Source organism: Cupriavidus yeoncheonensis (assembly GCF_905397275.1).
Taxonomy (GTDB): Bacteria; Pseudomonadota; Gammaproteobacteria; order Burkholderiales; family Burkholderiaceae; genus Cupriavidus; species Cupriavidus yeoncheonensis.
The window spans coordinates 57,672-113,143 of sequence record NZ_CAJPUY010000016.1; the positions used below are offsets into that span (position 1 = coordinate 57,672).

Consider the following 55,472-nt stretch of genomic DNA (forward strand, 5'->3'; position numbering starts at 1 on the left):
GGCGAAGGCCAGTGCCGCCAGGCAGCGGGCGGCGATGATGCGATGAGTGGGCGTTGCGGTGGCGTCCATGATCTGTTGTCCGGGATGGGAACGGCACGCCTACTTCGATGCGGGCAGGTACTTCGCGTCGATGACCGACATGGGATCGAGGGCGTTGCCCGGCAACCCCTGCGACCGGGCTACCCAGTCCCATGTGGCCCGCACCCGCGCCGCGTCGAATGCGCCCCATCCGTCCTTCCTGGTGATTTCGTTTTCGATCAGGGGGATCGATGCGCTGAATTCCTCGCCGGCGACCTTTGCGTCGAGCCCCGGCACGACCCTGGCCATCGCGCTGCCGACCGCGGACGGATTTGCCACGGCAGCCATGCTCGCCTTGCGGTAGGCGTCGAGGAAGTGCCTGGCGACTTCCGGCTTCTGCTTCAGGAAATTTTCGTTGGCGACGATGACGTAGCCGTAGCCGTCGTAACCGTATTCGGACCACTTGATCTCGCGCAGCGACTTGCCGGCGCTCTTCAGGACCGACGCCGCGCCCGGAGCGCTGGTGACCCAGTCCAGCGCACCGTCGACCTGGCCGCTGGCGACCAGGGGCGCGAGCGTGCCGGCATCGACCTTCATCAGCCTGACGCTGGCGGGATCGACACCGTTCTTCTGCAGGAACAGCGGCCAGACCACGTTGACGCTGGAGTACACCGAGGTGGCGAGGCGCTTGCCTGCCAGGTCCTTCAGGTTGTGGATCGGGGAAGCGGCCGCCACGTGGATCGCATCGGGCTTCTTGTTGTAGATGCTGTAGATGATCCTGACCGGCAGCTTCTGGCGGGCCGCCGCAGCGAAGACCGCATCGATGCCTACGGCGGTCATGTCCGCCGAGCCGGCCGCCACGCGCGTCAGCGCGTCGCTGGACCCATTGCCGCTGCGGATCTCCACGTCGAGCAGGGCCCGGCTGAAGTAGCCATCGGCCTTGCCGAGGTACTCGATGCCGTTCGCACCGCTGGGGATCCAGCCGAGCTGGTAGACAACCTTGTCGATCTTGTCAGCGGCCAGGGCTGGCCCGGTGGCGAGTGCCGCCAGCGCCAGCGCCGCGACCATTGCCTTGATTCGGTGTACCTTCATGGAGCTCCCCTTTCTACTTTGGTTTGGACAGCAGGCGCCCCTCCGGGCCTGCCGCCGCGCGGCCCCGGATACCAGAGGAGCAAAAACGGCTGGTCGGTCAGTCGGGCCGGGCGGCCCCCAACCCCAGTTCGGCCATGGCGCGGCGGTACTCGACCGACATGCGGTCCGCCGGGATGTGGATCTCGTCGCGCAAGTCGAGCGGCAGGTCTTGCGGACACTGCGCGACCACCTGCGACAGGTCTTCGTCGTTGATGCGCTCGGTGAATTCGATCAGCGCTTCCGGGGCAACCTGGCGGCTCTCGTCCACGACGATCTGGAAGATGCGCGTGGTCTGCGCCGTGACAGGCGAGCCGACGTCAAAGACGCGGTAGGTCGAGTTGGTATCGGGATGGTGCACGCGCAGCGCGCACGAGAACGGCAGGGTCGTCTCGTAGCGATAGAGCGCCCGGTTGTACTGCGCGTCCTGCGTCGCGGACGGATGGCCTTCCTCCACGTAGCGCACGCGTTCGAGCATATTGACTTCAAACGCCAGGCTGAGGCCGGACTTGTGGACGTCGTAGGGCGGGATGACGACTTCCGGCCCGCCGAAGGTCGTGGTGTGGACCCAGGGGACGTGGCACAGGTCGCTGAAGTTTTCGATATGGCGTGCCGCCGATGCGTTCCATAGCCCCGGCGGCACGATCGCCACCGTGCCGGAGCCGTCTTCCACCTGTGGCCACTCCGGCAGGCCGGCGCGCGGCGCATGGCTCAGGCATACCCAGACAAAGCCGTAGCGCTCCTGGCACAGGTAGGTGTCCAGGCACAGCTTTTTCGGGATCGGCAACTCCGGCGACAGCGCGGGAATGCGCACGCAGGTGCCGCCGCCGTCGTACTCGAAGCCATGGAAGCCGCAGGTGAGATGGCCATTCTTGATCGTGCCCAGGCTCAGCCTGGCGTTGCGATGGGGGCAGGCGTCGCGCGCGGCGCTGACACCTTCGCCCGGGCCGGTGCGGTAGAGCGCCACGGGAACATCGAGCAGCGTCACGCCAACCGGCTTGTCCGCGACTTCCGTGGAGAGGGCAACGGGATGCCAGAAGGACGCCAGGATCTCCCAGTCGTTCTGCGTGAAGCCGCTGTTGGGGGGACGGCCGCCGGCCGGCGAAGTGTTCTTGACGGACAGGAACATGGTGTTTCTCCTCAGAGGTCAAGCGTTAGCGTGGAATCGGGCAGGGCGCGGGACACGCACACCAGCATGCGGTCGCCGCTTTGCTGTTCGCTGGCGGACAGGTAGTGGTCGCGATGATCGAGCTGGCCGCAAAGCACCCGGGTCAGGCAGGTGCCGCAGATCCCTTGCTCGCAGCTCAGCGTTGGCTCGATGCCGTGCTGGCGCAGCACGTCGACGATGCTGCTGTCGGCCGGCACCATCGTCTCGATGCCGGATCTGGCCAGCACCAGCCGGAAGGCGCCGCCCCTTGTTGCGGAGGGGGCCGGCGCCGCGAAGTACTCGGTATGGAGCACCAGGTCGGCGCGGCACCGCACCGCGGCGGCTACCGCGTCCATAAAGCCGGACGGGCCGCACAGGTAGACCTGCGCCCCGCGCGGCAGCGAGGCAGTCAGGGCGGCTGCGTCGAAGCGCTGCGCCGGCGGTCCATCGTCGTGGTAGAAGCGCACCTGCGCCGCGAACGGCGCCTGGCGGAGTTCGCGCAGGAAAGGCGTACGTCCTTCCGATCTGGTGGCGAAATGCAGGGTGAACGGCCTGCCGTCGGCGTGCATATGGCGCGCCATGGCCAGCAAGGGCGTCACGCCGATGCCGCCGGCGACCAGCACGACCGGCGCCTGCCCGCCGTCGAGCGGGAAGGCATTGCGCGGGCCGCCCACGGTCAGGCGCATGCCGGGCTGCACCCGTTCATGCAGGTAGCGCGAGACGCCGCGCCCTGCCTCCTCGCGCAGCACCGCGATGACGTAGCGGTGGCGCTCGCGGTCGTCATTGAGCAGGGAGTACTGGCGCACCGCGCCGCCCGCCACGTGCACGTCGATATGCGCGCCTGCAGTGAACGCCGGCAGCGTGTCGCCATCGGCCGCAGCCAGTTCGAAGGAGCGGATACGCTCGGCTTCGTCGGCGATGCGGGTCACCATGAGTTCCATGACTTCACCCATGTCACACCTTCCTCGTTGCTTATTCGCCGCCCCGCACAGGCAGGCTGCGCGGGTAGAAAAGGCGCTGTACCAGCGTCACCAGGTGGAACAGCGCCAGACTCATCACCACCAGCACGCCTAACGCGGCGAAGGCCTGGGCGATCTTGAAATACGATGTGGAGAACCGCAGGAAGTAGCCGATGCCTCGTTCCGAGGCGACGAATTCCGCGATCACCGCGCCGATCACCGCGAGCGTGATCGCCACCCGGACAGCGGAAAATACATGCGGCAACGCAAACGGCAGCCTGATCTGCAGGTACTCATTGCGCACCGAGGCCTTCAGCGCGCGGCTCAGTTCCAGCAACTCGGGCGGCGTCTGGGCCAGGCCCGTGGCGATCCCCACCACCAGCGGGAAGAAGGTGATCAGCGCCGTGATGACCACGCGCGCCAGATCGGTGGCGCCCAGCGTGACGATCAGGATCGGCGCGATGGCCACCACCGGCGTGGACTGCACCACGATCAGCAGCGGATACACGCTCTTGCGAAAGAGGTGGTAGCGGTGCAGCGCCGCTGCCAGCGGCAGGCTGACCGCGAAGGCCAGCAGGAAGCCCAGCGCGATGACCCGCAGCGTGGCCTGGATGTGGTCCCACCATACCCACGCGTCCACGGCAAGGCCGGCACGCGCGATGGCGGTGGGGGATGGCAGCAGGTACTCGGGCAGCCCCAGCCAGCGGCTGGCGGCCTCCCACAGGCACACGATGCCGCAGAACGTGGCCACGGGCATCAGCGCCTGCGGTGAAAGCCGGGGCAGCCCGCCGGATGGCGCCAGTTTGCCTTCGCTTGCTTCAATGGTATTCATGGCAGCTCAACAGTTCTTCGCGGAGGTGGTCGGAAAGCGTATGAAAAAGGGCTTCGCGCATGGTCGCCAGCGTGCGCGGGCGTGTCAGCTCCACGGGCACGATTTCGCGCAGGCGTCCGGGGCGCGGGGCGAGCACGAAGATCCGGTCCGCCATCAGCACCGCCTCGGTGATCGAATGCGTGATGAAGACCGCCGTGCTCCGGCGCGCGGTCCAGAGCCGCATCAGCTCGAAGCTCAGTTCGTCGCGCGTGAGTGCGTCCAGCGCGGAGAATGGCTCGTCCAGCAGCAGGATCTCGGGATCGGCCAGGAGCGCGCGGGCAATGCCGACACGCTGCTGCATGCCGCCCGAGAGTTCGTCCGGGTATTTGTGGCGGAAGTCCTTCAGGCCGACCAGCGCCAGCAGTTCGGCAGCGCGATCGGTGTCGGCCGAGGTCAGCCGGCGGCCCTGGTGCGTGATCGGGAACGTAAGGTTCGAGATCACGTCCAGCCACGGCAGCAGCGTCGGCTTCTGGAACACGAAGCCGATATCGTCCCGCGGCCCCGTCACCGGCTGCCCGAACACCTGCACGGCTCCCGACTGCGGCACGATCAGGCCGGAGATCAAGCGCAGCAGCGTGGATTTGCCGCAGCCGCTGGGGCCGACGACTACCACGAACTCGTTGCGGCGGATACTGAAGCTGATGTTCTTCAGCGCGTGGACGACGGACCCGTCGGAGGCCTGGAAGCGGTGGCCGACGTCGTGGAAGGCGATCGCTGTCTCGCTGTGGGCAAAGGCGTCGCCGCTGGCGGCGTCGAGATATCTGGGCAGCATCATTGCACCCCCGCTTGCAGTACGGTGGCGCCGCTGCCTGCGTGGTCCTGCAGGAAGGCGGACAGTGCCGCATCGAATTCCGCCGGGGCTTCCAGGTTGCACAGGTGGCCTGCGCCGGGAATCACCACCAGCCGGCTATCGGGAATGTGCTCGGCAAGCAGCCGGCTTTCCGACTCCGGCAGCACGCGGTCCTGGTCGCCGACGACGACCAGCGTCGGCACGCCGATGCTGGCAAGGCCTTCGCGGAAGTCCATGGTGACCAGCGCGCGCAACGTCTGCTGGTAGGGCCCGGGGCGCAGCGCCTCCAGCGACCTGACCAGGGCGTTGCGCACGGAGTCGTCCGCGCGGCTTCCGGCCAGGAGTTCCACCAGCCCCGGCGCGATGTCGCGCATCGACGCACCCGCTTCGAGCGGCCGCAGGCGCCTGGCAAGGAAGTCTTCGCGCGCTTCTGCGGTGAGCAGGCCCGCGCCGGCCGCGGTCGCTGCAAGCGTCAGCGTCGCCACGCGCTGCGGATAGCGCGCGTAGAAGTCCTGCGCGATAAAGCCGCCCATCGACAGGCCGACGATGTGCGCGCGCTGCGCTCCGATCGCGTCCAGCAGCGCGCCGAGGTCGTCGGCGAAATCGCCGAACACCAGTGGGCGGTCGGGGTTGTCGCTGTCGCCATAGCCGCGCGCATCCCAGGCCACGCAGGTGTACCGTGCGCCAAGGCTTGCGAGCTGCCCGTCCCAGTTGCGACGGTTGCCGCCCACGCCGTGCAGGAACACGACAACGGGTCCCGAGCCGGCATGCGCGAAGGCAACCCGGACCTTGCCGCGCTGGCTGAATGACATCCTGCTCATGACCGATCCCCGGGCAGCACCGCGATCACGTCGATCTCGATCAGGCAGGCGGGCATCAGCAGGGCCCTGACCTGGACGCCGGTACTGGCCGGCCTGTGCTCGCCGAAGAAGGCCTTGCGCACGGCCCAGTACTCGCTGGCGACGGCTTCGTCCAGGTTGCAGGTGAAGTAGGTGGTCATCTTGACCACGTCCTGCATCGTCGCGCCGGCGCGCGCCAGGATCGCGCGGATGTTTTCGAAGCACTGGCGTGCCTGGGCGACAAGGTCGCCTGCGCCCGCCAGGGTGCCATCGGGAGCCAGTGCGATCTGGCCGGACAGGTACAGCGTGTTGCCGGCGCGCAGCGCGGGGGCCGGCGGCATGTCGTGTTCCCAGTCCCACTGGGGGGCGACCGGATCGAGGTGGGGGCGGGTCATGGTGCTCCTTGTCGGCGACGTGAAGAATTGTGGGCTTTAGGGGGAGGGGGGCCGGCGGGTGCCAGCGCCGTCTCGCCATCTCCCGCCCTCGGCCTGTGGTGCGCTTATGCCGCGGCCCGCGTTGTGGCGCCGGCCCGCGTGGTGACGCCGAACTCCTCGAGCAGGGGCAGCACGCGTTCGCCGACAAAGCGCAGGTCCTCGATAAAGTCGGGAACGATCAGCGTGATCCCGTCCAGTTCCGCTTCGATGATGGTGCGCGCGACACGGCGTGCCAGCGTCTCGGCCGACCCGGTCATCGCGCCACCGAGCACGGAACTCACGCGCGCGCCCTGGTCGATGAAGTACTGCGCCGCGAAGTTCTGCTTGGCGCTGACATCCGAGCTGTACTCGGCGGTCTGGGTCGCAAGGGCGATGCGATCGACACCGTCATCGAAGTGGTCGAGGCGCGCTTGCGCCAGCGCATCCGTTTCACCGGGGATCAGCGTGAAGAGTCCGTAGGACTTGAACTCCGGCTTGCCAGCCTTGGCTGCCAGTTCCTTGGCGCGCTTGCCGCGCTGGAGCGAGGCGTCGTCGTCGCTGGCCGTGAAGAAGCTGGCATCGCAGTTGTCGATCGTGAACTGGAAGCCGCGGTCCGAGGCCCCGGCGCAGATCAGGGTGGGCGGCCTGGACGGCTTGGGGTTCGACATGCAGTCGGTCAGTTCGTAGAAGCGGCCCTTGTGGTCGACCCGGTCTTCGGTCCAGAGCCGCTTGACGACCTTGATCCACTCGTCAGCCAGCTCGTAGCGGCCGGCGTGGTCCAGCGGCTTCCACAAGCCCAGCTGGCCAAGATCGTGCGGATTGGAGCCGGAGACCAGGTTCAGTCCGACGCGCCCGTTCGAGATCTGGTCGATGGTCGACACCATCTTGGCGACGACGGCGGGCGGGAAGATCATCATGTGGACCGTCCCCCAGATCTTGATGGAGCTGGTTGCCTGCGCCAGCGCCGCCATGGTCGTCAGGGACTCCAGCGTGGTGTCCCAGTGCCTGGACGGGCCGCCGTAGCCGCGCCACTTGGCCATGCTGAGGGCGAAGTCGAAGCCGAGCTGCTCGGCGAGCCGGGTGACCTGGAGGTTGTGCTCGTAGTTGCCCGGGGTGGGCGGCGCATTGACCGAAGCCACCCAGCCGTTGTTGCCAACCGGGATAAAGACGCCGACCTCTGTTGCTTTCTTGGTAGTGGACATGGGTTCCTCTCTGGATGTCAGCGCGCCGCACCCGGCGCGCGTTGGCGAGGCGAGGCATCAGCCCCGCGTGACGCGGTGTGTGGCTGCCCGGATCAGCCAGGCAGCGAAAGCAGCTTGCGGAAGGTGCTGCCGTGGAAGACCAGCGGCTCCACATGCGGGCGCATCGTCAGCGCGGTAATGCGCAGCAGCACGATGCCGTGGTCGCCGGCGGGCAGCACGCTGTCCATCGCGCATTCCATCCACACGGCGGCGCCGTCGATCAGCACGGCGCCATCGGCAGTGGCGCCCAGGGCCATGCCATCGAACTTGTCGTCGGCGCGCGAGGCGAGCTTGCGCACCGCGACGTCATGGCTGTGGCCAAGGAAGCTGATGCCGAGGCGCGGCGCCGTTGCCAGCTTCTCCCAGGTCCTGGACGTCCACTGGACGCAGAAGGACACCAGTGGCGGCTCGATCGATACCGGGACAAAGCTGCTCGCGGCCATGCCCGCCGGCTTGCCGTCGACCAGCGCGCATACGCCGACCACGCCGGTCGGGAAGCAGCCATAGGCCTTGCGCAGCATTGCGCCGTGATCGCCGTCTTGCCCGGCCAGTACGGAGAAGGGCGGATCCGCCGCCAGCCAGTTGATTGCGAGTTCGGACATGGTCAGCTCCTGTCTGCGGCCAGCAAGGTACGGACGACGCCGGACCAGCGCCCGGCAAACGCCTCGATGGCGACGCCGTCTTCAAAGGATTTCTCCATCAGGTACAGGCCCGGTGTCGGGCAGGTGGCGCCGAGCTCGACCAGCACCGGCTTGAGCAGCAGCTCCGGCGCCATCGCATGCGCGGGTCCGGCGCCCAGCATCAGCGGCACCGCCACCACGCCCTGCAGGCCGGTTCCGCCCGCGAACTGGTCCAGGAACAGCTTGAGCAGGCCGGTGTAGGTGGCCTTGAAGGTCGGACTGGCGACGATGACCAGCCGGGCGCCGGCGACCGCGGCGACGGTGCGTTCGACGTCTGGGTCGCCCCAGCCGAGCAGCGCGGCACCGAGATCGACGACGTCGACGGTGAGGTCCGGCTCGGCGCCCGTGAGCGCCTGCGCCAGCATCCGCGCGGCCTGTGCCGTGCGGGACTTTGGCTTGGGATTGCCAATGAGGATTGCGGTGGTCATATCCAGCCCCCTTCGTGGGTTGCACGTCTTGCCTTGCGCTTGGGCAAGGCGTTTCTACGTGCAGGAATTTCACCACCGGCACCGCGCACCAACTATCCGCTTAGTGCGCGAAGACTGTCCGGAAATGCGCGCGCCGGGCAGCCTGCAACGCGGGCGCCATGGCGGTGTGTTAGCGCGGGGCGGCTTTCGGCGGGCAGGACAGGGGCCGCTTGCGTGCGCAGGCGGGGATGGCGAGGATGGGGGGGAAGCGCAAGCCGGCATGCCGTGCGGCATCCGGCCTGGAAGGCGCGAACTGGCGGTGCTAGCCGCGCCGGTGCATGGTTTCGGAGGGTGACTCGGCGAACGCGCGCTTGTAGTCCGCCGCGAACCGGCCGAAATGCGTAAAGCCGACCCCGAGCGCAATCGCGGAAACGTTGTGGCGCGACAGGTCGGACATGAGCTCCGCCCGGGCCTGCTTCAGCCGGAAGTGCTTCAGGTAGGCAACCGGGGTGTAGCCGATGTACTTGCGGAAGCATTCAAACAACTTGAGCCGCGACACGCCGGCAGCCGCTTCGATGTCTTCGAGGTGGATCGGCTCGCGGAAATTGCTCTCGATAAATGTCCTGGCGCGCACCACGTATTCCGGGAGTTTCGTGCCGCGTGTCCTGCGGATCCGCTCGGAATAGTTGCTTGGCTGCGCGATCAGCAGCCCCTTCAGCAAGGTCGTCTCGAAGTCGCGGCTGAATGCCGTGCACCGGTAGAGTTCGCGCGCGCAATCGGCATCATTGAGGTAGGTCCGGACCATGCGCCACCACGCGCCGGTACAGCCCTCGGTGCCGCTGATGCCGGGCTCGAACACCAGCAGGTCCTGCACGGGCGCGCCGAGGAGATCGCCAAGCACCCGTTCGAGCGACTGGCGCGGCACGGCGACCAGGATCTTCCTGCAGTGCCCCGATATGTCCAGCGCCAGGGGCTGCTCCGGCGAGACCGCGATGCCATGGGCTGCGTCGGAGCGCAGCAGGCCGTGCGGCTGCATCATCTGTTGCTCGCCTTCTACCGGCAGGCTGATGTTGTACGTGGTGCGGAGTTCGCCCGCCCCCACCTCCACCCGGACGTCGGAACCGTACCGGATGTAGCCCACCGTCGTCGACATGTCGCGCAGCAGATGCCCGCTATAACTGAACTCGAACCGCCCGGGCGAAGCGATCCGGACGGAATGCCGGCCGCACAGTGCTTCGGAGAATGAACTCGCGGCATCGATGCCCAGTCCGCTCGCGCGGATGGCATCGTCGACTACAAACTTGCTGTTCATGCTGAACTCCGTTTGGGGGCGATCGGGAGATCAACGCTATGGTCAGTGCGCGGCGTGGCTCATGGCGCGCCACAGGGCCTTGGTCGCATGCCGCAAGGTCTGCCGCTCGGGCAGGTCGGGGCCGCCCCGGCGGCAGAGCGCCATCAGTCCCTGCGCGTGCGCCTCGATCAGCGAGGCCCGGATTGCGCACTCCTGCTCGGGCAGCGCCGGATTGATTTCTGCGATCAGGTCCAGCCAGATCTGCTGGAACTGCTTGTTGCCAGCGCCAACCAGCTCGGCGATGGCCGGATCGTGTTCGGCCAGCGCCCAGCATTCCAGCACGAAGGGCGTGACATCGGCGTCGACGACCAGGATGTCGTCGAAGAACTCATCGATGATGGTGTTCAGGCGTGCTTCGGGCGGTTGCAGCTTGTTGGCGCCGAGCCTGGCGTAGCGGTCGATATAGCGCCCGTAGACTTCCCGGATGGTCGCCACCAGCAACTGATCGCGGGTGCCGAAGTAGTGCTGCAGGGTGCTGAGGCGCACGCCGACTTCGGCGGCCACGCGATTGATGCTGTAGCCGCCATACCCATCGCGCGCGAAGACGCGGATTGACGCTTCGATCAGTTCGGGAATGCGGCTGGAGCGATTGCCGCGCGGCTTCGCCCGCCGTGCGTCGCCCGCGCCGTGGAGATCGGCCGAGGTGAATTCGAGCTTGTCCATGGCTGCGTCCGAGCGTGTTCGAATGAGTGTCCCTGGCTCGAATAATAGGTAGCTCAACCTAAACTATCACTAGTGGTTTCACCTATTTAGTAATCCATCAAGCATATAAACGGCAAAAAAATAGGTTGAGCTACCTTGATGGAGCCTCTCCTCGGGGTGATCGTCTCTTTTCCGCGAGAGCTCGTGACTCAGCGCAAGCAAGGCGGAAGATCGCTGCTTGCGTCAAGAAGCCAGGCTCCGGGAGCGCAGCCACTTGAGCCAGGACTGATCCTCGATTTCGTACGTACCACGAGACTCCTTCCAGAGGATCTCGCGCTCACGCAAGGCGTCGATGGCATTCTGGACAGTGGCGGTGTTCACCGTGGCGGCGGCGGGGAGGAGGGACTTGTATGCGCTCATGGCGGCCTCGCCAAACGGGGAGAACTGCCCCGTTTTCGACGCCATCACCCGGACCACGGCCTGCTGCAACGGGGTGAGAGAGGCAAAGTCGCTCTCGACTTCCTGCCACAGCCGTTCCTGTATGAGGGTGGCATCTTCCTTCAGGCGCGTGCTCAGATATGGGGATTCGTTAGCGACTGCGATCGATGAGATCAGATGGCGAAGCAGCTCGGGTCTGTGACCCACCATCTCGAACGCATCGAAGACGGCCTCTGGCTCGAACTGGTTGCCCGCGGCGAGCGCCCGGTTGACGCTTGCCGTGTACTCGTCAGTAAAGCTGCGATCCAGCAGGGGGAAGGGTGTGACAAGAGAGCCGAAGAACGGCATGCGGGAATTCATGACCAGATGAGCCAGCTTGTCCCGGCTTGACCCCGTGAAGACCAGCATCAGTTCGGGAGCCTTGCCCGAGACGTTCATCGCGTCGCGGGCGGCTTTCAGCCCGAACATTGCCTCCAGCCCCTTGTCTGTCGTGAGCGCGTGCTGCGCCTCATCGACAATCAGCAGGACCGGCTTCCTGGCAGACTTCCGCAGCGCTTCCAGTGCCTGGGTGAGCGTGACTCCCACCGGCAATCCCGCCGTAGTCAGATCCAGCCCCAGCGTTCCCAGGACCGTCACCTTGGTGAGGCCAACGGCCTTGGCCGCCTTGCTTACGATGCCGGCGTATTCCGCAATCTTGTGCTTGACGGCGTCCGCGATGAGTTCGCCCGGATCCTGCGCCTTGTTCGACCAAAGGTCGACATACACGGTCGCCCAGCCGCGTTGCTCGGCGGCGGGGACGAGATCCTCGCGGAGAAAGGTTGACTTGCCGACCCGCCGCGGTGCCGCCAGAAAGAGTCCTGAACGTGCGTCCTGCAGGCCCTCTCCGGTCAGGGCCGCGCAAAAGCTTGCCGCGAGGGCAGGGCGGCGAAACGTGTAGCGAGCGGATGCGGGAGTAAGCTGGCTCATCGGGGCGCATGGGGAATTTATCGGTGTTTATCCTAGATCGATAAATTATCGATGTCAAATAAATGGCGATAGATGGCCGATGCGGCACTTGGGGCTGGCGGGCACGCCCGTAATTGCGCGGGAACCGGACCATACGGGCGCCGCGGTCCCCGCTGATAGCTGGCTTACCTGCGATGGCGATGACCACCGCGACATTCCCATCGAAGTGGGAGGGAGGCGCGGCAGCGGTTTCGCGGGGAAGAACCTGGTGGTCGCGGAACATCCCGACCGCAAGCGGGAGGTGTCCCGGGATTCGGGCAGGCGCAGTGCAAAGCGGCGGCCAGCCTGGACGTTCCAGTGCTGCAACACGGTGTTCGATTCCGCACGCGTTTCCTGGCCGGGGATCGTTGCATCATTATGAAAACGGCCGAGGCGGTAAAGCGCTGCCCGCGCCAAGACAACAGTGACCGCCAGGAGACCCGATGAACAGCGAAACCACCACCCGGTTGTCCGTGCCCATGCATGGAACAGACTCACGCATCAGATGGCTCGTGCTGACGGTGGCGTGGGCCGCGCTGGTCCTCTCGACCGTCTGCCGACTGGCGTGGGGCACGCTGGCCATTCCGTTGGGGCAGTCGCTGTCGCTGCCGCTCGCCGCACTAGGCATGTTCGTGACGGCGTTCTATGTCGGCTACGTGCTGTCCAACTTCGTGTGCGGGTTCGCGACCGATCGCGTGGGTGGCCGCGTGGCGCTTTCCGCTTCGCTTGTCAGCCTTGCCGTCGCAACTTACGCCTTCTCCTATACACCGTCGCTTACGGTCGGCCTGGTGCTGCAGGCGCTCATGGGGCTGACCGCCGGCGCTGACTATGCGGCAGGGGTGAAGCTGGTGACGACATGGTTCGAGAAGCGTGAACGCGGCCGGGCCGTGGGACTTCTCATGAGCGCGTCGTCGGTCGCCGTCATCGCGACCAATGCCATCCTGCCGACACTGGTGGAGGCCTACGGCTGGCGCTTGAGCTATCGCCTGCTCGGCGTACTCGCCGTGTTCCTGGCCGTGGTCTGTGCCACCGTCCTGCGCGACCGGGCCCAGGCTGCCGATGTAAGCCGGCCGGGAGAACGCAGCCTCCACCGTGCTCGCCCGCATGGCGAGATCCTCGCGGACATACGCGCGTTGATGACAAGGAATTTCGTCCTGCTGGCACTGGCCGGATGTGGTGCGTTCTGGGGGACGCTCGGCTTCACCGCGTGGGCGATTCCGCTGATGGTGAAGGCGCACCATGTTGCGCCGGTTCAGGCGGGCTATGTCCTGGCCGTGGCCGGGATTGCGGGCCTGTTCGCGAAGCCCGCCATCGGCTGGCTTTCCGATTCCGTCGGCGCGCGCCGCAAGCTGCTGGCCATCCTGTCACTGATCTTCTTTTGCGCGGCGCTGCTGGCCTTCGGCCGGCTCGATGACCTGGCCGCGTTCCGCCTGGCCGCCCCCTTCATTGGTGTCGGGGCCTTCGTTTACAGCCCGCTGCTGGTCACGATGGTCGCCGAACAGGCAGGTCTGTCCAAGGCAGGTTCGGCGGCCGGCGTAGCCAACGCCGTCTGGCAGCTTGGCTCGGCGCTGTCGCCGGCACTCGTCGGCCTGGTATTCCAGGCGCAGCACTCCTTCCCGCTGGCGTTCGCCGTGCTTGCCGCCGGTCCGCTGGTCGGGGCCATCTGCCTGGCATTCATCAAGGAAGGCCAACGCCAGTGACCGGCGCGCGGCTCCTGACAACCACTGAGGCAAAGCAGCCATGAAACACATTACCCATCTCACCGACCAGCCGTGGACTCCGCACCAGATCGAAGGCTCGAAAGGCTTTGAGTTCATCTTCGACATTCTGGCCGGGGAATACACCGACGCCTACTCCGTCGACATCGTTCGCGTTGCGCAAGGCGGCTACTCGCCACCGCACATCGACCCCGACAATCACGCGTTCTACATCCTCGGTGGCGAAGGCGAGATCGACATCGCGGATACCTGCCATCGCGTCCAATCCGGTGCGATCGTCCGCATCCCGCGAGGCGTCGTCCATGCCGTTCGCAATGCCGGGCAGGGCGATCTGGTGCTGTTGACCATCTACGATCCGCCGCGCATACGTAAATCCCGTGAGGGGATGGCGCCTCCTGTGGAGCATGCGGAGGCAAACTGATCCGCATGCTTTGTCCGGCATGCCCCCTCGCGCAGGTGCGAGGGGAATCGCTGGCACTATCAGGTACGGCCTTCGTCCACAAGCAACTCCTGACTCGCCAGGCAACCATTCGCAGTAGTTTCCGACGCACCAACAAGAACGGCGCCCTTCCGGTTATCCGGGGGGCGCCGTTGCATTGGGCTTGTGCTTGCCGTCGACGTCACCGCATCCCAAGGCCACCCTTAGCGGGCGCCCCGGGACGCGTTGGTCAGGGCACGGTGGATGGGAGGGGCTTGTCGGATCGCACATTGCTCTCCCAGCGCTCGGCGCGATGGGAGCCATCGCAGTAGGGCTTGCAGGCAGACAAGCCGCAACGACAAAGCGAAAAGATGCCCTTGTGGGGATAGCGGTTGCCGTCGGCATCGACCAGTTCAAACTCGCCGGTCACATGGAGAGGCCCCGAATTCAGGACGCGGATGTTGGTGGTGGGCATGGGAACTCCGGACGCTCAAGTCGTCCTTAACAGGTTGGCGCCTGCAGTGGCGCACGTGGGCAACTGCTGAAGCCGGCCTCGCCATGCGAGGCGTCGCAGAATGGCGGGCGCCTGGTGTGGCCGCAGCGACAAAGCAGGCATGACTTGCGTTGACGAAACGGTACGCCGGCCTCGTCGACGATTTCAAAGTCACCGGCGACCCGCAAGGGGCCGTCGTCGTCCAGGGTAATCGTGGTCATGGTTCAGTCCTCATTGCGCCGGGAGGGCCCGGCCTCACGCGGCGCTCCTCGCGCCCTGGGCATCGGGGTGGATGACGTCCACCTTTTCGCCCAGAACGTGAAAGTCTCCCCGGCTGCAAACCAGAGGCCGGTCGTCGGTGCGCTGGATCTTCAGGGCTTCACCCACCAGGATGGTATGGTCGCCGCCGTCGTAGGCAGCCCAGCGCCGGCAGACAAACCAGCCCAGCGAGCCCGTCAGAACCGGCGCCCCTTCGTGCCATTCGTAGGTCGGGTTCCAGCGTTCCGGCATGCGATTGGCGAAGTAGTGGCCAAGGAATGCCTGCCGCTCGCCCAGGATGTTGATGGCGTAAGGCCGCCCGGGGTCCAGAAGCGCGTGCGATCTGGCAGTCTTGGCTATGCTCACGGCGACCAGCTGCGGCTCGATCGATACCGCCGCAAAGGAACTCGCCGTCATGGCGTGCATGCCACCCTTGCCGTCATCCATCGACACGACGGTCACGCCGGTCGTGAAGGCACGCAGGCCCTTGCGGAACTCTTCCGGATCAATGTGTAGGGATTGGGTCATATCGTCTCCTGGGGTCTCCTCGAATTCGGGTACGTATGCCTATCGTCGCAAGCGGCGATCCGCCGGACAAGACAGGCCGGTGGAAAGCGACGTTCCGCCTGGGGAACAGCCACTGCGGCCTTCCCGGCCGGAAGCCAGCGTCATGGCAAATCCCGGTTGACGCTGACCCCGGGCCGCCGCTATAGACAGAACAGCTTCTGTCCCGACACCGCAACGACATACGGCTAGCGCCCCCATTGATGATGGAATTGGTCGACATCCGAGTATTCGCGAAGATCAGCGAACTGATGAGTCTCAGCGCCGCGGCCAATGTGCTGGGGATGCCGAAGTCGTCGGTGAGCCGAAGCCTGACCCGGCTGGAGAAGCACCTGGGCGTCGCGCTGCTCTATCGGACCAACCGGAAACTGGCGCTGACCGACACGGGCCTGTTGTTCGCCGAGGACGCGCACCGCATCCTCTCCAGCATCGAGGAAGTGGAACAGAAGGTGGGGCAGGTCAGGCTCGCGCCACGGGGGCTGTTGCGCGTCAGCGCGCCCGTCACGCCGGGGCAGTGGATGCTGGCCCCGCTCATATCCGAATATCTGGTGCGCTATCCGGAAATGAATGTCGCACTGACGCTCACGAGCCATAAGGTCGAGCCGATGGCCGAGGAGATCGACGTGGTCATCCGTACGGGGGAACTTGAGGACAGCCGCCTCGCCGCGCGACGGCTGGGCACCGTGGAACTGAAGCTGGTGGCCACGCCGGCCTATCTCAAGGCCCGTGGAACACCCGAGGTACCGGCGGACCTTGTCGGGCACGAACTGTTGGATATATTTGCAGGCAACGTCGAATGGCGCATGGACAAGGGGGCCGAGACCGAATCCGTGCGGGTCCACATGCGCTTCTCGGCCAATGACACCAGCACCATCCGCACGGTGCTGCTGAATGGCACCGGCATCGGCTGGCTACCGGATTATCTCTGCGAGGAAGATCTCGCGACCGGCACGCTGATTCACGTGCTACCCGGGTGGGGACGCGGCAAACGCGATATCCATGCCGTGTTCCCGCAGCATCGAACGGTGTCTCCGAAGGTCCGTTCCTTCGTGGATTTTCTCTGCGAGCGCTTCGGGGATCCGGGCAAGGCCGCCGGTCCGCGGCCGCCGGGCAAGTCGACGCCACGATAGCGACGTGCGGGGAGTGCGATCAGTCTACGTCGACCTTGCCCGTGCGCACCAGGATCTTCCAGCGCTCGATATCACCCTGGACGGTCCTGGCAAATGCCTCCGGCGTGGAGCCGACCGACTCCATGAAATGGGTATGCAGCGTTTCGCGAACGTCCGGCTGGGACACCGTCCGCGCGATCTCGCTTTGCAGGCGCCTGATAATCGCGGCTGGCGTGCCGGCGGGCGCGATGATCCCCATCCAGGCGTTTGCCTCGACGCCCGGCATGCCAAGTTCGTCGAGCGTCGGCACCTTGGCCATCACTGAAGATCGCTTTGCCGACGCCACCGCGAGGGCGTGGAGCTTGCCCGCCTGCACCTGGGCGGCGACGGCCTGTTCCGGCAGACACGCCATGTCGACTTCGCCACTGATCACCGCGAGCATGGCCTGGGGCGTACCGGCATAGGCAACCCGCGTCATGCGCGCACCGCTTCGCTGCGCAACCAGTTCCATGCAGAGGCGGTTGACGGAGCCCGCGCCAATCGCGGCATAGGTGTATTTGCCCGGCTCCTTTGCGAGCCGCCCCATCAATTGCCCCAGGTCCTTCACATCGAGCGTACTGCGTACGACCAGGACATTCGCCTGGGTGACGGCGAGCGACACCAGCGCCAGATCCCTGCCGGGCTGGTAGGGCAGGCGCTTTTGCAGTACGGTGTCGGCGCCTATCGGCCCGGGAGGCGTGATGCCGATCGTATAGCCGTCGGGAGGCGCCTTCGCGATGACATTCACCGCGATCGCGCCGCCCGCACCCGGCTTGTTCTCCACCACGAGGGTCGCGCCGAGCCTGGTGTGCAATGCATCGGCCAGGATCCGTGCGAGCACGTCCGGGGTCGAGCCGGGCGTGGACGGCACCACCAGCTTGATCGGCCGGGCCGGCCAGTCTTCGGCATGCACCGTCAGGCAAGCGCAAAGGGCCAGGATCGCGCCGGTTACCTTCGAGGCCAGCGGCCGGTATGCGTGCTTGCTCATGTTCACTCCAGATCAGTGGATCGTCATGCCCGGCTCAGCCAGCCTTGCGGCGACGCGGCGGATCGTAGATCGCGAGAAACACCAGCGGGTCGTCGCCCGCGTTATGCACCGCATGCAACGATCCTGCGGGCACCTTCACGATGTCGCCCTGCCGAAAGTCGAAGGGTTCGCCATCGACGGTGAGGCGCCCCTGTCCCTCGAGGATGACAAAGGCATGCCGGCCCCGATCCGTATGCGCCGCTGAAAAGCCGCGAGCGGCCACGCGCATCAGGTCAACGCTATAGGCATCGGTATGCTCCTCGCCGACCAGCATGGGCTTCAGTTCATAGCCCTGGACACCTGGCGCCTCGAAGGGTTTCCAGGTCATTGCGTCGTCATTCACGACTTCGGGGGCGGACTCCGCCACCCGCTCTGCTCCCCGGCGCTGCCGTGCCAGGTCCGGCGCTTGATCGGCCCCGGCAGCATTGGCCTGCCATGCCACGGGCGCGTCCTGAATGGCGAGAAGCCACATGGGCGTGGCCGCCGTATTGCGAATGGCATGGCGAACCCCGCGGGGGATCTTGATGACCGCGCGCTGGCAAAACGCGCGCTGCGCGCCTGCGAGCGAAGCGACTCCCTTGCCCTCCATCACAAAGAACGCCTGGTTATGCGGACTGATGCGCGGCCGGATCTGCTCATCGGCCTCCAGCCGGGCCAACCCAAGGGTATACGCGTCGGTGTACTCCTCGCCGATCAGCCCGGCGCGAAAGGCGTCGGCTTCCGGCGCCGCGCTCAAGGGCGACCAATATGTGTAGGACGTTGTGGTGACGACATTCATAGAATTGGACTCTCGCCGGAAAGCTGGCGTATGGCGCGGGGCGCCCGGGTTTCAGAACACATGCTTGATGCCGATATTGCCGGCGGTCGACCTTGGGTTCCCGGCACCGACGGAGTTGGCGGGTTGCTGCACGCCGCCGCTGCCGAGCGCATACATCGACCCGTTGCGGTTCTCGATCGTGCCGACAGAGCCATACAGCGTCGTGCGGCGCGACAGCGCATACTCGCCGCCCACGGCGAACCACCAGGCGTTCCGGTTGCCGGGATCCACCTGATATCTCGAGCGGTCGTTCACAAAGACCGCCTGGGCGATGGCGGTGAAGCGACCAAGGGGAACACGGACACCGAGATTGGCCAGCCTGAACTCGCTCTGCGTCGCCTTGAAGCTGTCCGTGGCACGGGCCAGGGCTCCGGTACAGGTCGTGCAGGAGTTCTTCTCATCGGTGTAGCCCAGATAGAGCTTCACCAGATGAAAATCGTAGCTGCCACCCAGCGAATAGGAAGTGATCTGGCCCGTGGCACCCGTGCCGGCGTCCTGCCGACCCCAGGCAGCATTCAGGTCCCACGGCCCCTGGAGAAAGCGTGCCGACGCGCCATAGGTGCTGCCCAGTTGCGGAGACTTCTCCCCCGGCGCCACCAGCACCGAGAACGACACCGATTTCCACTCTTCAGGCGAGTAGTACTTGATGGCATTGTCGGCACGCGCGGAGACAACCTGGGGAATCACCTGCTGGGCCGCCGTCGCGCCGCTGCGGGTCAGCGAAATGAGACCACCGCTGCCCATCCAGTAGAAGGCATCCACAAAGGAGTTGGTCAGCGAAACGGGTGTGGGCTGCCGCCCCAGCAGGAGGCTGCCGGCATCCCGCTTGACGAGGCCCAGCGCCGCCTCGCGGCCGAACAGGCGACCGCCCTGGCCCATCTGCCCGTCGTCCGCACTAAAGCCACCCACGAGACGAAACGTGGCGCTGAGGCCCTGGCCGAGGTCTTCTGTCCCATCGATCCCCCAACGGCTGCCGGCGTCACCACCGGAGACCACGCGCGCCTGCGTGCCCTTGCCGGCGCGGCTCACCTCGACGCCCGCATCGACAATGCCGAACACCCGTACGCCTGACTGCGCATGCGCCTCGCCGAAGCAAAGCGCGGACAGAAGAATGAAATGCCGGGCAATCGCCCTGGCTCTGAAGTCTTCCAAAATCAGCTCCCCCTTGCTTCTGGCTTTTTATAGTGTCGACTTGTGCGGCGCTACCCAAGATGCGCCGCGCTCTGGTCCGGCTTTCGAACGACCCAAGTCTAGTTGCCGAGGCATCCGCAAAAAAGAGCGTGCCATGGTCCATCATGTTCCCGTGCTGGAACGAGGTGATTGCCGCTGGCATTGCATGGAGCGCTTGACATGCCGGCCCACGATTCGACTCGCGCCATCTCCATGGGGTGGCAGATGCCGGGCTCGGGGTTTCGCTATGGGGGAGTGACTGGTTGCCGATGTGGCTGTCGGAGAGTCTGGTGGCGGCGCACACCGCGAGCAAGACAGCCACCGGGTTCACCGCATCGCTCGTGCATGAACTCGGCGAATTCGGCGTGCACGCCAAGCTGGTCGAACCCGGCTACTGCCCGGATACGCGCTTCGCGGAAAACTCGGGCTCGCGGATGGCAGGCATGATCCCGGAAGCCTATGGGGCGTATGCCCAATCTGTCCTGGCCGGCTTTACACAGCCGGCCCACGTGACGAAGGCGACAGATGTTGCCGAGGCCGTCTGGAAAGCCGCAAACGACGTGTCCGGACAAGTCCGCTTCCCGGCCGGCGCGGATGCTGTCGCACTGTTCCGTTGAGCAGAGGCGCCGGCGGCTTATCGGTACTTCAACAGCAATGGGAAATTCAGGCGATCAAGCCAACCGCGCAACTCTCCTGCGCGGAAGGATTGGAATTTCCCGCACAGCGCCAGGACCAGATCCGATTGTGATGTTCCCAGCACGGCAGCGGCCTCCGACAGCGTCAGCCCGGCGGCCCGAATCCGGGCCGTGATGTCTCTCACAATCTGCGCTTTGAGCGGGATTTCTTCTGCGTCCGCGAAGCCAAGCTGCACGTAGACATTGCTCGTTCCATACTCGAAGCTGTACATCTTCACTCCCGTCCTGTCCTGGGCCAACAACACCTTTTCCGTGACTGCACGATGGTGGCTGAGGGCGCGATTATTGGGTCAAGAACCGCCAGGAACAATCTCGGGGAAATACGGGGATGGTGCGAGGCTGCTCAACATCGGATTGACATCACAGTGACACACTCATCCCGGCGATCGCTTGAGGCGCCGCAAGAGTCGGTGAGCCTGCAGAAACTGATCGCGCGGCCGATCCCAGCGAGCTTTCCGGGCGAGGCGCCGCCGACGCGCGTTCGGTGAGATTGAAGGGCTATGTCCGTGCTCGCCATCGCGACAGCGCAGCGCTGATGGCCGGCCTGTCGCGTGGTACCGTTCGCGGCATCATGGAGACGCGAGATGGCCGCAGGCTGTGGAGCACGCCATCGCGTGCGGCACCGTGGCAGGTCTGTAAGCGTCGACATGGCCGAATCAGCCACGCGGCTTGACTCGCTTGCCGTCTACAGATCAAGAACCAGGCGGTCCGACCGGCACCGCGAGACGCAGGGCATCATCGCGCTGTTCGAAGCCTTCTGTGACTTGCTCAGGACGCTATCCCGATGGTCGGCCTCGCCCGCCAGGATCCGCGTCTCGCACGCTCCGCACACGCCTTCCTCGCAGCTGTATTCGATCTCGACCTCGGCTTCCAGCAGGAACTTGAGAAGAGGCTTGTCGCGGCGAATCGTCAGGCTGCGTCCGCTGCGCGCAAGTTCGACCACGCATTGTCCGCCCGCCGCAGGCTGCTCGCCATGTTCCGCGGCCCTGAAGCGCTCCACATGAATGTGGGGAAGTCCCAAGGCTTCGCAAGCAGCTTCAAAAGCATCGAGCATGGGTGAGGGACCGCAGCAGTAGAAATGGTCCGCCGCTGCGAAGCCCGAAAGAAAGGCCTTGATATCGGCATTCGAACGGGCCTCGTCGGAGAAGTGGCACTGCACTGTGAGCTGGTCGCCCGCCATTTCCAGCAGCGCGTCCAGGAGTGGCGACTGCGTACGTGCGCGCGCGCAATAGAGGATGTGGGCGTTGCGGCCCAGCTGGCGCAGCCTGTGAATCATCGAGAGCAGTGGTGTGATACCGATGCCGCCGGCAATGAACACGGATCGCTGCGCGGACTCGTCCAGCGCAAAGTTGTTGCGCGGCTTCGAGATCCGGATGGTGTCGCCCGTCTTCAGGTGGCTGTGTATCCAGCTCGATCCCCCGCGGCTGGACCGGTCGCGAAGCACACCAATGGAATACTGGCCAGATTCTCCGGACGAGCTGTGAATCGAGTAGCTCCGCACCATGCCATTCGGCAAATGCAGGTCGATGTGCGATCCGGCGGTGAACGCGGGAAAACCGACATCAGGGCTGGCCGGCCGCAGCGCGATGCTGACCACGCCTTCCGCGATCGGACGGACGCTGTGTACCCGTGCCAGCAGCGTGGCGGGCAACGCACTGGCTGGTGGCCGCGGATCTCCTTCCTTCACAGCCCGGGATGCGATGGACGGGTTCGTCTGCTGCGATGAGGCGGACATTGCGGCGCGGCTGGTGGTGTACATATTGATTCCTGATGACGGCGGCTGCCACGGTGGGCGACACCGGTATTGTTGTGTGGCAGGGGCGGAAAGCGCGGCCTGGTTTGATTCCCGGACGGAATGCCAGGGTGCCTCGACAACGTGCTTCTGCAGCGGGCGGATTTCCGCTACATTCCATCGATCAACGGCGGCTGAGGGATGTCATGCGAATCGAGGATCTACGGGTCTTTGCGGTATTGGCCGAAGCACAAAGCTTGCATCGTGCAGCGCAGAAGACGGGCCTCACCCAGTCTGCCGTGACCAAAATCCTGCAGCGTCTGGAAGCCGAGTTCGAGCTTCCACTGGTGGACCGCGGCGGCCGCGGCATCGAGCTGACGGCTGCAGGGCGTCTGCTCCTGGAGCGGGCTGCGGACGTGCGGGAATCCGTCGCCCAGACATATGCCGAAATGGCCGCGGCAAAGTCCGCCTCGGCGGGCCGGATTCGTATCGGTGTCGTGCCGGCGCTGCTGGAGTCGGCGCTCTTGCCAACGGTGGCGCGCTATACCACGCGGGAGGCAGCAATCTCCTTCGCCATGTCGGTACAGGTGTCCACCTTGCTGTTCGAGGAACTCAAGGATGGGCGGCTGGATCTGGCGCTTTGCTTCAAGCCGGAATCCACGCCCGATGAGCTGAACTCGGACGACTTCGGTCCGCAGCGCTATCGGATTGCCGTGCGTCGGGGCCATCCGTTGACGAATGCGAAGGGCGAGCCTGCTCTACTGCAGTCCGCCCGGTGGCTGCTGCCCGTGGCTGGCCACGGCATGCGCCAGCTCGTGGAAAAGTACTTCGAAAGGCATGGGCTGGGGGCACCGCAGATCGTCGTGGAAACCGATGCCTCGACTTCGCTCCTGACGTCGCTGGTGCGGAACAGCGATCTGGTCACGATGCTGACCGACAGGATGCTTGAGACTGCCGCGGGCAGGGACCTCGTGGCGCTCCCCTACGAAACCGAGTTTGAAAGCCGCGTGCAACTCTTCTACCGGAGGAAGGCGTTCATGTCGCCGGTTGTGCAGAAGTTTCGCACGGCATTGCACGCAGCGTTGGCTTCGTCCTGAGTCCGGAGGCTCCGCTACCCGACGCAGGCATCATTCGTCCGGCGCAAACTGGCACAGGCCGCCCTTGTATTCCGCCATGGCGAAGATTTCCGGCAGGGCGGCAGCAAGCTGCTCCTCATCCATGTCGATGCCGTTCTCTTCCAGGAGCGGTGCTGCCTCGCGGGCAATGGTGTGCCAGTCGTTACGCCCCTGGAACGGCTCCATGGTGTCCGCAAACGGCTCCTGCCCGAGGGCGCGCACGAGCAACTCCGTGAAGCTCACCACCTTGAACCCGTGGGTGCTGCCATCCGCGCAGAGATTCCGATGGCAAGCGTGATAGAGCGACACCACAGCGTCCACATCGGGCCGCTTGCAGCGGTCCAGCGTGATCGCCCGGTGATGCTGCTTCAGGGCAGGGCTGCGATCCGCGCCCGACGAACCGCACATATAGCCTGGCTCCTCCACAACGTCTACCACGGTAAGGCCGGGAACAGCTTGCAGCAGTTCCAGAACGTCCCGTCCGACCTGCGGGACGCCATGATGGGTATGCAGCAACACGCGCAGGTTGACCGCAGTGTTGAAGCGCATCCGGAGATCATCTTTTCGCTCGATGAGGTACTTCGTGATGTGATCGATATCGAAGCTGACCTCGCGGTAGTCCCTGACGGTTTCCGTCAGATGGATCTGGCACGACGGGCACCAGTTCAGGACCCGCTCGGGCTTGAACTCGCCAAACCTGTGGAGCGTCTGCTCGGTGACGCGTCCACCGCGTGACAGATCGCCTTCCCACTTGCTCTTGACGATCCCGCAGCAGGATGCCGGGCCGCCCATGACTTCGTAGTTGACGTCCAGCGCATCGAGGATGCTCATGGCGTTGAACAGCAGGCTGGGGGTGCGGATGGCATTGCAGCCTGTGTAGAACACGACATCCACGTCTCGTGCCTTCCTGGGCCGCAGCAGGCGCGCGACGTCGGCCGGCACCAGTTGCATTGCCGCGAGAATCCGGATGGCGCGCGACATCTTGTGAAAGAGATGCGGGGTCGGACTGGTGCGCCGTGCGATTTCGGCATTGGCCAGATTCACCATCCGGCGAGGATTGATCGAAGCCGGGCAGGCGGGGATGCATGCCTCGCAGCCATTGCACTGTTTCGCCCACAGGGACGAGGACTGCCGTATCGGGGCATTCTGGTCCACCATATAGTCGAGAACGCCGGCAACGACAGACTGCGGATCATCCTGCTTCAGCTCTGCCACGAAGGGCACCACCGGGCACGCCTCTACGCACTTGCCGCAGCGGGTGCATGCATCGAACAGGTTCTCCCATGATCGGGCAACGTAAGCGTCGAGTGAAAGGCGGCTGTCTGTCTGGTTTTCCATGGGAATCCTTGCGGCGTCTCGCGCCATGTAGCGCCCTCACCACGGGCGTCTGCCCTGCATTGTGGTGTCCGCCACAGGAACGGGCGGCATCGGTTGATTCCTGTCCGGAATCGGGCCCTCAAGGGGAGACCATTCCAAACAGGAATCGCAATTTTCTGCGGCTTCCGGGGCTCGACCCCAAAAATGGCTCAGCGTCCGATTCGTGCCATGCGCATACCCGAAAGGAATCTGACGGAAGAGAGCGAGCGCCGATCGGTTGTGACAGCGATCGAGATGGTCCCATACAAGACGTTTCCCTTCGTTTTTCCCGTTGGCCTGAGTGGTTATTCCCTGAATAAACCAGCCGTGTTCGACCATGCGGCGCATTGGATGAAACCCGATGAAGACACTGAACCTCGAACATCCGTCACCGGGCATGAGCGTTGCCAAGGCGGCACCGATGACGCAGAACACGGATAACGTTGGCGCGTTCCTGCCGGGAAAGCGCGTGGCGTTTCCCGCTACCGGGCAAGGCGTGCTTGAGGGCCTCAGATGCGGTGTCAAGGACGTGTTCGACATCGCTGGAATCTCGACCGGGTATGGCAACCCGGATTGGGAAAGGACCCACGAGATCCCCCAGACCGATGCCTGGGCAGTGCAAGCCGTTCGGCGCCATGGCGCTCGCATTGTCGGAAAGACGTTGACAGACGAGCTGGCCTTCAGCCTGGCCGGCAACAACCATCACTACGGCGCGCCGGTCAACCCGGCCGCGCCTGAGCGGCTGACCGGCGGATCTTCATGCGGGTCCGCGGCGGCCGTCGCGGCGGGGCTGTGCGATATCGGTCTGGGCACCGACACGGCCGGTTCGGTACGCGCACCCGCGAGCTATTGCGGGATTTTTGGCTTTCGATCCACGCACGGGCTCATTCCCAAGGACGGGGTCTGCCGCCTGGCTCCTTCGTTCGACGCGATCGGATGGTTTGCGCGCGACGTCGATACGCTTGTTGCAGTCGGCGCCGCACTATTGCCTGACAGCCCTCACGCCGAGGTGGCAGGCTGGCTATCGTTCGACAGTGCATGGCGCAGTGTGCCGGTCGACACGCAGCGCAATGCGGATTCGATGTTGGAGCGGATCACCTCGTCACTGAACACGTTCGAGTCGCTCCATATCGATCTCGCCGAACTGGATACCTGGGTCGAGGCCTTTCGGACGGTGCAGTTCCATGAAGTCTGGCAGGAACTGGGCCCATGGCTGGAGCAGGTCCAGCCAGTCCTTGGCCCGGGCGTGCGCGAGCGCGTGCTGGCAGCCAGTCGGGTGACGAAGGGGGAATATCTCGCTGCGACGAGAATTCGGGAGCGTGTGAAGCGCAAGTTCTCTTCGCTGCTGGAGGGCGGCCGGATTCTGGTGATGCCAACGGTATCGGCAGCAGCGCCGCTCCGTACAGCGAGCGTGGAGGCGTTGAACGCGCAGCGTCAGGCCGACCTGCGCTTTCTGTGCCTCGCCTCGCTTGCCGGCCTGCCGCAGGTGTCAATGCCCGCGTTCGCCGTCGGGGGCGCTCCTTTGGGCCTGTCCATCGTTGGCGCGCCTGGGGCGGACACGATGCTGCTGTCGGTGGCGGCGAGGATTCAGGCTATCGGGCACGTCCAATAGGCGCGCCTGCGCTCAGGTGAACGCTTGCTGGATGTGCTGATGCGAACCAGGGGCATGTTGAATCTGCTTGAAGGCATCGTGGGATGAGTTGCTGCGGCCAGCGCTCATCGCGCAGGCGGTTTTCCCGCAGATGTGCTCAGGAGGCGTTCTTGCACCGCGTCATCACATAACTCAAACGGCTTATTTCCTTCCCGTCGCGAACTCGATACCGTCACGAGGTGCTTTTCCCTGGGATGGCCAGATACACTCCCATCGTTGTTCTAAAGGAGGCGTTCACTGTGACGGAAGCGTCCTCCGGCGATTCGGAGCCTGCCAAGTCCTGGCCAGAGACCGAACGAGACCTGTGCCTGAGGGTGGGCTACTACGATTTCCGGGCGTATACCCAGCTCACCTCGACCGGCCTGAGCCAGGGTTTTGTACTTGTCCGACATCACACGCTATGCGGCATTGTTCAGACGACTTTTCGCGCCGGCAAGGCGCAAGCGAAGTGCTCGGTCGCGCTTGAGATCGCATTGGAAAAATTGGGGCATCTGGCGTCTATCGCGCGTGAAGGCCAGTTGCCCCTGGGCTCGGACGAGCACTCCATATGACGCGTGCCGACTTCGACGAGGCCTTGCGCGCGACGAAATTATCGCGGCACGTGCTGAACAACGCCGGGGTCGAGCGCCTGCCGAGATCAGGAACCGGAAGATTGCGCACTGGAGAGACGACATGGAACTCTCTTGCGGCGCTGGACCGCGCCGACCGCGAGGAAACAGGACCCGCTCGCTAGCAGCCCAGCGAAGTTGCCAGTTCGTCCAGGCCATCCACCATCAGATCGAAGCGTCCGGCCTCTGGTATTGCCTCTACGACGCGACCAGCGCCATATTCCAGTGGCCGGGAAACAAAACAAGTCCGAAGCCCGCACTTCGCCGCCGCATCAAGATCGGATGGATGCGAGGCCACCAGCATCACTTCATGTGGCTGGCAGCCAAGCAAGGCCGTTGCACCGAGATAGGTCTCGGCATCCGGCTTGTAATGACGAAACACGTCCGCGCCAAATATGGCATCCCAGGGAAGCCCTGCCGCTTTCGCCATCCGCACCAGCAGCGCGACGTGCCCATTGGATAGCGGCGCAATGACATAGCGCGTACGAAGTCTGTGCAAGCCCGCTACCGAATCAGGCCAGGGTGGCAGTTCATGCCACATGCGGACCATTTCGTCTGCAGCAGCGTCGTCCAGTTCCTTGATGCCCAACGCAGTTGCCAGCGATAGCAGCGACTCCCGCTGCAGTACATCCAGCACGGCCCATTCCCGCTCGCCCGTTCGCACACGCTGCATCGACGGTGGATACGCCATGCGCCAGCCGTCGACAAGCATGGGCCAGTCTGTGTCGATCCCGCGCGATTTCCCCCATTCCTCGAGGCGGGAGATCAAACCTCCTCGCCAATCCACCACGGTTCCAAAGGTATCGAACAGCAGCGCACGGACAACGATCATGATCAACGCTCCTATCTTGCATGCTTGAAAATCGAGGAGACCAAAAAAGCATCGCCTCGGCCGAGAGTGTCATGGGTTTAGTCGAGCAGGTCCGGCTGTTCCTTGACGATGCGGGCGTAGAGGAGCTGGAACTGGAACCAGCCGGCCTGTGCCGTGCCAATGATCGAATGGGCCTGGCGCGCGGCGGCATCGGAGATGCGCTTCAGCGGGGCTCCCGTGCGTGCCGCCGCGGCTTCCGCCAGCAACTGGACCTGGCAGGAGCGCTCCATGGTGATGTACCACCATGCGGCCTCATCCACGGTCTTGCCGACCGTCAGCAAGCCATGGTTTTGCAGGATAGCTGCCTTGTGCGAACCCAGCGCATTGGCGATGCGCTGGCCTTCGTCCAGTTCCACCGCCACGCCGCCAAACTCGTCATAGACAGCGTGGTCCTTGTAGAAGGCGCAGACGTCCTGGGTGATGGGGTCCAGCGGGCGGCCCAGCGCAGACCACGTGCGGCCATAGGTGCTGTGTGAGTGCGCGGCCGCCACCGCGTCGGATCGGGTCTGGTGTACCCGGGAATGGATCGCAAAGGCTGCGGCGTTGACCGGGTAGTCGCCCTCCACCACATTGCCGTGGTGGTCGCAGCGGATCAGGTTGGAGACACTCACCTGGCTGAAGTGAACGCCGAACGGATTGACCCAGAAGGTGTCGGTGAACTCCGGGTCACGCGCTGTGATGTGGCCTGCGGCGCCTTCGTCGAAACCAAACTTCGAGAACAACCTGAACGCGCCTGCCAGGCGTTGTTTGCGGTGCCGGCGCTCCTGGGCCGGGGTATCGAACTCGGGCGGGCGCGGGAGGCCGCGGTATCGCGAGACAGGTTCTTCGGAAAGATCAGCGCCGGATTTTTCATGGGGCGCGGCTTGCGGTTGCTGGGCATTCATGGTGCATCTCCTGTCTGGATATACGAGTGAATTTGCGAAGCTATGCCATCCGTCGTCGGGCAATGCCGAACCGGAAAGCGGCTTGCGAAGCCGGTTGACGGTTCGCTTCCTTGCACGGGCCGTATGACAATGCAGCTTGACGACATGCTACGATTGGCGCGTATTGCCAGTCTGTAAGGTTTCTTGCATTTGCAGATTTTCCAAGCAGTTCCGACAAGGCCTTGCCATGTCATTCAGCGCTCCCCTCGTTGAGAAGATGTCCGGCGACCTCTGGTTTGCCTCGCTGCCCGCTGTCGAGCAACAAGGCCTGGTGACCAGGAGCACTCGAATTCGCATCGACAGCGGTGAGCTGTTGTTCCGACGCGGCGATCCGCCGAATGGCTTCTACGGACTGGTCGAAGGGCGCTTGAAAGTGTCGAACGTCCGCAGCGACGGCAAGGAAGGCATCCTGGCCATCCTGGAACCGGGAAACTGGTTCGGAGAGATGTCCATGATCACGGGGTGGCCGTATGCCTACGACGTGACCGCTCTAGAGACGTCGCAGGTTCTGAAGTTTTCGGTCGATGCCTTCAACGCACATATGCAGACCGCCGTGTTTGCGAAGGCGATGGCCGAACTGGTCAGCCAGCATACGGGTCTTCTCTATGAACTGCTCGACGATGCGACGCTGCATTCCACGCGCACGAGGATTGCACGTCGTCTGATCCGCCTTGCGCGCGGGGACGCCACCAGGGCGGCCGAGAGTCGATCGGATATCCCTGTTTCGCAGGATACCCTCGCGATGATGCTTGGCATTTCACGTCAGACACTCGCCGTTGAACTCAAGGCAATGGCCTCGCAGGGTGCCGTTGCCTTGCACTACGGCCGCATCAGGATCCTTTCCATGGATGTCCTCAAGTCGTTCGACGACTAGGTGTGAAGCGAACCGGTTGTTCGGGGATTCGTGGAGATGCCTGCCCGGTAGCGCCTTGCGGAACGGCCGCACCGCCATCGGGGTGCTGCTGCCGTCCGCACAGGTGGTCTTGATGCGGCCGTTGAAAGCCTGTGCCCGGTTCGAGGCGAATCTGACCCGTGGCGGGAATATTCAGTTCCGCGTCATGGATGGAACGCAGTGTTCCTTGTTTGTGCATTGCAATACGTCATGGCGTCCCTTACCTTCTATCCACTGTCATCCAGAAGCCGATCAAGGGGTAATGCCATGAACACGACGCTCGACGCGGGAGTACTGTCCCGTCACACCCAGACCGATGACACGGTCAAGGCCGTCCACCATCGGGATATCATTGCCGCGTTCACCGCGCAGCCGTCTCCCGAGCGTGTAGCGGTGCTGCACATGCTCTACCCGCGTACCGACGCTCGCACGCATCGCAGCCTCGATCATCTGGTCGGCGCGTTGCACAACCACGGGCTCCATGAGGTGGCCACGCTCGTGGAGCGTGAAGCGCATTACCTCGTATTCAAGGATGCCTTCGAAGCGTGGCGTGCATTGCATGAGATCCGCCATGATTCGCTGGCCATTGGTGTTCATCTCTACTACCGAGGCCTGACAGGCGACGCCGCCGAGAACGCGTTGGATATCGACGCGCACCGCGCGCACTGAGTGCCTGGCGATCACCGGGTACCGCCCGGAGGCGAGGGCAGTCGGGATACTATAGGGCGGTGTCGACGAAAGCGGTGTTAGCGGGCCAAATGTGGACGCCTCCGGCCCGTTGGTCTGCCCGCTTACAGGCTAGCGACCACGTGCGGTGCGAGCTGTCATGGTTTTCGCGGCAAGGGCCGGTGCATCAAGAGCAGGCACCTGGCGTCACCGGGTTGACCCGATGCACGGCAATCCCCTCGATCGGATCCAGCGGCTCGCGCCATGGGGCACGCTCCAGTGCGCGTCGCGTGTCCTTGTACCCGGCCGTCCAGCGGCGCTCGATCCCGCATGTGGAGAAGTCGATGTCGCGATGCATGTCGTTGCCGTCGAGTTGCGGCGCATCGAGTTCGACGACGTGCATGGTCGTCCCGCATCCCCACCCTAGCAGGTCCTGTACGGCGGCCTGCCCGCGCTCGCTTTCCGGAATGTGCTTGCCCAGTTCGCGGATGACGTGCCGCAGCCGGTGGATCTGGCGCTGGCGCTCCAGATGGGACTCCGCCCGGCTGGAGTACTGAATATCCCGTAGCCGGCTCATGACCTGCCAGATCGAATCTGGCTCCGGCCCACTTGCGGGCCAAAGCTGGACGGCGAAAATCAGCGAGCTGCGGCGCGGGCGGTCGTCGAGAATCGCTTCCAGCGGGGTGTTGGAATAGATGCCGCCGTCCCAGTATGGCTCACCCTCGATTTGCACGGAAGGGAAGCCGGGAGGGAAGGCCGCCGAGGCCATCACGTGATCGACGTTCAGCGGCGCGTCGCGGTTGGTGAAATAGCGCATGCGGCCGCTGCGGACACTGACTGTGCCGACCGTCAGCCTGGTCTTCTCATCGTTCAGATAGTCGAAGTCGACCAGTGTGGCCAGCGTTGCGCGCAGCGGCGAAGTGGAGTAGAACGCCGCCCGGGCGAGGCCGACAGCGGCACGTACGCCCGGCCACCAGGCATCGGGACTTGGCGTGAAGAACGACGGAATGCCCTGCGTGGTGATATTCACGACCCGCAGCCAGTCCTCGAACAGGCGAAAGCTGCCGCTTCCGTGAGCGGCGCCGCCACGGGCAACGCCGTCCCAGAATTGCTTGAGCCGCGATAGCCGCTGTTCCGGCGGATTGCCAGCAATGATGGCCCCGTTGATCGCCCCGATCGAAGTGCCGATCACCCACTCCGGCTCGAGACCCGCCTCATGCAAGGCCTGATAGACACCCACCTGGTAGGCGCCAAGCGCGCCACCACCTTGCAGTACCAGCACGACCTGGCCAGGTAGCTCTGCGAATGGCGCTTCGGCTCGCGCGGGGCCGGCGCCTGATGTGATCTCGCCCATCGCTTCCCTCTCTTGACGTTGCCCAGGGGAGTCCAGCTGTCCGGCCAGTATCGCACTGGCGTTTCAGGGCCGGCAATCTCTGGCGCTGCGAGGGCGACAAGATGTTTTCGCCAGAGTGGCTTATCGGATACTGGAGATTGCGGATTCCCCGGTCCTGCCACGCCCCGTCATTCTGAGTGGTATGTCCCGTCCGCCCGGGATGGACTGATCCGTTGCGCCCGCATTGCGCCGCCTCGGCGCGGTGCCGATAGCCGGGGCCGCGACTGACAATGGTGATGAGGAACAACGCCCCGACTCCGTTACAAGGAAGTAGTGGACCGGTTCGCCGACGACATGCGGGAGGGCAGGCTGGCTGCTTGTAGCAGCGGCCTTTGTAATGAGGGGGAAGTGAAGTGGTGTACGCCTGCTTATCGGTTCGTGGCGGCAACCGGCGCCCGGTAGCCATCAGTCAGCGTCTTCAGGAACGCGATCACGTCGCGCATGTCGGCCTCGGTCATCAGCGGCTTGTCTCCCGGCTTGCCGCCGAACGGTGCTTCGGTGTTGACGTTGCCGTGATACTGCGCGGGCAGATCATCGAACTTCCGCACCTTGCCGTCCTGGTCGCGCGGATACCATTTCTCTGGCTTGACGTCGCGTTCCGCGTAGAAGTGGAGCACCTCGCCGAGCGAATGGAAGATGCCGTTATGGAAGAACGCCTGGCGCAACGCCACGTTGCGCAGTGACGGCGTGCGGAACCGGCCGCAGTAGTCGGCGCGGTCCTTGAGGTCGGTACGGTCGGGGCCGCAAAGACCCATGTCGTAGAACGCCGGATCGGCATTGCCCGCAAGCTTGCGGTTGCGCGGCACGCCGACCGCAATGAATCCGAAGTCGGAGAACGCAGGGAATGCCCCTTCGCGAATATCACCCGGGTGGCACGCGGCGCAATTGCCCTTGTTCGGATCATTGAACACGCGCAGGCCGCGCAGCTCCTGCGCGGTCAACCGTGCCTGCCCGCGCAGCACCGCATCGTATTTGCTGGTGTAGGGATAGAACTCGGCCGGCGTCTGCTGGAACACCTCGAGCGCCATGAGCACGGCATTGAACGCCGTTTCCTCATCGTCGAGCACATCCTTGCCAAGCACCGCGCGGAACATTTCGGCGTAAGGCCCGCTGCGGATCTTCGTCACGACAATGCGCGGCTCCGCATTGGCCATTTCATGGGCCGACAACAGCGGAACACGCGCCTGGTCGTGCGCGGAATTGGCACGTCCGTCCCAGTTATGCCCACCGGTCGGCCCCTGGTCTTCGGCGTCATTGCCGTCGTTCTCGTGATAGTGATCGGTGTAAGCCGGCACGTTCTGAACGTAGCGGATCGACGGGGCCGCGCGCACACCGGTACGCGCCATGTCGGCGCCGCCCAGTTGCACCGACAGGTTGTTGGCCGGGCCATACGCGTGCTCCGGGCTGTGGCAGCTCGCGCACGACTGCCTGCCGGAGGCCGACAGTGACGGATCGGAAAACAGGGCCTTGCCCAGCGCACTGAGCCTGGCGATATCGGGATGGCGCTCGGCCATCATCGCGTAGAACGGCTTCGGCTTCGCGGCTGCTGCCACCATGGCCCCGGCTGCCAGCGGGGCCGTGGTGGCAGGGCCTGCCGCGCTCTCCGGCTTGCCACATCCCGACATCAGACTCACGAGCAGCACGATCAGCAGATGGCCCGCCACACGCAACCAGGTGAAGGGCGAGGGGCACGCAGCGTTCCACAATAGCGGTGGCAGGCTCATGACAATGGATGACAAACGGGGTGACGACACGCGCCACAGGGTATGCCGCGTTAATGACAGCCGCGTGTCGTTTCATCGAACCGACACCTCCGCTTCGACACCTCCGCTTTGCGGCGTGCAACACCGTGCATCATCAATCTGACACACGGGCGGCTCACACTCGCTCGCACTCGGAAGTGCGCACGTTTCCTTGAAGCACCGCAGTACGCCCACACAAGAATGAGGAAAGTCATGAGCCGTTATCCCCGTCTGCGGCCGCTGGCCGCATTGGCCGCCGCATGCCTGTCCGCCTGTGGTGGCAACGATTCGACGCCCACCGCCACGACCTCGGGCGTTGTGACAGGCAGCTACTTCGAGCATGCCAGGGTCTGTATCGACGCCAACAACAACGCCCAGTGCGACAGTGGCGAACCCTCGACCTTCACCGATGCCAGGGGCGCATTCACGGTGAGCGGCCAGGGGCCCGTGGTCGCCGAAGTCGATACGGACGCGTTCCGTAACGACGACGCCGGTGGCCACGCCGCCGTGACCCGCAAGCTCGTGTTCCGCGCCCCGGCCGGCTCCAACGCCGTGATCAGCGCTATTTCCACCGAACTGGCCGCGCTGATGGAAAGCAACGGCGGCAACCTGGACGTCGCACGCACCCAGCTGGCCGAGCGCCTGGGCGTGGCAGCAGACAAACTGCTGGGAGACCACAACAAGGAAACGGACGCCAAGGTCAAGGCCACCCTGCAAGCCGAGATCGAGCAGGCCATCGACCTGATCGCCGATGCCGTGGCATCGGGCGGCAACATCGGCGCCGCGATCAAGGATGGGGTGACCAAGCGCCTGGCGCTGAACAACATCAAGAACGTGGTGGTGATCTACGCCGAAAACCGCGGTTTCGACAACCTCTACGGCTTGTTCCCGGGCGCCAACGGCATTCCCGGCGTCAACGCGACCGCTGTCGGCACCGCGGAGCCGCAGAAGGACTTCGACGGCACCACACTGTCCACGCTGCCGCCGACCTGGGGCGGCCTCACGGCCGCGGGCCAGTCCGTGACCCTCCCTGAAGCGAACACCGTGGGCTGGGCCAACAAGCCGTTCCGCATCGATGATCCGGCCGGCGTAAACGGCTCGGGCGTGGTCGTGGGCCAGAATGTGATCACGCGCGACCTGGTACACCGCTTCTACAACAACCAGATGCAGATCAATGGCGGCAAGAACGACAGGTTTGCCGCGTTCTCGGACGCCGGCGGCCTGGTCATGGGCTACTACGACGGCAGCAGCATGGCCATGTGGCAGATGGCAGATGGCAGATGGCAGATGGCAGATGGCAGATGGCAGATGGCAGATGGCAGATGGCCAGGGATTATGTGCTGGCCGACAATTTCTTCATGGGCACGTTCGGTGGCTCGTTCCTGAACCACCAGTACCTGGTGTGCGCCTGCGCGCCGACCTACCCGAACGCCGACAAGTCGGTGGCATCGGGCTCGATCTCGGCAGTGAACGCCGACGGCAAGAGCCTCACGCTGGCCGCGACCAGCCCGGCAAGCATCCTGACCGGCAAGGCGCAGTATGTGAATGACAGCACGCTGACGCCGAAGGACAGCACCGGCATGTACTATGCCGTGAACACAATGCAGCCTGCGTTCCAGCCGAGCGGCAATACGCCGGCCGCCACGGATACGGCCGGCCTGCTGGCGGATCCGGGCAAGGCGACCACGCTGCCCGCCCAAACGCAGGACACGATCGCCACGCTGCTGGACCAGAAGGGCGTGAGCTGGGCGTGGTATGCCGGCGCGTGGAAGACTGTCACGGGTGATCGTACCAAGATCTACAACAATACCGTGCCCAACTTCCAGGCCCACCACCAGCCGTTCAACTACTATGCGGCATTCAGCCCGGTGGACCATGCCGACTATCGCGCGGCCCACCTGAAGGACTTCGACAGCCAGTTCTTCGCCGATGCCGATGCGGGCAAGCTGCCGGCCGTGGCGTTCTACAAGCCGCAGGGCAACCTGAACCAGCACGCCGGCTACGCCAACGTGTCCGACGGCGATGCCCACATCGCCGACGTGATCAAGCATCTGCAGGCCAGCCCGCAGTACAAGAACATGCTGATCGTGGTGACCTACGACGAAAACGGCGGCTTCTACGACCACGCGCCGGTTCCGGTGGCCGACCGCTGGGGCCCGGGCACGCGTATCCCGGCGATCATCGTCTCGCCGTTCGCCAAGCGGGGCTTCGTCGACCATACGCAGTACGACACCGCCTCGGTCCTGCGCTTCATCACGCACCGTTTCGCGCTGCCGACGCTGCCAGGCCTGAAGCTGCGTGACACGTCGCTGATCGTCAACGGCAAACCGGCCATGGGCGACCTGACCAATGCGCTGACGTTCCCGGCGCAGTAAGGGACGCCGCCTCAGCGGTGCCGCCGCGCCAAGGCGGGCGCGGCGACAGCAAAGGGAGACCGCATAGCAAGAGCAGGTACCGAGGAGGCGCTACGCAGGAGAAAGTTTAAGCTTGCGGGCGATGCCGGTGAACTTGGCGTACTCGCTCTTGATGAAGGCGTCGGTCTGAGCGGGCGTCATCGGCTCCAGTGTCCGCTGGAGGTTGGTCTCGACGCGCAGGCGGTTTTCAGGACTGCGAATCCACGCATTCATCGCCTCGTTCAGTCGCGTCACAACGGCTTCCGGGGCATTCGGCGGAGCCAGCACGGCCGCCCACTGGCTGTGCTCGAAGCCCGGCAGTGCCTTGCTTTCGCTGAGTGCCGGCACGCCTGGCAGCAATGGATTGCGTTGCTTGCTGGCGATGCCGATCGGCTTGAACCGGCCGGTCTTGATCATGCCGAGGGTCGGGCCTCCCATGGGCATGAACGTGAGGTCCACCTGAGCGCCCGCGATGTCGTTGCTCACCGGCGCAGCACCCTTGTACGGAATCTCGAGAAACTCCAGGCCCGTGCGAGCCTGAAAGTCTGCGCCAACCAGGTGCGGCGCCGAACCAGGTCCCCAATGCGCAATCGAAAGCTTTGCGTTTCCCTGCTTCCGCGCATAGGCGATCAGCTCGTCGACATTGCGGAAAGCATGATTGGGGTTCGAGACGAGAACGAAGTCGGACATGCCCGTCAGGCCAAGCAACTTGAAGCTCTCGGGCTGGTATCTGGCCGACCTGACGCTGAGCGGGGCCACCAGGAAGTCAATACCCGTGGTGCCAAGCAGTGTGTAGCCGTCGCTCGGACTACGCAGCACATTCATCGTGCAGATGGATCCGCTTGCCCCAGGCAGGTTGTCGGCCAGCACGCTCTGTCCGAGATTCTTCTGCATCACTACGGCCGCGGCACGGATTGACGCATCGGCGGGACCACCCGCAGGAAACGCCACCTTGATCATGATCGGCTTGTTCGGGTAAGGACTCTGGGCAAGCAGCAGGTCGGGCACGCAGAGCGCCGGCACCGCGCCCGCGGCGCTCTGCAGCAGACGCCTGCGGGTGAGGGAAAAGGACATCGTTGTCTCCTGGTTCTGGCATTATCCGGAATTATGTTAGCAGCGATAACATGAGGTGCCAAGAGCAAGTTTCGGGCGTCCTTGTCGCAACACTTTCCCCTCGGGAAATCCCTTATAGCGACTCATGTTATCAGTGTTAGCATTGTCTCGTGGCCCTGGGCGACGTCGGTGATGCGCAGTGGCCGGGTACCCGTCGAGTGGAGCTTGTGATCAATGTGCCGGAATCTCCGGCCAACCTTGCAGGACGAAAAATGAGCACTGTTTTGTTTGAAAAGGACGGCGCGGTCGGCGTCGTCACGATGTCGAAGCCGCCCCATAACCTGATCGAGGACGGATTCCTCAAGGACCTGCTGGCCGCCTACGACAGTGCCGTCGAGCAGGGCTGCCGGGCGATTCTGCTACGCAGCGCGATGCGGCACTTCTGCGCCGGCGCCGACGTGGCCGGCTTCGCAGGTGGCGGGCGTCGACGCGACCAGGCAGGACTCGAGGCCTTGCTCGACGCACTGGAGAATGTCCCCCTGCCTTCCGTCGCGGCAGTGCACGGCGCCGCGCTCGGCGGTGGCCTGGAACTGGCGCTGACGTGCGACATGATCGTTGCCGCGGATACCGCATTCTTCGGCATGGCCGAATCGTCGCTTGGCCTGCTGCCGCTGCTGGGCGGCGTGCAGCGCGTGGTCCAGCGCGTGGGCCCGGCACGCGCCAAGGAAATGGCGATGTTTGGCCGGCGGCATGACCCGGCGGCGCTGGAACGCTGGGGCGTCATCAACCTGGTGACCGCCGAAGCCGAGTTGCCGTCGGTGTCGATGTCGTGGGCGCGGCAACTGGCCGCGGGCCCCACGGTCGCGCTCCGGGGAATCAAGCAGCTTGCCAACCATTCGGCGCGCAGCGGCATCGCCGGCGCCGACGCTCACCAGACCGAGGTCAACAACATGATGTGGGCCAGCGCCGACCAGAAGCGCGGCCTGGAGTCGTTTGCCAAGCTCGGTCCGGGCTCTGCCATCTTCGAGGGGAACTGATCATGGGCGCTCCACTTGACGGCCTGAAGGTCATCGATTTCACCCGGGTCCTGGCTGGCCCGCACTGCACCAAGACGCTGCGCGACCTCGGCGCCGATGTGATCAAGATCGAGCCACCGGGCGCCGATACCGGGCGCGGCGGCGTGCCGCATATTGCCGGCATGTCGGTCTACTACGCGCAGCAGAACGCGGGCAAGCGCAATCTCAGTCTCGACCTGAACTGGCCGGAAGCGCGCGAGATCGTGATCGACCTGTGCCGCGAAGCCGACGTCATCGTCGAGAACTTCCGCCCCGGCACGCTGACACGCTTCGGACTCGGCTACGAGCAGGTGCGCGAATTCAACCCGGATGTCGTCTATGTGTCGATGACCGGCTATGGCCAGACCGGCCCCTGGCGCAACCGGCCGGCCTTCGCACCGACGGTACAGGCAGAAACCGGCCTGACCGACATTCTGCGCAGCCACTATGCGTTCGAAGACGAGGCACTGCGGAACGACGCCTGCAGCCACGCGGACGTCTACACCGGTCTGCATGGCGTCATCGCAGTGCTGGCGGCCCTGCAGCACCGCAACGCGACCGGCGAAGGGCAGCATGTGGACGTCTCGATGGCTGCGACGATGCTCGCCGTCAACGAGCGTGCCGGTGCCCAGCTCTCCGGCGTCGACACCCTGGGCGAGCCGCCCGCACTGAGCGCTCCCGAGTCACACATCTTCCGGCTGCCTGACGGCCGCCACGTCACGATTGCGGCCAGCCCGATCTACTCGCCGATGTTCGTCCGCTACTGCTCGATGATGCGGCGCACCGACCTGCTGAACGATCCGCGCTTCGCCACGGCCCCGCTGCGCAGGCAGAACCTCGAGTCCCTGCTCGCCGAAGTGCGGGCGTGGATCCTCACCTTCAACGACCTGGAAGAACTCCAGGCGCAGGTGAGCGAGCAGGGGCTGGCGATCGGCGTGGTTCGCAGCACTGCGGAGCTTGCCGAATCGGAGTGGGCCGAGCACTGGGGCGCCATTGTGGAGGTCGACGATCGCAATGGCGGGACCATGCGCATGCCCGGCACGCCGTGGCGCTTCAGCGGCGCAACGCTGCCGGCGCCAGGTGTCCCGGCGTTTCAGGGCGAGCACAACATCGAGCTGCTGACCGAGCGCAATATCGATCCGGCGACCATCCAGTCGCTGCGGGAGCGTCGCATCCTGCTGAGCCGCCGCACGTTCCGCGGGGAATTCGATGCAGCCTGACATGACCCACGACGCCGGCGCGCGGAGCTGGCTCGACGCTGCCAATCGCGACGATACGCCGTTCCCCCTGCAAAACCTGCCGTTCAGTGTCTTCCGACGTGCGGGGGCAGGCGAGCCGTTTCGCGGCGGCGTCGCGCTCGGCGACCAGGTGATCGACCTGGGCGCGCTCGCAGAGGCGGGAGTCCTGTCGGGGCTGGCCGCCGAAGCCGCCCGCGCCTGCGGCGCGCCGACCCTGAACGTCTTCTTCGGCATGGGGCCGCCGGCATGGCGGGCGCTGCGCCACGCGCTCTTCGAACTATTCCGGCAATCCGGGGCGCAATCGCGCAACGACCTGCCGGCGCATTGCCTCGTGCCGCAGGCCGTGGTCGAGTACGGCCTGCCCGCGCAGATCGGCGACTACACCGACTTCTACACGTCGATCGACCACGCCCGCAACATCGTCCGGCTGCTGCGGCCGGACGGGGCGCTGTCGCCAAATTTCCAGTGGATGCCGGTCGCCTACCACGGCCGGACGTCGAGTATCGGGCTGTCGGGGCAGACGGTCCGGCGCCCCATTGGCCAGCGCTTGCCTGCCGGGCAAAGCGAGCCCGAGCTCGCGGCATGTGCACGACTCGACTACGAGCTGGAGTTGGGGATATTCATTGGTGTCGGCAATGAGCAGGGTACGCGCATCCCGGTGGGCAGCGCCGAGGAGCATGTCTTCGGCCTCTGCCTGCTCAATGACTGGTCGGCGCGCGATATCCAGTCGTGGGAATCGACGCCGCTCGGGCCATTCCATGCGAAAAACTTCGCGACGACGATTTCTCCGTGGATCGTCACCATGGACGCGCTCATACCGTTTCGCACGGGCTGGAGCCGCCCGCCGGGCGAGCCCCAGCCGCTTCCCTACCTGGCTTCGCCAGCGACCTGCGAGCGCGGTGCGATCGACATCCAGCTCGAGGTCGCACTCGAGACCGCCACTCACCGGCGCAGCGGCGCAGCGCCGACGCGGCTTTCGCGCACGAGCTTCCGCCATCAGTACTGGACCATCGGGCAGATGGTGACGCACCACACCGTCGGCGGCTGCAACCTGCGCAGCGGCGATCTGCTCGGCAGCGGGACGATTTCGGGCCCGACTCAGGCCGAGGCGGGCGCGCTCATCGAGTTGACCCGTGCGGGCCAGTCGCCGGTGTCGCTGGAAACCGGCGAGACCCGCGCCTTCCTTGAGGACGGCGATGCGATCGTGATGACTGGTTGGTGCGAGCGTGCGGGCTACGCGCGCATTGGCTTCGGCGAGAACCGTGGAGAGATCGTTCCCGCCGACTGTCTGTGAAACGGGCAGAAGCAGATTGCAGTATCGGGCGGTCCTGACCAGGGGTCGGGACGTCCGAGTGAGGAGAGATTCATGAGTACGCAGATCAACGCGGCGGCGCCGCTCGACGACGCCGATGCGCAAGCTGACTTGCGCAAGGCATACCGCAGCTCGGAGTGGCGCATCCTGCCGCTCCTGTTCGGCCTGTGGCTGCTGGCGTGGGTGGACCGGGCGAACGTCGCGTTCGCCAAGCTGCAGATGCTGCCGGACCTGGGCTTCACCGAGACCGCATACGGATTCGGGGCCGGCCTCTTCTTCCTCGGCTACGTGGTGCTGGGCGTGCCCAGTGCGATGGTCCAGCGTCGCGTCGGTGCCCGGCTGACCATCTCGGTGATTGCGCTCGGCTGGGGCGCGACCAGCGTGGCGATGATGTTCGTCAAGTCGACCACCATGTTCTACGCGCTGCGTTTCCTGCTGGGCGCGTTCGAGGCGGGCTTCTATCCCGGCGTGATCCTGTACCTGAATCAGTGGTATCCCACGCAGCGCCGCACGCGCAACTTCAGCATCTTCCATTCGGCGGCGATCTGTTCGACCGTCGCGGTGGGCCTGACAGGTGGCTTCGTGCTTGACCACATGAGCGGCTTGCTCGGCGTCGCGGGCTGGCGCTGGATGTTCCTCGTGCAGGCGGTGCCGACGATGGTGCTGGCCTGGGTCGCCTTTGCCACGCTTCCCGACGGACCCGCGACGGCGCGATGGCTGTCGGAGCGGCAGCGCGGACTGATCCTCGTGGATCTCGCGCGTGATGCAAGACAGTCTGCCGCGCCGGTCGGCAAGCCGGCATCGCTGCTTGCCAATCCGATGACCTGGGTGCTGGGCGCCATCTACTTCGGCATCCTGTCAGCGAACTCGGCGCTCAGCTTCTTTGTGCCAACGATCCTGCACGAAGGTGGCTTCGGTGGCTACAGCGCGATCGGTGGCGTGATCGCGGCGATCTGCCTGCTCGGTGCGATTGGCAATATCGCGTTCTCCACCGCTGCCAGCCGTTTCCGCGACAGCCGGCTGGCCTGTGCGATCGCTTCGGTGATCAGCGTGTCTTGCATTCTCGTGCTGCCCGCCGTCTGGCACGGTGACCGGCCCGCAACCTTCGTCACGCTGGCTCTGGCGCTCGCCGGCACCGGTGCGGGAATCTCGCTGTTCTGGCAGATCCCGATGCGTTACATGGACAAGCAGAGCGCGTCGCTGGGCGTGCCGCTGATCAGCTCGGTGGCCAACGTCGCCGGATTCGTGACGCCATGGCTGATCGGTTATGTGCGCGACCTGTCCGGCACCTACAGCAGCGGCTTCATCACGGCCGCCGGCGTGCAGGGGCTTGCCGCGGCCATCCTCGTCGCCGGCATCCCGCTTGTGCTGAGGTATCACGCCGGCGAAGCGCCACGGTCCAGGCACGCCTGAGACAAGACTACCAAAGCGACAGGAGCGTATCTGCATGGCTGCACTTGATCATATCCGCGTGCTCGACCTGACACGCGTGCTGGCCGGGCCCTGGTGTGCCCAGACCCTCGCCGACTTCGGCGCTGACGTCATCAAGATCGAACGCCCCGGAGCGGGCGATGACACGCGCCACTGGGGCCCGCCATATTTCAGGACGCCGGATGGCACGGCCACGCGCGAGGCCGCCTACTATCTGGCCGCCAACCGCAACAAGCGCTCGGTCACGGTCGATATCGGCACGCCGGAAGGGCAGCGTATCGTGTCCGAGCTGGCGGCTGAGTGCGATGTCGTGATCGAGAACTACAAGGTTGGCCAGTTGAAGAAGTATGGCCTCGACTACGCCTCGCTGAAGGCAATCCGGCCTGACATCATCTATTGCTCGATCACCGGCTTCGGGCAGGATGGCCCCTACGCCGCGCGCGCGGGCTATGACTTCATCGTCCAGGGACTGGGCGGCTTCATGAGCATCACCGGCGAGGCTGATGGCGGCCTCGGTGGCGGACCACAGAAGGCCGGCGTGGCGATCGCGGACCTGATGACCGGCATGTACGCGACCACGGCCGTGCTGACGGCGCTGGCGCATCGCGAGCGGACTGGCGAGGGGCAGTATATCGATATGGCATTGCTCGACGTACAGGTGGCGATGCTTGCAAATGTCGGCGCGAACTTCCTGGCCAGCGGGGAGGTGCCGAGGCGGTGGGGCAACGCGCACGCGAACATCGTGCCGTACCAGTCATTCGAGGCGAGCGATGGCTGGATCATCGTGGCGGTCGGCAACGACGGCCAGTTCCGCAAGTTCGTCCAGATTGGCGAGCGAGAGGAACTGGCGGAGGACGAGCGGTTTGCGACCAACCCCGCGCGCGTGCGGCACCGCGATACGCTGGTTCCGATCCTGGCCGATATGGTTCGCACGCGCACCCGTCATCAGTGGATCGCGCTGCTCGAGGATGCAGGCGTTCCCTGTGGCCCGATCAACGATCTCGCCGAGGTCTTCGACAACGAGCAAGTCGTGGCGCGCGGCATGCGTGTCGAAATCGACCATTCGTTGGGGGGCGCAGTCAGCCTGGTGCGCAACCCGATCCGGATGAGCGCAACGCCGCCCGAGGCGAGGCTGGCGCCGCCGCTGCTGGGCGAACATACCGAACATGTACTGAAGAACCTGCTCGGCTACGACGACAGTGCGCTCGAACGCCTGCGAGCGGCCGCCGTCATCTGATCCTTGTCCGAGAGCCTGAACAACATGACAGATTTCCTGCACTATGCGCAGCGCGGCCACGTGGTCACGCTGACGATGAACGCCCCCGAGCGGCGCAATCCGCTTACCGGCAACACGGCGGTAGACGAGTTCCTGCGAGCCATCGAGCGGATCGAGGCGGATGACAGCGTGCGTGCTGTCATCCTCACCGGAGCCGGCACCGCATTTTCATCGGGAGGGAGCATCCAGGAGATGGAGCGCCAGTCCTCGGGCGAAGTGACCGGCATGGAAATACGGCGAGACTACAGGCGTGGCATCCAGCGCCTGCCGCTGGCACTGTTCAACCTCGAGGTGCCCGTGATCGCTGCCGTGAATGGCCCGGCCGTTGGCGCCGGCCTCGATCTGGCCTGCATGTGCGACATTCGCATCGCGTCGGAGAATGCGCTGTTCGCAGAGAGCTTCGTCAAGCTGGGGATCATTCCTGGTGATGGCGGCGCGTGGTTGCTGCCGCGTATCGTCGGATTGTCCCGCGCCGCGGAGCTGACATTTACGGCTCGCTCGATCGATGCCGGCAAGGCGCTGGAATGGAACCTAGTATCGCAGGTGGTCCCTGCCGGGCAATTGCTAGCCACTGCCAACGAACTGGCCGACGCGGTGGCGGCTAATCCGCCGGAGGCGGTGCGGCTGGCCAAACGCCTGCTGCGCGAAGGCATGCACACCCGGCTCGATACGTTATTGGAGCTATCGGCCAGCTTTCAGGCCATGTCGCACCAGACCGCGGACCATCGTGCCGCGGTGACGGCTTTCCTGCAAAAGCGAATGCCGGTATCTGGCAGCAATTGAACACCTTGCGTCGGTGGGGAGACCCATTCCGGCGCCGTTTGTACAGCCGGACCCTCGTCAAGCCAGTTCAGTGTGCTGGACGAGGGCTAGCTACCGACGCACCGGTGTGTCGGCATTGAAAGCCTCACTGAACGAATCGGAATAAACCTCGGACAGCAAGATTCGCAGCGCCGCAGCGCGCTCGGCACCATAAATCTCTTCGAATCTGTCTTGGGCGCGCCGCCACAGCCGGTTCGATTCGGTCAGTTTTGCGCGTCCTGCCGGCGTCAATTCCACACGACGGCTACGACCGTCTTCGCTGTCACGTGTCTGAATCAGGTAGCCATCGCGTTCAAGGGGCTGGATATTGCGCGCGAGTGCGGAGCGGTCCAGCACCATGGCGTGCGCGAGCTCGGTCATGGTCGGCCGGTCCCCGCGCGAGATGTGGAGCAAGACCGAGCGCTGTGACACGCTCAGGCCGCATGGCGCCAGCATGGCGTCATAGAGCTGGGTAATGCGCCGCGTCGCCTTGCGCAGCGCGGCGCCATTGCAGACCAAAGGGTCGTTCGCGATGGATGACGACATGGTTGGTTCCCCCTTCGTTCCGGTAACGGGTCCGCGTCCTCAGCGGCGCGCCCCCGCCGGATGCGATGCGGAAAGTATAACGCCTTCTTGACGAATGCTGGCATATGCAAGTAAATTGAAATGCGTGCATATGCAAGTAAATGGACGGTGTGACGCAGTGCCGCCAAGGAGCAGGGTATGACCACGAATGCAGCCAACGCCGCGCCACTTCGCGCCGCCAATCCTCGTCTTCGCTCCATGCTGGAGGCGCCGATCGTGCCGACCCTGGCACGTATGAGCTGGTCGAACATGCTCATGATGCTGGCGCAATCGTCCACCGGACTGATCGAGACCTGGTTCCTGGCCAAGCTGGGCACGGATGTGCTGGCAGGCGTGGCCGTTGTGGTGCCGGTGCTGATGCTGATGCAGAACATGTCGCAGGGTGCGATGGGCGGCGGCATATCTTCAGCGGTGGCGCGCGCGCTTGGGGCGGGCGATTCCCGGCTGGTTCCTCAACTTGCGCGACACGCGCTCGCCATCAATCTGTTCATCAGCGTGTGCTTTTCGCTGTTGCTGTGCGTTGGCGCCCGGCCGCTGTTTTCAATGCTCGGCGCGCATGGGGCCGCACTCGACGCTGCCTGTACCTACGGCCGCGTGCTGTTTGCAGCGCTTCCTCTGATGTGGGCCATGAACGCACTGGCGAGCGTGATTCGCGGTACCGGCAATATGTCGATGCCTGGCATGGTGATCTGCGTCGGGGCACTGCTGATGATTCCGTTGTCGCCGTGCCTGATCTTCGGGCTGGGGCCGCTGCCAAAGCTCGGTGTCGCCGGCGGTGCCTGGGCGCTGGTCCTGTATTACGCAGTGGGAACGCTGGTGCTCGGCTGGTACTGCGTGTCGAACCGATGCGCCGCGCGGCTGTCGCCGGGCCCGCTGCACTGGGCGCCGGCGCGCAGCATCCTCGTGGTCGGCGCGCTGGCATGCCTGAATCCGGTCCTGACGAACGCGCTGATCGCGCTGACGACGGCGCAAGTCGGCTACCACGCCGGCACCGCCGCGCTGGCCGGCTACGCCACCGCCGCGCGCCTGGAGTACTTGCTGATTCCGATTGCGTTCGGGCTCGGCGCGCCGATGGTCGCGCTGGTCGGCGCCAATATCGGCGCGGGCCAGTTCGAGCGAGCCCGCGGCATTGCGATCACGGGTGGCTGCATGGCCTTCGCACTGGCGGAGGTGATCGGCTTGGCCGCGGCGATCTGGCCAGAGGCGTGGCTGCGCCTGTTCGGTGCCGACGCCCAGTTGCTGGAAACCGGCTCGCTCTATCTGCGCATCGTCGGGCCCCTGTATGGCTTCTTCGCGCTCGGCTTCTCACTGTATTTCGCTTCCCAGGGTGCCGGTCGCCTCAAGTGGCCGCTGCTCGCCGGGGCAATACGACTGACGCTGTTCGCCGGTGGCGGCGCGCTGGCTCTGGCCATCGGGGCATCGCTGACGCAGTACTTTGCGCTCGGTGCCGTGGCCATGATTCTCTACGGAAGCTGTGTACTGTGGTCGATTGCCCGCGGCGATTGGGCGGCCCGTCGTCAACCACATAAATGAGAGGGAGACCGGGGTCGCGCGAACCCGCAGCACACCTGTTACGCGTGGCCTTGGCCGGGAAGAGCGGGGAGCTGGGCCAGAATCTGCTCGAGATTTTCGGGGCCGGCGACGATGGCACCCAGGAACATGCTGATGGAGAAGTGAATCATGTGGTCGATCCGGACCGGCAGGTCCGAACGCGGCACACGATCGGAGAGGATCAGCGTGGCAAGGCCGTGCTCCATGCTCCAGGCCGCATGGGTGACGAGCGGCAGGGCGCGCTTCTCCCAGCCGCTTTCGAGCGCGACCCGCTCGACCGATGAGGCAAAGAGCTGAAACGATTCCTGGTTCGCCTCGCTGAGCTCGGCATAGGAATCCCGCGCCACCAGCCGCGGGCCGATCATCAGGTCGAACAGGCCCTTATGGCTTTCAGCGAACGCCACGTAGACCTTCATCATCCGGTAAGCCGTGGCCATCACGGTGTCGTTGGATGCCGCGATCTGCTTGCGCAGCGCGGTCAGTTCGCGAAAGCCGTCGGCCGCGATGGCGGCCAGAAGCCCTTCCTTGCCGGTGAAATGGCGCGATGGCGCCGCTTCCGACACGCCGACGGCGCGCGCAAGATAGCGCAGGCTCAGCTCGCGTGCGCCGATTTCCTCAAGCGCACGACGGCCCTCCGCGATCAAGGCGTTACGCAGGTTTCCATGGTGATATGGCGTGGGCTCTGCGGCCGACGGTTTGGAACTCACGATATCGACAGAATCAGGCTGTGGGATAGGGGATTATAGGGTCTGGCGACCCCCAGGCAACCGTACCGCGGATCTGGCGTGCCGTTCCCGGGCAGGTCTCCCGGGGTGCAAGATGCAACACACTGGCGCGTTCCCCGCATCCTCAATTCTCCGCAAATCAGCGAACAACCTGGTTCAAGGCTGTGCGGCCAGCCGTGCCGCATGGCCGAGAACCCTGGCCAGCTTGCCATCCAGCTCACGTCCCACCGCGCCGATTTCCGCATCGCCGAACTGGCCGAACAGCGTGGATGGCTGGTCGAATTCCACGCGCACCGCTCCGGGCCCGGCTTCATAGACCAGCACCGACAGCGGCGCATAGAGTCCCGCGCGGATATCATGACGCGTCATCTGCAAGGCGATGCGCGGGTTCCCCACGTGATAGCGCATGGCGCGACGGGGCGCGCCCGCGAGGTTGAGCAGCGCGCCATGGTTCTGCACCATGAAGATCATCAGTCCCTCTTCGCCTTCCATCTGCGCAAGGCGGGCGTCGGCCATGGCCGGGTCCGTTGCCACCAGCTGCCTCACGGCCGAAGGATCGTAGCGGCCCAGCAATGCCTCCAGGTGTTGCGTGAACGGGCCGAAATCGACTGCGAACTCCAGGCTTGTGTGGATGATCTCGACGGGCTGCGCAGTCGAGGTCCGGATCAGGGTATCGGAGGAAATCATGGCGGCCGGTGGTGCGCTGTGTACGGTGGTGGGGAGTGTTCCAAGCCAGAGCATGAGCGTGACAGGGGCCAGGCGTCCTGGTTTCATGGCACGGATCTCCTACGGCTCGCGAACCGCGTCGGCAAGCGCCCGGCCGAGCATCACCCTGGCCAGCTGCATGCGATAGGCGCCATCGGCAAAGCCGTCCTCGAGCGGCCTCACGTCGGCGAAGGCAGCCTCGACGATGCGGCGGGTCTGCTCCGCGGAGCCCGTGAATCCACCGAGCATGGCTTCCGCCGCATGAGCACGGAAGGCCGAGTCGGCCACGCCTGTCACGCCAATCGCGCCGCCTGTGCAGGCATGGCCGTCGTAGCGCAGCGCCACGGCGGTGGCGGCTACCGCATAGCCCGACGCAGGATGGCGGAATTTCCGGTAGGCCACGCGATCGGGGCCGGGCAAGGGAATGCGGATGCGCGTGAGCAACTCGTCCGGCTGCACCGCCGAGGTCATGACGCCGACAAAGAAGGCGTCGGCGGCAAGCTCCCGCGTTCCGCCGGTGCCAGTGAGCTCCATCCGGGCGTCCAGCGCGAGCATGACCGCGGGCCAGTCCGCGGACGGGTCGGCATTGACGAGGGAGCCGCCGATCGTGCCGCGGTTGCGCACGGTCGGGTCGGCAATGACGCCGGCCGCGAGCGGTATCAACGGCAACAGCGCCGCCAGCTCGGCATGACTGCCGAGTTCGGCGTGCGTGGTCACGGCGCCGATCGCAATGTGGTCCGGATGGAACTCAATGCCCTGCAGTTCCGGCAGCCTGCCGATGTCGATCAGCAGGGGCGTACTGGCCAGGCGCAGCTTCATCAGCGGAATCAGCGAATGGCCGCCGGCCAGCAGCCTGGCTTCGCTGTCGCCGGACAGGAGCTCGAGCGCATGCGCCACGCTGGTGGCGCGGACATAGTCGACAGGGTAGGGGATCATGCGGGACTCCGGGTGGCGGCCTGGATCGCGCGCCAGACTTTCGGCGGCGTCAGCGGCATATCGATATGGACAATGCCGAACGGCTTCAGGGCATCGCAGACGGCGGCGACCACCGCGGGCGGCGCGCCGACGCAGCCGGCCTCGCCGATGCCCTTGGCGCCGAGCGGATTGGTCGGTGAGGGCGAGACATGAAAGGCGGTGCGCATGCGCGGCACCTGCTCGATGCGCGGGAAGCCGTAGTCGAGCAGGGAGCCTGACAGCAGTTGCCCGGCTTCGTCATACCTGGCCTCCTCATAGAGCGCCTGGCCGATGCCCTGGGCGATGCCGCCGTGCATCTGCCCATGGCAAAGCATGGGGTTGATCAGCGTACCGACGTCGTCGACGGCAACGTAGTCGAGGATTTCCACCTCGCCCGTATCGGGGTCCACCTCCACCGCGACCGCGTGGCATCCGTTCGGGGCGCCCATCGCGACCGGTTCGTAGAACACGCGCTCGTCCAGCCCCGCCTCCATCTCGCGCGGCAACCTGGCAGCCACATAGGCCATCCTGGCCACCTCGGCAAACGACGCCGTGGTGCCGGCCTCGGTGGAAAACACGCCGTTGACGTAGCGGACGCCTTCTTCCGGGGTCTCCAGCATGAGCGCGGCGATCTTGCGCGCCTTGTCGAGGATCTTGCCCGCCGCCACAAAGGCGGCGGAGCCACCGACCGGCATCGAGCGCGAATTGAAGGTGCCATGGCCGGCCAGGACACGGTCGGTATCGCCCTGCACCACGTCGATGTCTTCCATCGGCAACTGCAGCGCGTCGCCCACGATCTGGGCGTAGCTGGTGGCGTGGCCATGGCCTTGCGGCATCGACCCGCTGAACAAGGTGACCTTGCCATCGGAATGTACGCGCAGGTGGGCGCTTTCCCAGCCGCCGCGGTCGAAGCCGACCCGGCGCAGCAACTGGGAATTGCCCATGCCGACCAGCTCCAGGTAGCAGATCACGCCGATGCCGATATACCTGCCTTGCTGCCGCAAGGCGGCCTGCCGTTCGCGCCAGCGATCGTAGCCGATCATCTCGGTGGCCTGCGACAGGCACGCTTCATAGTCGCCGCTGTCCCATTTGCCGCGTGCATTGTTATGCGGCTGATAGGGGAACTGGTGCGCCTGCACCAGGTTCAGCCGGCGCAGTGCAACCGGATCGATGTCCAGTTCGCCCGCCACCGCATCCATCATCCGCTCGACGATATAAGCGGCCTCCGGACGGCCTGCGCCGCGATAGGCATCGACCGGTGTGGTGTTGGTCGTTACCAGATCGACCTGTACATCCACGGACCCGATCTGGTAGTTGCCCGTGACGTAGCTGGCGGTGTTGATCGTCGGAATGCCGGTTCCCATATTGGACAGGTAGGCGCCCAGGTTGGCATAGGACCTGAGCTTGATCCCCAGCACCTTGCCGGCATTGGTGACGGCGGCATCCACGTATTCCACATGCGCGCGTCCGTGTGTGGTCGCCACATGGTTCTCGCTGCGGGTTTCGGTCCAGCTGACCGGGCGGCCGAAATGACGGGAGGCAAAGGCCACCAGCACCTCTTCCACATAGAAGTGCATCTTGCAGCCGAAGCCGCCGCCGATATCGGGTGCCACGACCCGGATGCGATGCTCGGGCCAGCCCAGCGTCTCGGCCAGCCACCGGCGGGACATGTGCGGCACCTGGCTTGGCAGGATGAAGGTCAGCCGTTCGTCGGCCGCATCGTAGCTGGCACAGAGCGCGCGCGGTTCAAGCGGGCTGGGAATCAGGCGCTGGTTGACCAGGCGAATCGAGACGACGCGGTCGGCCGCCTTGACGGCTTCCTCGTAGTCGCCACCTTTCAGCCTGAAGATGCCGATCAGGTTGCCGGGCACGTTGCCATGGAGCTGTGGTGCTCCGTCCTTGAGCGCGTCTTCCGCATCCACCACCACCGGCAGTTCGTCGTACTCGACTTGCAGCAGCTCGGCGGCGTCGGCCGCCAGTTCACGCGTTTCGGCCACCACCATGGCGACGGCCTCGCCCGCGTACCGCACGCACTCGGCCGGCAGCGCGGGGTGGGGCGGCACCTTTGAATCGCCGACCACCCAGTTCGGACGGATATCCCCGACCTTGCCCGCGATTTCCGCATGGGTCAGCACGCCCACCACGCCCGGCAATGCCAGCGCGGCGGCCGTGTCGATCTGCCGGATCCGCGCATGCGCAAAAGGCGACCTGACGAAGGCCGCAAACACCATGCCGGGGAACTGGTGATCGTCGGTGAACCGGCCCTGTCCGCTCATCAGGCGCTGGTCCTCGCGCCGCTTGACGGACTTGCCGATGTGACGCGTATCGAGGTCGTGCCGGGCTTCACTCATGGCCGGCCCCCTGTGCCGATTGGACCGATCGCGCCGAGCCCGGGTCCAGCAAGGTCGCGGCCAGCAGCACCGCGTCCACGATGTTCTGGTAGCCGGTGCACCGGCACAGGTTGCCATGCAGCGCCGCTCGCACCTCCTCCTCCGACGGATGCGGCGTGGCGAGCAGCAGCGCCCGCGCGGCCATCAGCATGCCCGGCGTGCAGAAGCCGCACTGCAGGCCATGGCACTCGTTGAAGGCGCGCTTCAGCGCGGTGGTGACGGGGTCCTTCGACATGCCCTCGATCGTGTGCACGCTGCAGCCTTCGGTCTGCACTGCCAGCACGGTGCACGACTTGGCGGTCTTCTCATCGATCAGCACGGTACAGGCGCCGCACTGCGAGGTGTCGCAGCCGATATGCACGCCGGTCAGCCTGAGCGAGTCCCGCAGCAGATGGACGAGAAGCCGCCTGGGCTCTGTCTCTGTCGTGCGCGGAGCGCCGTTGACGGTGTTTTGTAGCTGCATGGGTGCCCCTTGTCTCATTGCCGCTTGTCTCGCTGGAAAGGCCGAAGCGCCTCGGCTCGCCAGTGTTTATGAAATGATGATCGTAATTCTTTAGGGCGAAGCAATATCCTCGGACTGGCTCACCAGTTTTTCGAACCGCGCGAAGAAGTCCGCCAGGAACTTGTTGGCCACGGAGCCGACCAGCCGCGAGCCGACCTGCGCCAGCTTCCCGCCGAGCTGGGCCGTGGCGGCATAGGACAGCGCGGTTCCGCCATCGCGGTCCTCCAGGTGGACGTCGGCGGTCAGCTTGCCGAACCCGGCGATGCCGCCGCTGCCGTTGCCTTCGATGCGATAGCCGAGGTCCTCGCGCAGATCCGAGAAGCGCGCACTGCCTTTGAAGCGTGCCTTGACGGGCCCGATGGCGGCCACGATGACGGCGTCATAACTGCCGTCCGCTGCCTGCTGATAGTGCTCGCAACCAGGCAGGCACTGCTGCAATGTCAGCGGGTCGTTGAGCCGCTGCCATACTTTTTCGCGCGGCGCGCCGATCTGTTGTGACCCTTTGAAATCCACGTTGCCCTCCGCCGGTTCGTCAATGTAATCACTGTTGACATACTAGGAGGCCAGATCTGCATGGTCAAGCGCGGGGCGGGACAATCCAGGGGAGTGCTTTCCCTAGGCAATGCGGCGGGGCATGAAATGACGATCGTCATGTAATATATTGTCCCTATCCCGCAAGATATGCTGCAGCAGGAGTTCGATGATGCGTTACCCACCCGAGCACAAGGAAGCAACCCGCACCAGGATCGTCAAGGCGGCTGCCAGGGCGTTTCGCAAGCACGGGGTCGACGGCATCGGTGTCGCGCAACTGATGAAGGGGGCAAAGCTCACGCATGGCGGCTTCTATGCCCATTTCGAATCGAAGGATGCCCTCGTCGCCGATGCCATCGAAGAGGCCTTTGACCAGACCACGGCGCGGTTGGAAGCCACTTTGTCTGAAGCGCCGCCCGACCAGCGTCGGCGCGCGGTGGTCGATGCCTACATGACGCCGTGGCATCGTGACCATCCGGAATCCGGCTGCGCCATTCCCGCGCTCGGCGCCGATGTGTCTCGCCTCGACGCCGCCACGAGGCGTAGTTTCGAGGCGCGCATTACCTCCCTGATCCAGCTGATTGCCGGGGAGGATAAAGACCCCGCGTCGCGTGCCGCCGCGATCACAGCGCTCGCGGCCATGGTCGGCGGGATGGTGTTGGCCCGCTCGGTTCGTTCGGACGCGCTCTCCCGGGAGATCCTGGAGACAGTGCGGAACCACGCATAGCCATACCATCGGCGGTTGGAAGTTACTTCAAATACGGCTTTGGGCGGAGGACAGCACTGGGGCCGTTGCAACGTGACGAGGACTCTTCATCATGAGCGTTCAATTCCTTGAGGACCTGGCGGCAGGCCAGAAGTACCGTTCCGGCAAGCGTCGCGTCGACGCGGAAGCGATCACGGCTTTCGCCTCCGAATTCGATCCGCAGCCATTCCATCTTGACGACACTGCCGCGCGCGGCTCCATCTTCCGGGGCTTGGCGGCGAGTGGCTGGCACACGGCCGCCACGACCATGCGCCTGATTGTCGAGGGCGAGTTCCGGCCTGCGGGCGGCGTGGTCGGCGCTGGCTGCGAGGAACTGCGCTGGCCGCTGCCGGTGCGCCCCGGCGATGAATTGCATGTGGAAACCGAGGTTCTTGAACTGCGCGCTTCGAAGAGCCGCCCGGACCAGGGCATCGTGAAGGTGCGAAACACGACCTTCAATCAGAAGGACGAGCCCGTGCAGGTCTTTGTGGTCAACCTGATCGTGCAGCGCCGTCCTGGTTCATGACCGTTGCTCGTCGGCGCGCTGCACGCTCGGGAAGCACTGGCTGAGCGATCGGCTCGATGACCGCCTGCAGTGCTGGCGCGGTCATTTTCCCCGGTCCATGGCGTTGCGGTCGGCCTTGCCTGCCTTGCAATAGGAGTTATCGGCCCTTACGCAACTCATGCTGCCGTCGCGCAGGGGATGTCCGGAAGCTTGCAGCGCCGGCCAGTAGCCGGCGGCAATCATTGCCACAAGCAGGATTCGTTTGAAGTGCGTCAGGTTCATGACAGGATCTGCGGAACGGAATGAACGGATCGATCGCGCCTGCGCCGTCCACTGCGCAGGCGCAGCATGGTTCAGTGGGCGTCGGCAGACGGGCCCTTGGGAGCCGCCACCTTCTGCATCAGCGGCACCAGTGGCGTGGCGATGACAAAGCACACCAGGATCACCAGGAACGCATCGGCATAGGTCAGCGTGCGCGCCTCGCGCAAAGCCAGCATCCAGAGCTGCCTGAGTGCCAGGGTGCCGGCATCGATGGCATCGCTGCCTATCATCGGATTGGCGGTGACGCCTTGCAGGAAGGCACTCATCTGCTCATTGCGGATATTCAGATGTTCGGCCAGCCGCAGGAAATGCAGGTTGGTGCGATCGTTGAGAATGGTTGCGCAAGCCGCAATCCCGATGGCGCCGCCCAGGTTGCGCATGAGATTGAACAGACCGGAGGCGAGCTTCAGCCTTGCGGGCGGCAATCCGCCCAGTGTCAGCGTGACGGTCGGCGCTACCGCAAACTGCTGCGCCATGCCGCGCAACGCCTGAGGCAGCAGGAGTTCGGCGCTGCCCCAATCGTGCGTGATGGGTGCGAAGTTCCACATCGAGAGCGCGAACAGGGCCAGCCCGAACATCAGAAGCCAGCGCAGGTCCACCCGATTTGCCAGGAATGCGTAGAACGGGATGGACAACACCTGGAAGAGGCCGGTCGAGAAGATCGCCAGGCCGATCTGCAGCGCGCTCAGGCCGCGTACCTGCCCGAGAAAGAGGGGTGTCAGGTAGATCGTGGCAAAGATGCCGATGCCGATGACGAAGGAGAAGAAGCAGCCGAGCGCGAAGTTGATGTCCTTGAGCGCGCGCAGGTCCACGACCGGGTTGGCAAAGGTCAGCGAGCGCCACAGGAAGCCGATGCCGGAAATGCCGGAAATCCACGCCGTGAGAAGGATGGTGTCATCGCCCAGCCAGTCCCAGCGCGGTCCTTCTTCCAGTGTGTACTCGAGGCAGCCGAGGAAGAGCGACATCAGCACGATGCCGAGGTAGTCCGCACCGCGCAACAGCGACCAGTCCGGCTCGTCGATCTTCACCAGCATCGGTACGGCGACCGCCACGAAGATGCCGGGAACAAGGTTGATGAAGAACAGCCAGTGCCACGAGAAATTGTCGGTAATCCAGCCGCCGATGGTCGGGCCGAGTGTCGGCGCGAGCGAGGCCAGCGCGCCGATGATGGCAGCGGCCGCCACGCGCTGGCGACCGTTGAAGAACACGAACACCGTGGTAAAGACCAGCGGGATCATGGACCCGCCCAGAAAGCCCTGCGCGGCCCGGAACGCGATCATGCTCTGGATATTCCACGCCACGCCGCAAAGCAGGCTGGCGGCAGTGAAGCCCGCGGCGGACGCCGCAAACAGCCAGCGCGTCGACATGACCCTTGCCAGCCAGCCCGACAAGGGGATGATGATGATCTCGGCAATCAGGTAGGCGGTCTGTACCCAGACCGTTTCATCGGTCCCGGCCGACAGGCCGCCACCGATGTCGCGCAGCGAGGCGGAGACGATCTGGATATCGAGCAGCGCAATGAACATGCCGACGCACATGGTGGCGAAGGCGAATACCTTGGCCGACATCGGCAGGTCGCCAGGTGCCGATGCGGCATGAGGCGCGGGCGTGACTGCAGCGGGTGCGGTGGCGGTGGCGGGGCTAGTGCTCATGATTTCACCCGGCGATCGCATGCGTGTCGACTTCCGCTTCGACCGAGAGGCCCGGCCGCAGCACGCCCAGTCTGGCGTCGGCTTCATCGAGCACGATCCGCACCGGCACGCGCTGGACAATCTTGGTGAAGTTGCCGGTGGCGTTCTCGGGCGGCAGCACGCTGAACTGGGCGCCGGTAGCGGGCGACAGGCTCTCGATGCGGCCATGGAAGACCTTGCCCGGCAGAACGTCGGCCACGACGGTCGCCCGCATGCCCGGCTTCATGTGCGCAAGCTGCCCCTCCTTGAAGTTGGCATCGACCCACAGGCCCCTGGCCGGCACCACCGACAGGAGCTGGCCGCCGTTGGCGACATAGGCGCCGACACGGGCCCGGCGGTTGCCGATGGTGCCGTCGACCGGTGCGCGCAGTTCGGTGTAGGAGAGATTGAGGCGGGCCATGTCGCGCTCGGCAATGGCCTGGGCCAGCGCCGCCTGCGCCTGCTGCTTCTGCGTGGCGATCACGTCAAGCTGGCGCTGCGCTGCCACCACGCCGGCCTTTGCCTTTTCGCCGTTGGCGAGCGACTGCTTGTAGTCGGCGTCGG

General features: G+C 65.0%; 57 protein-coding genes and 1 pseudogene (2 of these 58 cut by a window edge). 20 read left to right on the forward strand and 38 right to left on the reverse strand.

Annotation, left to right across the window (positions count from 1 at the left end; translation table 11 throughout):
* The 14 genes from KHO22_RS21310 to KHO22_RS21375 all read right to left on the reverse strand — a co-directional run.
* A protein-coding gene (locus KHO22_RS21310) for a hypothetical protein (protein ID WP_211949161.1) crosses the window boundary here: on the reverse strand, positions 1–69 show its beginning. It extends 744 nt beyond the left edge of the window; only the first 69 of its 813 coding nucleotides appear in the window; it begins with the start codon at positions 67–69; the stop codon falls past the left edge of the window.
* 30 nt (positions 70–99) lie between these two features.
* Positions 100–1,110, reverse strand: a complete 1,011-nt coding sequence (locus KHO22_RS21315; RefSeq protein WP_211949162.1) for an ABC transporter substrate-binding protein — start codon at positions 1,108–1,110, stop codon at positions 100–102.
* Between the two features lie 97 nt (positions 1,111–1,207).
* A complete protein-coding gene (locus KHO22_RS21320) occupies positions 1,208–2,275 on the reverse strand; it encodes an aromatic ring-hydroxylating oxygenase subunit alpha (RefSeq protein ID WP_211949163.1) in 1,068 nt (355 codons plus the stop codon).
* A gap of 11 nt (positions 2,276–2,286) precedes the next feature.
* Positions 2,287–3,246 carry a PDR/VanB family oxidoreductase gene (locus tag KHO22_RS21325; RefSeq protein ID WP_211949164.1) on the reverse strand — a complete coding sequence of 320 codons (960 nt, stop codon included), beginning with the start codon at positions 3,244–3,246 and terminating at the stop codon, positions 2,287–2,289.
* A 19-nt stretch (positions 3,247–3,265) separates the two neighbouring features.
* Positions 3,266–4,084, reverse strand: coding sequence for an ABC transporter permease (locus KHO22_RS21330; protein WP_211949165.1), 819 nt, complete (start codon positions 4,082–4,084; stop codon positions 3,266–3,268).
* Entirely contained in the window at positions 4,071–4,898 is an 828-nt protein-coding gene (locus KHO22_RS21335) for an ABC transporter ATP-binding protein (RefSeq protein WP_230426950.1), read from the reverse strand. The genes KHO22_RS21330 and KHO22_RS21335 overlap by 14 nt, the downstream gene beginning before the upstream one ends.
* Positions 4,895–5,734 carry an alpha/beta fold hydrolase gene (locus KHO22_RS21340; protein WP_211949166.1) on the reverse strand — a complete coding sequence of 280 codons (840 nt, stop codon included), beginning with the start codon at positions 5,732–5,734 and terminating at the stop codon, positions 4,895–4,897. The genes KHO22_RS21335 and KHO22_RS21340 overlap by 4 nt, the downstream gene beginning before the upstream one ends.
* Positions 5,731–6,147: a RidA family protein gene (locus KHO22_RS21345; RefSeq protein WP_211949167.1), complete on the reverse strand. Its 417-nt coding sequence runs from the start codon at positions 6,145–6,147 to the stop codon at positions 5,731–5,733. The genes KHO22_RS21340 and KHO22_RS21345 overlap by 4 nt, the downstream gene beginning before the upstream one ends.
* Positions 6,148–6,251: 104 nt before the next feature.
* Positions 6,252–7,367 carry an LLM class flavin-dependent oxidoreductase gene (locus tag KHO22_RS21350; RefSeq protein ID WP_211949168.1) on the reverse strand — a complete coding sequence of 372 codons (1,116 nt, stop codon included), beginning with the start codon at positions 7,365–7,367 and terminating at the stop codon, positions 6,252–6,254.
* Between the two features lie 92 nt (positions 7,368–7,459).
* The gene (locus KHO22_RS21355) at positions 7,460–8,008 is read right to left on the reverse strand and encodes a flavin reductase family protein (protein ID WP_211949169.1); all 549 of its coding nucleotides are present in this window, start codon (positions 8,006–8,008) and stop codon (positions 7,460–7,462) included.
* A gap of 2 nt (positions 8,009–8,010) precedes the next feature.
* Positions 8,011–8,514 (reverse strand): NAD(P)H-dependent oxidoreductase, encoded by a 504-nt coding sequence (locus KHO22_RS21360; RefSeq protein ID WP_211949170.1) that lies wholly within the window; start codon positions 8,512–8,514, stop codon positions 8,011–8,013.
* Positions 8,515–8,815: 301 nt separating this feature from the next.
* Positions 8,816–9,805 carry an AraC family transcriptional regulator gene (locus KHO22_RS21365; RefSeq protein ID WP_211949171.1) on the reverse strand — a complete coding sequence of 330 codons (990 nt, stop codon included), beginning with the start codon at positions 9,803–9,805 and terminating at the stop codon, positions 8,816–8,818.
* 42 nt (positions 9,806–9,847) lie between these two features.
* Positions 9,848–10,507, reverse strand: coding sequence for a TetR/AcrR family transcriptional regulator (locus KHO22_RS21370; RefSeq protein ID WP_211949172.1), 660 nt, complete (start codon positions 10,505–10,507; stop codon positions 9,848–9,850).
* Positions 10,508–10,729: 222 nt separating this feature from the next.
* Complete coding sequence (locus KHO22_RS21375) at positions 10,730–11,890, reverse strand: ATP-binding protein (RefSeq protein ID WP_230426951.1); 1,161 nt, start codon at positions 11,888–11,890, stop codon at positions 10,730–10,732.
* A gap of 461 nt (positions 11,891–12,351) precedes the next feature.
* On the opposite strand from KHO22_RS21375, the gene KHO22_RS21380 reads away from it, so the two are divergent.
* Together KHO22_RS21380 and KHO22_RS21385 are read left to right on the forward strand one after the other, a co-directional pair.
* On the forward strand, positions 12,352–13,608 hold the full coding sequence (locus tag KHO22_RS21380) for an MFS transporter (protein WP_211949173.1): 1,257 nt from the start codon (positions 12,352–12,354) through the stop codon (positions 13,606–13,608).
* Between the two features lie 40 nt (positions 13,609–13,648).
* A complete protein-coding gene (locus KHO22_RS21385) occupies positions 13,649–14,047 on the forward strand; it encodes a cupin domain-containing protein (RefSeq protein ID WP_211949174.1) in 399 nt (132 codons plus the stop codon).
* 247 nt (positions 14,048–14,294) lie between these two features.
* Here the strand turns inward: KHO22_RS21385 and KHO22_RS21390 are convergent, their stop codons facing one another.
* The 3 genes from KHO22_RS21390 to KHO22_RS21400 are packed head-to-tail and all read right to left on the reverse strand — an operon-like array spanning position 14,295 to position 15,323.
* On the reverse strand, positions 14,295–14,519 hold the full coding sequence (locus KHO22_RS21390; protein ID WP_211949175.1) for a CDGSH iron-sulfur domain-containing protein: 225 nt from the start codon (positions 14,517–14,519) through the stop codon (positions 14,295–14,297).
* A gap of 26 nt (positions 14,520–14,545) precedes the next feature.
* Positions 14,546–14,758, reverse strand: a complete 213-nt coding sequence (locus KHO22_RS21395) for a CDGSH iron-sulfur domain-containing protein (RefSeq protein ID WP_211949176.1) — start codon at positions 14,756–14,758, stop codon at positions 14,546–14,548.
* Positions 14,759–14,792: 34 nt separating this feature from the next.
* Complete coding sequence (locus tag KHO22_RS21400; RefSeq protein WP_211949177.1) at positions 14,793–15,323, reverse strand: flavin reductase family protein; 531 nt, start codon at positions 15,321–15,323, stop codon at positions 14,793–14,795.
* A gap of 242 nt (positions 15,324–15,565) precedes the next feature.
* Here KHO22_RS21400 and KHO22_RS21405 point away from each other — a divergent pair, with 242 nt between their 5' ends.
* Positions 15,566–16,489 carry a LysR family transcriptional regulator gene (locus KHO22_RS21405; RefSeq protein ID WP_211949178.1) on the forward strand — a complete coding sequence of 308 codons (924 nt, stop codon included), beginning with the start codon at positions 15,566–15,568 and terminating at the stop codon, positions 16,487–16,489.
* 19 nt (positions 16,490–16,508) lie between these two features.
* Here KHO22_RS21405 and KHO22_RS21410 read toward each other — a convergent pair whose 3' ends face one another.
* The 3 genes from KHO22_RS21410 to KHO22_RS21420 are packed head-to-tail and all read right to left on the reverse strand — an operon-like array spanning position 16,509 to position 19,503.
* Positions 16,509–17,495 carry a Bug family tripartite tricarboxylate transporter substrate binding protein gene (locus KHO22_RS21410; protein WP_211949179.1) on the reverse strand — a complete coding sequence of 329 codons (987 nt, stop codon included), beginning with the start codon at positions 17,493–17,495 and terminating at the stop codon, positions 16,509–16,511.
* Between the two features lie 34 nt (positions 17,496–17,529).
* Entirely contained in the window at positions 17,530–18,312 is a 783-nt protein-coding gene (locus KHO22_RS21415; RefSeq protein ID WP_211949180.1) for a cupin domain-containing protein, read from the reverse strand.
* 51 nt (positions 18,313–18,363) lie between these two features.
* On the reverse strand, positions 18,364–19,503 hold the full coding sequence (locus tag KHO22_RS21420; RefSeq protein ID WP_230426952.1) for a porin: 1,140 nt from the start codon (positions 19,501–19,503) through the stop codon (positions 18,364–18,366).
* A gap of 308 nt (positions 19,504–19,811) precedes the next feature.
* Between KHO22_RS21420 and KHO22_RS21425 the strand changes: the two genes are divergently transcribed.
* Positions 19,812–20,138: a Rossmann-fold NAD(P)-binding domain-containing protein gene (locus tag KHO22_RS21425; protein WP_211949181.1), complete on the forward strand. Its 327-nt coding sequence runs from the start codon at positions 19,812–19,814 to the stop codon at positions 20,136–20,138.
* A gap of 17 nt (positions 20,139–20,155) precedes the next feature.
* Here the strand turns inward: KHO22_RS21425 and KHO22_RS21430 are convergent, their stop codons facing one another.
* Positions 20,156–20,428: an XRE family transcriptional regulator gene (locus KHO22_RS21430; RefSeq protein ID WP_211949182.1), complete on the reverse strand. Its 273-nt coding sequence runs from the start codon at positions 20,426–20,428 to the stop codon at positions 20,156–20,158.
* 473 nt (positions 20,429–20,901) lie between these two features.
* Positions 20,902–21,867 carry a PDR/VanB family oxidoreductase gene (locus KHO22_RS21435; RefSeq protein ID WP_420839640.1) on the reverse strand — a complete coding sequence of 322 codons (966 nt, stop codon included), beginning with the start codon at positions 21,865–21,867 and terminating at the stop codon, positions 20,902–20,904.
* A gap of 287 nt (positions 21,868–22,154) precedes the next feature.
* On the opposite strand from KHO22_RS21435, the gene KHO22_RS21440 reads away from it, so the two are divergent.
* On the forward strand, positions 22,155–23,045 hold the full coding sequence (locus tag KHO22_RS21440; protein ID WP_211949183.1) for a LysR family transcriptional regulator: 891 nt from the start codon (positions 22,155–22,157) through the stop codon (positions 23,043–23,045).
* 30 nt (positions 23,046–23,075) lie between these two features.
* On the opposite strand, the gene KHO22_RS21445 is transcribed toward KHO22_RS21440, so the two are convergent.
* On the reverse strand, positions 23,076–24,401 hold the full coding sequence (locus tag KHO22_RS21445) for a (Fe-S)-binding protein (protein WP_211949184.1): 1,326 nt from the start codon (positions 24,399–24,401) through the stop codon (positions 23,076–23,078).
* Positions 24,402–24,780: 379 nt separating this feature from the next.
* Between KHO22_RS21445 and KHO22_RS21450 the strand changes: the two genes are divergently transcribed.
* From KHO22_RS21450 to KHO22_RS21460, 3 genes are all read left to right on the forward strand, one after another.
* Positions 24,781–26,031 (forward strand): amidase, encoded by a 1,251-nt coding sequence (locus KHO22_RS21450; protein ID WP_211949185.1) that lies wholly within the window; start codon positions 24,781–24,783, stop codon positions 26,029–26,031.
* 278 nt (positions 26,032–26,309) lie between these two features.
* Entirely contained in the window at positions 26,310–26,621 is a 312-nt protein-coding gene (locus KHO22_RS21455; protein ID WP_211949186.1) for a hypothetical protein, read from the forward strand.
* On the forward strand, positions 26,618–26,803 hold the full coding sequence (locus KHO22_RS21460; protein ID WP_211949187.1) for a hypothetical protein: 186 nt from the start codon (positions 26,618–26,620) through the stop codon (positions 26,801–26,803). The genes KHO22_RS21455 and KHO22_RS21460 overlap by 4 nt, the downstream gene beginning before the upstream one ends.
* Here KHO22_RS21460 and KHO22_RS21465 read toward each other — a convergent pair.
* Together KHO22_RS21465 and KHO22_RS21470 are read right to left on the reverse strand one after the other, a co-directional pair.
* Positions 26,800–27,510, reverse strand: coding sequence for a haloacid dehalogenase type II (locus KHO22_RS21465; RefSeq protein WP_211949188.1), 711 nt, complete (start codon positions 27,508–27,510; stop codon positions 26,800–26,802). The genes KHO22_RS21460 and KHO22_RS21465 overlap by 4 nt on opposite strands.
* A 77-nt stretch (positions 27,511–27,587) precedes the next feature.
* Entirely contained in the window at positions 27,588–28,433 is an 846-nt protein-coding gene (locus tag KHO22_RS21470) for a class II aldolase/adducin family protein (RefSeq protein ID WP_211949189.1), read from the reverse strand.
* A gap of 226 nt (positions 28,434–28,659) precedes the next feature.
* On the opposite strand from KHO22_RS21470, the gene KHO22_RS21475 reads away from it, so the two are divergent.
* Complete coding sequence (locus tag KHO22_RS21475) at positions 28,660–29,346, forward strand: Crp/Fnr family transcriptional regulator (RefSeq protein WP_211949190.1); 687 nt, start codon at positions 28,660–28,662, stop codon at positions 29,344–29,346.
* Positions 29,347–29,631: 285 nt separating this feature from the next.
* Positions 29,632–30,033: a hypothetical protein gene (locus tag KHO22_RS21480; RefSeq protein WP_211949191.1), complete on the forward strand. Its 402-nt coding sequence runs from the start codon at positions 29,632–29,634 to the stop codon at positions 30,031–30,033.
* Positions 30,034–30,217: 184 nt separating this feature from the next.
* Here the strand turns inward: KHO22_RS21480 and KHO22_RS21485 are convergent, their stop codons facing one another.
* Both KHO22_RS21485 and KHO22_RS21490 read right to left on the reverse strand, forming a co-directional pair.
* Positions 30,218–31,384 (reverse strand): patatin-like phospholipase family protein, encoded by a 1,167-nt coding sequence (locus KHO22_RS21485; protein WP_211949192.1) that lies wholly within the window; start codon positions 31,382–31,384, stop codon positions 30,218–30,220.
* Between the two features lie 407 nt (positions 31,385–31,791).
* Positions 31,792–33,147 carry a cytochrome-c peroxidase gene (locus tag KHO22_RS21490; protein WP_211949193.1) on the reverse strand — a complete coding sequence of 452 codons (1,356 nt, stop codon included), beginning with the start codon at positions 33,145–33,147 and terminating at the stop codon, positions 31,792–31,794.
* A gap of 231 nt (positions 33,148–33,378) precedes the next feature.
* Here KHO22_RS21490 and acpA point away from each other — a divergent pair.
* Positions 33,379–35,540 (forward strand): annotated as a pseudogene (gene acpA / locus KHO22_RS21495) (acid phosphatase).
* A gap of 90 nt (positions 35,541–35,630) precedes the next feature.
* Here acpA and KHO22_RS21500 read toward each other — a convergent pair.
* Positions 35,631–36,566, reverse strand: coding sequence for a tripartite tricarboxylate transporter substrate binding protein (locus KHO22_RS21500; protein WP_230426954.1), 936 nt, complete (start codon positions 36,564–36,566; stop codon positions 35,631–35,633).
* Between the two features lie 317 nt (positions 36,567–36,883).
* Here KHO22_RS21500 and KHO22_RS21505 point away from each other — a divergent pair, with 317 nt between their 5' ends.
* From KHO22_RS21505 to KHO22_RS21530, 6 genes are all read left to right on the forward strand, one after another.
* On the forward strand, positions 36,884–37,648 hold the full coding sequence (locus KHO22_RS21505; RefSeq protein WP_211949195.1) for an enoyl-CoA hydratase/isomerase family protein: 765 nt from the start codon (positions 36,884–36,886) through the stop codon (positions 37,646–37,648).
* 2 nt (positions 37,649–37,650) lie between these two features.
* Positions 37,651–38,886, forward strand: coding sequence for a CaiB/BaiF CoA transferase family protein (locus KHO22_RS21510; RefSeq protein ID WP_211949196.1), 1,236 nt, complete (start codon positions 37,651–37,653; stop codon positions 38,884–38,886).
* 1 nt (position 38,887) lies between these two features.
* A complete protein-coding gene (fahA, locus tag KHO22_RS21515; protein ID WP_420839637.1) occupies positions 38,888–40,198 on the forward strand; it encodes a fumarylacetoacetase in 1,311 nt (436 codons plus the stop codon).
* A gap of 72 nt (positions 40,199–40,270) precedes the next feature.
* Entirely contained in the window at positions 40,271–41,629 is a 1,359-nt protein-coding gene (locus KHO22_RS21520) for an MFS transporter (protein WP_211949198.1), read from the forward strand.
* 34 nt (positions 41,630–41,663) lie between these two features.
* On the forward strand, positions 41,664–42,884 hold the full coding sequence (locus KHO22_RS21525) for a CaiB/BaiF CoA transferase family protein (RefSeq protein ID WP_211949199.1): 1,221 nt from the start codon (positions 41,664–41,666) through the stop codon (positions 42,882–42,884).
* A 24-nt stretch (positions 42,885–42,908) separates the two neighbouring features.
* Complete coding sequence (locus KHO22_RS21530; RefSeq protein WP_211949200.1) at positions 42,909–43,706, forward strand: crotonase/enoyl-CoA hydratase family protein; 798 nt, start codon at positions 42,909–42,911, stop codon at positions 43,704–43,706.
* 90 nt (positions 43,707–43,796) lie between these two features.
* On the opposite strand, the gene KHO22_RS21535 is transcribed toward KHO22_RS21530, so the two are convergent.
* On the reverse strand, positions 43,797–44,270 hold the full coding sequence (locus KHO22_RS21535) for a MarR family winged helix-turn-helix transcriptional regulator (protein WP_211949201.1): 474 nt from the start codon (positions 44,268–44,270) through the stop codon (positions 43,797–43,799).
* Between the two features lie 177 nt (positions 44,271–44,447).
* Here KHO22_RS21535 and KHO22_RS21540 point away from each other — a divergent pair, with 177 nt between their 5' ends.
* Positions 44,448–45,842, forward strand: a complete 1,395-nt coding sequence (locus KHO22_RS21540) for an MATE family efflux transporter (protein ID WP_211949202.1) — start codon at positions 44,448–44,450, stop codon at positions 45,840–45,842.
* Between the two features lie 38 nt (positions 45,843–45,880).
* On the opposite strand, the gene KHO22_RS21545 is transcribed toward KHO22_RS21540, so the two are convergent.
* The 6 genes from KHO22_RS21545 to KHO22_RS21570 form a co-directional block, all read right to left on the reverse strand.
* Positions 45,881–46,504, reverse strand: coding sequence for a TetR/AcrR family transcriptional regulator (locus KHO22_RS21545; protein WP_230426955.1), 624 nt, complete (start codon positions 46,502–46,504; stop codon positions 45,881–45,883).
* 237 nt (positions 46,505–46,741) lie between these two features.
* Positions 46,742–47,359: a DUF302 domain-containing protein gene (locus KHO22_RS21550; protein ID WP_211949204.1), complete on the reverse strand. Its 618-nt coding sequence runs from the start codon at positions 47,357–47,359 to the stop codon at positions 46,742–46,744.
* 12 nt (positions 47,360–47,371) lie between these two features.
* The gene (locus KHO22_RS21555; protein WP_211949205.1) at positions 47,372–48,226 is read right to left on the reverse strand and encodes an FAD binding domain-containing protein; all 855 of its coding nucleotides are present in this window, start codon (positions 48,224–48,226) and stop codon (positions 47,372–47,374) included.
* A complete protein-coding gene (locus tag KHO22_RS21560) occupies positions 48,223–50,595 on the reverse strand; it encodes a xanthine dehydrogenase family protein molybdopterin-binding subunit (RefSeq protein WP_211949206.1) in 2,373 nt (790 codons plus the stop codon). The genes KHO22_RS21555 and KHO22_RS21560 overlap by 4 nt, the downstream gene beginning before the upstream one ends.
* Positions 50,588–51,097, reverse strand: coding sequence for a (2Fe-2S)-binding protein (locus KHO22_RS21565; protein ID WP_211949207.1), 510 nt, complete (start codon positions 51,095–51,097; stop codon positions 50,588–50,590). The genes KHO22_RS21560 and KHO22_RS21565 overlap by 8 nt, the downstream gene beginning before the upstream one ends.
* A gap of 90 nt (positions 51,098–51,187) precedes the next feature.
* The gene (locus tag KHO22_RS21570) at positions 51,188–51,649 is read right to left on the reverse strand and encodes an SRPBCC family protein (RefSeq protein ID WP_211949208.1); all 462 of its coding nucleotides are present in this window, start codon (positions 51,647–51,649) and stop codon (positions 51,188–51,190) included.
* Between the two features lie 187 nt (positions 51,650–51,836).
* Here KHO22_RS21570 and KHO22_RS21575 point away from each other — a divergent pair, with 187 nt between their 5' ends.
* Together KHO22_RS21575 and KHO22_RS21580 are read left to right on the forward strand one after the other, a co-directional pair.
* The gene (locus KHO22_RS21575; RefSeq protein ID WP_230426956.1) at positions 51,837–52,394 is read left to right on the forward strand and encodes a TetR/AcrR family transcriptional regulator; all 558 of its coding nucleotides are present in this window, start codon (positions 51,837–51,839) and stop codon (positions 52,392–52,394) included.
* Positions 52,395–52,485: 91 nt separating this feature from the next.
* A complete protein-coding gene (locus KHO22_RS21580) occupies positions 52,486–52,938 on the forward strand; it encodes a MaoC family dehydratase (protein ID WP_211949209.1) in 453 nt (150 codons plus the stop codon).
* Between the two features lie 81 nt (positions 52,939–53,019).
* Here KHO22_RS21580 and KHO22_RS21585 read toward each other — a convergent pair whose 3' ends face one another.
* From KHO22_RS21585 to KHO22_RS21595, 3 genes are all read right to left on the reverse strand, one after another.
* Positions 53,020–53,199 carry a hypothetical protein gene (locus KHO22_RS21585; protein ID WP_211949210.1) on the reverse strand — a complete coding sequence of 60 codons (180 nt, stop codon included), beginning with the start codon at positions 53,197–53,199 and terminating at the stop codon, positions 53,020–53,022.
* 71 nt (positions 53,200–53,270) lie between these two features.
* Positions 53,271–54,806 (reverse strand): DHA2 family efflux MFS transporter permease subunit, encoded by a 1,536-nt coding sequence (locus KHO22_RS21590; protein ID WP_230426958.1) that lies wholly within the window; start codon positions 54,804–54,806, stop codon positions 53,271–53,273.
* Between the two features lie 88 nt (positions 54,807–54,894).
* Positions 54,895–55,472 carry the 3' portion of an HlyD family secretion protein gene (locus KHO22_RS21595; protein ID WP_211949212.1) on the reverse strand. It continues 523 nt past the right edge of the window, so the window shows 578 of its 1,101 coding nt (coding positions 524–1,101); the start codon falls outside the window, past its right edge — the gene reads right to left on this strand; it ends in the stop codon at positions 54,895–54,897.

Bases quoted from the DNA above. Each gene is read 5' to 3' on its own strand.
- KHO22_RS21590 (WP_230426958.1), bottom strand. From the start codon at position 54,806: ATGTCGGCCAAGGTATTCGCCTTCGCCACCATGTGCGTCGGCATGTTC.
- KHO22_RS21470 (WP_211949189.1), bottom strand. From the start codon at position 28,433: ATGAATGCCCAGCAACCGCAAGCCGCGCCCCATGAAAAATCCGGCGCT.
- KHO22_RS21450 (WP_211949185.1), top strand. From the start codon at position 24,781: ATGAAGACACTGAACCTCGAACATCCGTCACCGGGCATGAGCGTTGCC.
- KHO22_RS21375 (WP_230426951.1), bottom strand. From the start codon at position 11,890: ATGAGCCAGCTTACTCCCGCATCCGCTCGCTACACGTTTCGCCGCCCT.
- KHO22_RS21565 (WP_211949207.1), bottom strand. From the start codon at position 51,097: ATGCAGCTACAAAACACCGTCAACGGCGCTCCGCGCACGACAGAGACA.
- KHO22_RS21525 (WP_211949199.1), top strand. From the start codon at position 41,664: ATGGCTGCACTTGATCATATCCGCGTGCTCGACCTGACACGCGTGCTG.
- KHO22_RS21505 (WP_211949195.1), top strand. From the start codon at position 36,884: ATGAGCACTGTTTTGTTTGAAAAGGACGGCGCGGTCGGCGTCGTCACG.
- KHO22_RS21370 (WP_211949172.1), bottom strand. From the start codon at position 10,507: ATGGACAAGCTCGAATTCACCTCGGCCGATCTCCACGGCGCGGGCGAC.
- KHO22_RS21400 (WP_211949177.1), bottom strand. From the start codon at position 15,323: ATGACCCAATCCCTACACATTGATCCGGAAGAGTTCCGCAAGGGCCTG.
- KHO22_RS21410 (WP_211949179.1), bottom strand. From the start codon at position 17,495: ATGAGCAAGCACGCATACCGGCCGCTGGCCTCGAAGGTAACCGGCGCG.
- KHO22_RS21575 (WP_230426956.1), top strand. From the start codon at position 51,837: ATGATGCGTTACCCACCCGAGCACAAGGAAGCAACCCGCACCAGGATC.
- KHO22_RS21555 (WP_211949205.1), bottom strand. From the start codon at position 48,226: ATGATCCCCTACCCTGTCGACTATGTCCGCGCCACCAGCGTGGCGCAT.
- KHO22_RS21530 (WP_211949200.1), top strand. From the start codon at position 42,909: ATGACAGATTTCCTGCACTATGCGCAGCGCGGCCACGTGGTCACGCTG.
- KHO22_RS21330 (WP_211949165.1), bottom strand. From the start codon at position 4,084: ATGAATACCATTGAAGCAAGCGAAGGCAAACTGGCGCCATCCGGCGGG.
- KHO22_RS21415 (WP_211949180.1), bottom strand. From the start codon at position 18,312: ATGAATGTCGTCACCACAACGTCCTACACATATTGGTCGCCCTTGAGC.
- KHO22_RS21365 (WP_211949171.1), bottom strand. From the start codon at position 9,805: ATGAACAGCAAGTTTGTAGTCGACGATGCCATCCGCGCGAGCGGACTG.
- KHO22_RS21315 (WP_211949162.1), bottom strand. From the start codon at position 1,110: ATGAAGGTACACCGAATCAAGGCAATGGTCGCGGCGCTGGCGCTGGCG.
- KHO22_RS21340 (WP_211949166.1), bottom strand. From the start codon at position 5,734: ATGAGCAGGATGTCATTCAGCCAGCGCGGCAAGGTCCGGGTTGCCTTC.
- KHO22_RS21385 (WP_211949174.1), top strand. From the start codon at position 13,649: ATGAAACACATTACCCATCTCACCGACCAGCCGTGGACTCCGCACCAG.
- KHO22_RS21560 (WP_211949206.1), bottom strand. From the start codon at position 50,595: ATGAGTGAAGCCCGGCACGACCTCGATACGCGTCACATCGGCAAGTCC.
- KHO22_RS21350 (WP_211949168.1), bottom strand. From the start codon at position 7,367: ATGTCCACTACCAAGAAAGCAACAGAGGTCGGCGTCTTTATCCCGGTT.
- KHO22_RS21510 (WP_211949196.1), top strand. From the start codon at position 37,651: ATGGGCGCTCCACTTGACGGCCTGAAGGTCATCGATTTCACCCGGGTC.
- KHO22_RS21520 (WP_211949198.1), top strand. From the start codon at position 40,271: ATGAGTACGCAGATCAACGCGGCGGCGCCGCTCGACGACGCCGATGCG.
- KHO22_RS21550 (WP_211949204.1), bottom strand. From the start codon at position 47,359: ATGAAACCAGGACGCCTGGCCCCTGTCACGCTCATGCTCTGGCTTGGA.
- KHO22_RS21430 (WP_211949182.1), bottom strand. From the start codon at position 20,428: ATGTACAGCTTCGAGTATGGAACGAGCAATGTCTACGTGCAGCTTGGC.
- KHO22_RS21480 (WP_211949191.1), top strand. From the start codon at position 29,632: ATGAACACGACGCTCGACGCGGGAGTACTGTCCCGTCACACCCAGACC.
- fahA (WP_420839637.1), top strand. From the start codon at position 38,888: ATGACCCACGACGCCGGCGCGCGGAGCTGGCTCGACGCTGCCAATCGC.
- KHO22_RS21345 (WP_211949167.1), bottom strand. From the start codon at position 6,147: ATGACCCGCCCCCACCTCGATCCGGTCGCCCCCCAGTGGGACTGGGAA.
- KHO22_RS21490 (WP_211949193.1), bottom strand. From the start codon at position 33,147: ATGAGCCTGCCACCGCTATTGTGGAACGCTGCGTGCCCCTCGCCCTTC.
- KHO22_RS21465 (WP_211949188.1), bottom strand. From the start codon at position 27,510: ATGATCGTTGTCCGTGCGCTGCTGTTCGATACCTTTGGAACCGTGGTG.
- KHO22_RS21405 (WP_211949178.1), top strand. From the start codon at position 15,566: ATGGAATTGGTCGACATCCGAGTATTCGCGAAGATCAGCGAACTGATG.
- KHO22_RS21380 (WP_211949173.1), top strand. From the start codon at position 12,352: ATGAACAGCGAAACCACCACCCGGTTGTCCGTGCCCATGCATGGAACA.
- KHO22_RS21460 (WP_211949187.1), top strand. From the start codon at position 26,618: ATGACGCGTGCCGACTTCGACGAGGCCTTGCGCGCGACGAAATTATCG.
- KHO22_RS21395 (WP_211949176.1), bottom strand. From the start codon at position 14,758: ATGACCACGATTACCCTGGACGACGACGGCCCCTTGCGGGTCGCCGGT.
- KHO22_RS21445 (WP_211949184.1), bottom strand. From the start codon at position 24,401: ATGGAAAACCAGACAGACAGCCGCCTTTCACTCGACGCTTACGTTGCC.
- KHO22_RS21485 (WP_211949192.1), bottom strand. From the start codon at position 31,384: ATGGGCGAGATCACATCAGGCGCCGGCCCCGCGCGAGCCGAAGCGCCA.
- KHO22_RS21580 (WP_211949209.1), top strand. From the start codon at position 52,486: ATGAGCGTTCAATTCCTTGAGGACCTGGCGGCAGGCCAGAAGTACCGT.
- KHO22_RS21390 (WP_211949175.1), bottom strand. From the start codon at position 14,519: ATGCCCACCACCAACATCCGCGTCCTGAATTCGGGGCCTCTCCATGTG.
- KHO22_RS21440 (WP_211949183.1), top strand. From the start codon at position 22,155: ATGCGAATCGAGGATCTACGGGTCTTTGCGGTATTGGCCGAAGCACAA.
- KHO22_RS21335 (WP_230426950.1), bottom strand. From the start codon at position 4,898: ATGATGCTGCCCAGATATCTCGACGCCGCCAGCGGCGACGCCTTTGCC.
- KHO22_RS21475 (WP_211949190.1), top strand. From the start codon at position 28,660: ATGTCATTCAGCGCTCCCCTCGTTGAGAAGATGTCCGGCGACCTCTGG.
- KHO22_RS21320 (WP_211949163.1), bottom strand. From the start codon at position 2,275: ATGTTCCTGTCCGTCAAGAACACTTCGCCGGCCGGCGGCCGTCCCCCC.
- KHO22_RS21535 (WP_211949201.1), bottom strand. From the start codon at position 44,270: ATGTCGTCATCCATCGCGAACGACCCTTTGGTCTGCAATGGCGCCGCG.
- KHO22_RS21540 (WP_211949202.1), top strand. From the start codon at position 44,448: ATGACCACGAATGCAGCCAACGCCGCGCCACTTCGCGCCGCCAATCCT.
- KHO22_RS21585 (WP_211949210.1), bottom strand. From the start codon at position 53,199: ATGAACCTGACGCACTTCAAACGAATCCTGCTTGTGGCAATGATTGCC.
- KHO22_RS21325 (WP_211949164.1), bottom strand. From the start codon at position 3,246: ATGGGTGAAGTCATGGAACTCATGGTGACCCGCATCGCCGACGAAGCC.
- KHO22_RS21355 (WP_211949169.1), bottom strand. From the start codon at position 8,008: ATGTCCGAACTCGCAATCAACTGGCTGGCGGCGGATCCGCCCTTCTCC.
- KHO22_RS21360 (WP_211949170.1), bottom strand. From the start codon at position 8,514: ATGACCACCGCAATCCTCATTGGCAATCCCAAGCCAAAGTCCCGCACG.